Source organism: Elusimicrobiota bacterium, from assembly GCA_016788905.1.
In the GTDB taxonomy this organism is placed as follows: Bacteria; Elusimicrobiota; Elusimicrobia; order FEN-1173; family FEN-1173; genus JADKHR01.
Map to the genome: position 1 here is coordinate 1 of JAEURZ010000005.1, position 57,671 is coordinate 57,671.

The following is a 57,671-nucleotide window of genomic DNA, read 5'->3' on the forward strand; positions in this document are numbered from 1 at the left end:
CAGAAGGTGAAAATGATTTGGCATCAAGACCCAGGCGAGACATCGGCATTTCGACTTTTCCAAACCAATTCGCAGACTGAGAGACGTCTCTTTGTTTTCCCCGGTTATGCGCCATTAGAGAATCCCCAGCAAAACGTCGTAATCCCTTCCCCAGCCTAACCTGGCTGTAAAGAAACAAATCTCGACTAAATAGTGATGTGGTGGCACCCTTGACTTAATGAGGGGGTGACGGCCATGAAGAGACGACGTTGCATGATTTGTGGGGAAGGGTATGTTCCGGACGCCCGTACCCGCAGGATTCAAAAGGCGTGTGGAAAGCTCTCCTGCCGGCGCGCCCGAAAAAAGCTGGCCGATCAGGGGTGGCGGGCCAAAAACCCCGGTTATTGTTCAGGGCGAGTAGGTAAAATGCGGACGTGGGCGCTGGAATACCCCACGTATTGGAAAGACTACCGCGCCAGCCACCCGGACTACACCCAAAGAAACCGCAATCAAACGCGCGAGAGAATGCGGGTATCGCGATGTGTGTTTGCAAAGCAAGACGCGATGCGACGGGATCCCGTCGGATACTTGGCGATGTTGAGACCCCCGGCCTTGTTTGCAAAACAAGACGCGATGGCGGGGTCTGTCGACGGAATTGTCTCTTTTCTGGTGGATCGGGAGGTGTTTGCAAAACCAAACGATATGGTTTCCATGGGGTAACTGTGGCATCATAAACCCATGAACGCAGAACTCTGGGCAGAAATCCGACGGCTACACAGGACCGAAAAAGTCCCCATTGCTCATATCGCCAGGCGCCTGAATCTCGACAGGAAAACCGTTCGGCGAGCGCTTCGCTCGGAGCGGGTGCCGGTGGTGACCCGCGCCTGTGGACCATCGCGGGTGGCCCCCTTCGCGTCGTATCTTGTTGAACGCCTTGTGGACTACCCCAAACTGCCGGCCCCTGTCCTTTTGCGGGAGCTTCACAATCAGGGATTCCGCGGGAGCCTTCGCATCCTCCAACGACACCTGCGTGACCTGCGGGTGAAAGTCAAACCGGTCTTCCTCCGCATCGAAACACCCCCCGGCCAACAAGCCCAGTGCGATTGGGCGCATTGTGGCTCCGTTTTGGTTGGCAAGACCCGGCGAAACTTATCCGCGTTCGTTATGGTCCTCAGCTATTCACGATTGATGTATGTGGAATTCACTCTGTCCCAGTGCCTGGAAGATTTTGTTCAGTGCCACATCAATGCCTTCCGCGCCTTTGGCGGGATTCCCACTAAAATTCTTTATGACAATCTTCGCCAGGTTGTTCTCTCCCGCTTTGGCGCCGATATTCGGTTCAACCCGTCGTTCATGGAATTCGCAGGGGTCTTTGGATTCCAGCCTGTCCCCTGCAACATTGCCCGGGGCAATGAGAAAGGGAAAGTCGAAAATGGCATTTATTTTCTACGGGCAAACTTTCTGGCAGGTCGCATGCCAGCGTGGCCGGAGATTAATAAAGACGTTCAGAGATGGCTCGATGACAGCGCCAATGTTCGAATCCACAGAACCACCCGTGAACGCCCTATCGATCGTCTGACCCACGAAAAGCCATTCCTTTTGCTTCTTCCCACACGGCCCTATGATTCTCGTGTCACCCGCGCCGTCCGCTCCAGCCATCAGGCCCTCGTCCGATTTGACGCCAACTTCTATTCCGTTCCCCACAAAGACGCTTATAAAACGTTGGTTCTTAAGGCGACCCCCACCGACGTCCACCTTTTTTTGGATTCCCAAGAGATCGCTTCACACAAACGCTCCTACGATCGCGGGCAGGTGATCGACAATCCTAAACACTTTGAAGGCATTCTCGCCACAAAAAGAAAATATTTTCACACCATTCTCCACAAACGGTTTGCGGAATTGGGTCCCATCGCCAAAACCTTTCTCGATGGCTTGGTGGCCGCCCAGCTCCCCCCGATCCGACACCTTCGGCACATCCTGACCCTTGTCACCACCTATGGCAAAAATGAAGTCGGTTCCGCCATGGAACACGCCATCACCTGCAATGCTTTTGGTTCCTCCTACGTAGAGAACATTCTCTTGCAACGCCGCGCCGCCAACGGACTACCGGAACTTCCTACGCTAGAGATTCCGCAACAGCCAGAATGGAATGAGATCGAAACCCCGGACCCTGATTTGAACATCTATGACTTGGATTCCGATCCCACAGGAGGTCCCTCCGCGTGAGGCAGCGTTCACCGCCCATCGTTCTTAAATCCGCCCCGGATACCATCCCCACTATGCTCGACTACCTCAACCTCCCCATCAGCGCGGAATCCTACGCCGATCTTCTGGCGAAGGCAGGGAAAGACAATTTGTCCCACGAAACTTTCTTGAAACGTTTGTTGTCCAACGAGGTGAGCGCCAAATTTGAGCGCCAGGTTCAATCCCGCCTACGCCAGGCACGGTTTCCCTCCATCAAAACCCTCGACGCCTTTGACTGGGCCCATCCCACGGCCATCCCGCGGGCCAAAATCATCGAGGCCTTTGAGCTCCGATTTGTTGAGAAATGCGAAGGGCTGGTGTTTATTGCCGGCAACGGCTTGGGCAAAACCCATCTGGCAACAGCGCTGGGTCACAGAGCCGCCCTCGCCGGGGTGAGGACCCTCTTCACCAAGGCCGTCGATATGGTCAACCATCTTCAGGCCTCCCAGGCCGACCATAGCCTCCACAAAACCATGAAGCTCTACACCCATCCCCCCTTGCTGATCATTGATGAACTGGGGAGGCTGTCCTTAGACCAAAAACAAGGCGAGTTCCTCTTCAATGTCGTCGACGCCCGCTATGAAAGAGCCTCCACGGTCATTACGACCAACCGAGCCTTCAAAGACTGGGGAAAAATATTCCACGACATGGTCTGCGCCAAAGGCATCATCGACCGCCTCGTCCACCATTCCGACGTGATCCGTATCGAAGGAACCTCCTATCGCCTCAAAAACCGTAAAACCCAGTCTCTAGCCGAATCGGAATAATTCATCCAGTGAGGTCATTCAATGGAATCCAGGTTTGTTTTTTTAAGCCTATGGAAGGATGCTCTACGCCCATCCTCGGGGGGATGGGGAACTTTCAACGACGCAAAATGAGGATTTTTGCGCGACGCCGCTCAGTAATCTGGATGTTTTGAGCGACAGGTAGCCCAATAGTGCTTTTCCTTGGCCCAGCTTCCGTGTTTAGAGGCTCGGGCCACATCCGTTTCCCGGCCGTTTTTGCTCCACCAACGGCGGTGCGATGCCAACCGACTTTCACGGCGGTATTGCGCATGGGAACAATATTTTTGGGAAGCGGCAAAGCGGGGATCCGACTGAAACCAACGGTGACAATGATGACAACGCCTCTTCGGGATTTTCATGGCAGGGCTCTCCTGCCACAAGTATGTCCCCAGAACCGGCAGAGGGGGTCATGGAAGAAATTGTTGGCTTACAAATCCAGGGCAAACAACCAAAAGAGGCCTAAGAAAATAAAGTTGAAGAAATCGCCCCTATTGCAATGGGGAAATGTCCCGGGGGAGAAACCGCCCCCGGGGTCGCGAGTTCTGCGACCGCCCGCCCCCGCACGCGGTTAAAAAATAAATCACAACCCCAGCCCTTTTTTGCCCCCTCCAAAATTCACCCCCCATTTTTTACCGTTTTGGTGAAAGGGCGTCCATCAGTCAAAGGGCCTTATCGGTTTATCTGGGGAACAGCGAGAAATGATTTTAAGGGGTAGGATCGTTGCTCCCGTTTAAGTCGACGAGAGATCGAATATGGGGGAATTAATCAGGACCTCTTTGATCCTGCTATTCCGTTAGACTCCATCAGTTCACGGCTCTTGACAGCTTTCAAAAGAATCGGCCAGGATAGGATTTAGCCTACGTCATCACGGGTTGCTGGTTGTGCCTACCGCTGGAACAGAAGACGTGTTGACTTCCCAATCCGTGGGATTGGTGGATAATTCATGGGCAGAAAACTCTTCCAGAACAATCTTCTTTGAATCGGCCGGGCGCAGATGGGCTTTTCGGAATTCGGGGGAGGAACCCACGTAAACGGTTTCTTTCTCTTTTTCTTTTCTAAAAAAAACCACTTTCTTTTCAAACTCCGTCTCGGAAACCTTGAGCCGTTTTTGAGCGGAGGTTGTGTCCGCCACGGGCCAGGACTTTTTTAATCCCACAAGCTTCTCGATGGTTTGAGCCATTTTTTCGGGAGACACAACAATACCGGCCCGTTCAGGGATCACCCATTTTCCATCGGTGTAAGTGAGCGTCAGCGGAGGTTTTAGGGGTTCGGTAATGGTGACTTTATCGTAGTCTCCCTTTTCGATACCCAACAGAGATTCGCTGGATTCGAAAGCCCCACTCCCGCGTCGATTCAAAAAGAAGACACCCGCCAGGAAAATTTGCCCAACCAGGAGACCCAACAACAGTTTCGATTTGATGTTCATGAGGACGCCCTCCGCTCCGCAAGGATCATGGGGATTTTAGCCAAATGACGGCGACGCCGGCCACGGGTGACACCCCACAGTCCGGTTAAACCGGCCAAGGCCAGCCCGTAGTTCAGGTATTCCCAGAAAATTCGTTTGGATCGGGTCATGGGGTTTAAGACCCGGGCGAATTGGCCCCGTCCCCGAATGGTCAAAAGTCCCCGATCTTCCAGAGACCAATCCACCACATTTTCCGCAAATTGAAGAGAATTCAGATAGGGCGTTCGACCGACCGAACTCGTAAACCGCAAGATTTCGTCGGTCATGAAATCGTTCGACCCAACGATGATCAAGCGAGCGGATTCGGCCGATTTTTCAATGACAGAACTAAACACCACCTCTTCCGGGGGTTTGGCTTTAGGATCTTTTTTCCCTTCCGGCAGAAGCGGTGACTTTTTCCCCTTAAAGAAAGATTCGAAGGTCCCTTCCACCGTGACCCCGATGGGTTGAGCGCCACGGGGCCCGCTCGGGGTAAACCCAAAGGACTTGTTGGGTTGGGACGTGGGGAGCACACTGGTGGACGCCGACGTCCAAGCTTCCGGTGAACTCTTCAACAGGTCCGTCACCTGTCGACCGATATTCTTTTCCTTGTCCACCAGAACAGGGGCCGCCCAGTGAACCGTCATTTGGGGAAGGCCATCGGTTACCACATTCCCGGCCAATCCCGGCCCCCGAACATCCACAAAGTAGGGATAGTTGATCAGTTGCATATCCTGGAACACAAAGGGCCCCACACGCCGTTCCACAGGAAGAGGGAAGGGTGTGTTTTGCGGGTCCAAAACCATTTGCTGATCTTGCGAGATCCCCTGGTGACCCAACCATTCCTCCAACCCACTCTTTTGAAAAGTCACCGCTAAGGGACTCGTTTTGACGTTGAACGGGGAAGTGAACAGGACCACCGTCCCCCCTTTCATGAGGAACTGATCCACAGCAAACACTTGCTTTTCGTCCATGTCTTTGGGCGCAACCACGAACAGAAGATCCGTTTCACCCGGAACACGACCGTCTTTTAAATCCACCGGAACCACCGAATGGTTTTGGGTTAACTTGTTTTTGAGCTGTTCAAACGTCTTTTCCGGTTTCATGGCGAACCCGTCGGCCGGGGTGTAGTGGGGTTCCGGAGGTGCCGTGACGAGGGCTACGGTTTTCAAAAAGCCCGTGGAGTAGCGTTTCAGCCCAGATTCAATGCTTTGGCGAAACCCCGCCGCGGTCAAATCTTTGGGAAGAGGAATCATCACGGCCTTTTTCCCATCGTTTAAGAGAAGTGAGAAATAAAACGTTTGGGTGTCGAAAAGCGACGCGCGTAGGGGTTGAATCCCGAACTTTTTCGCCAGGTCTTGGGCGAGAGCCCCATCCCCTTCGCGGGGATCTTTGAACAGGGGAGTAAACTTTTCTCCCGCGTCTTTCTTCATTTCTTCCAAAATCCCCACGATTTGACCACGAAATTCCCGAAAGGATTCCGGCAATTCTTTGTCGGGAGAAATGTAACAGGTCAACGTCACCGGTTGGTGAAGTGTGGCGAACAGATCGGATTCGCTCTGGTATCCTTGAAGAACTTTTTTAATCGCCCGTGTCACATCGTATTCAGGGTTTCGCAGTTCCACATTAATTTTCGTCTCGGTCTCTTGTTTCACGTCGATCAAACTGTCAAAACCGAGCACTTCATGCCGGTCTCCATACCGAACGAGGATATTAAAATAGGAGTTCACCAATCCGGATTGGTATTTGTCGGCCACTTGGAACGGAACAGGTTTAATCCCATATTTCTCCGCCGCTTCTTTTTCCAGAGCCGGTTGTTCCATGGGGTCGATAAATTCCGAGCGCACACGCCCGCCAGATACCGTTTGGTATTCCAAGATCAGATCCCGTATCCGCGGAACCAGGGGGGCCAAGAGAGGATGTGTTTTGGCGCTAAAATAGCCCCGAATCAACAAGGGTTCGCGCAATTGGGAGAGAACACCTTTCGTGGCGGGTGAAATGGAATAGACCTTTCCCTTCGTCATGTCTGTGCGCAAAAAAGCGACGGGTTTCAGCCACAGGTTCGCCGCCAAAAAGTTGGCGCAAAGAAGCCCCGTGGTCAAAAGAGCCGTTTTGTGGTTCGGGCGCGCCTGTTCCCGCGACCAGCGAAGGGTTTCAAGAGCATAGGTGTTTAACGCCAAGAAAACCGCCGAAAGGCTCACGTAGTAATAGATGTCACGGATATCCAAAACCCCACGGGTGATGGACTCGAAGCGGGACCCGGTGCCCAAAAGTTTAAGGGTTTCGGACCCCTGGTTTCCCACAAACGCCGTGAGCAGGTCGGACCCCACCACATAAAACGCCGCCCCCGCTAAAACGGAGAGAATTAAACTGACGATTTGACTATCGGTTTTGCTCGAGATATAGAGTCCCACCGCCGCGTAGGCCGCCGCTAAAAAACAGGCCGCCAGATACCCACCGAGGACAGGGCCCCAATCCAACGGCCCCATAAAAGAGACGGTGATCGGAAGCGGCAAGGTGAGCGCGAGGGCGGTCACAGCCAAAAGCCAACAAGCTAAAAACTTACCCAAAACCAAATCCGTTGTTTTGACCGGCAATGTCATAAGAAATTCAAGGGTCCCCATACGCCGCTCTTCGCTCCACATCCGCATGGTGACAGCGCTCATAAGGAAAATAAGCAAAACCGGCATCCATTCAAAAAGAGGCCGAACGTCCGCCAGGTTCCGAGCGAAAAAAGTGTCCACCCAGAAAAAGGCAAAAAGAGTCACAGCCAAAAAAGCCCCTAAAAAAATGTAAGCGGTCGGCGACCCGAAAAGACTGGCCCATTCTTTCCGAGCGACGCGCACGATATTGTTTTTCATCGGCGTCCTCCTTCCTCTGCGGATTCGTGTTGTGTGTTCACTTCCCGGAAAACTGTTTCAAGATCGCGTCGTTCGGGCGCAAGCGAATACACCGCAAACCCTTTTTGGACGAGACCCCGGGCGACCGTTGGAGCCGCCTCCCTCACGGGGCGACCTTCCCGGAGCGAAAGGGCGTAGCGGTGTTCCCCCTCCTGCCCCCCCAAATGGTCAACGCCCTCGACCCCGTCCAACTCCCGTAAGGCGGGTTCGGCTTCCCGAGGCGATCGGTCCACGGTCACCAACAGGCGTTCGCTGGCTTTCAGTTCCGATAGTTTTTTGTCCATGACCAGACGGCCATTGAGCACGATGAGCACCCGGTCGCACACGGCTTCCACTTCTTGCAGAATGTGCGTGGAGAGGACCACAATGGACCCTCGCCCCAAATCCCGGATGAGAGACCGCATTTGAAGAACTTGGGAAGGATCCAACCCGTTGGTGGGTTCGTCCAAAATCAAAATCGGGGGTTTGTGGATCAGAGCTTGGGCCACGCCCACACGCTGGCGGTAGCCCCGCGAAAGGGTTTGAATACTTTGGGCGCCTTTCGCCAAAAGGTCCGTTTTCTGAAGGGCATCCCGAACGGCTTGATCGCGCCTCTCCATGGGAATTCCGCGCAGGTCGGCGGTAAAGGAAAGAAAATCCAAAACGGTCATGTCGGGATAAAGGGGGCCGTTTTCAGGGAGGTATCCGATTTTAGATTGGGACGGTCGTCGATGGTCATCCATATCTTTTCCATCCACCAAAACTCGACCTTCCGTGGGTTCCAGGTAACCGGTCATCATTTTCATGATGGTGGTTTTCCCCGCTCCGTTGTGGCCTAAGAGGCCCACAATCTCCCCTTGATTAATTTCAAAGGACACCCGGTCCACCGCGGTCAGGGTTCCGTATTTGCGCGTCAGTCGTTCACAAGCGATCACAAGAGGTACCTCCCACTGTTAGTATCCTTTGGCCGAAAATTATACATAGTAAAAAATTGAATTTTCAATAGCATCGACGAAAAAGAGGCGTTACGCGCGCCCAATCCGTTTTAGCATCCCGCTAAAGATCCAGACGTGGATGGGGAGAAGGGCATACCAATACACCAATCCCCACAGTCCCAGGGGATCAAAGATCGCTGTTTGATGGATCTCGCAGCCGGCCGGGTGAGGTTTGACTTCAAATTCCAACCAAGCTCGGCCCGGAAGCTTCATTTCCGCCCGTAACCGAACCCGTTGACCGAGCTCAATGGCTTCCACGCGCCAATAGTCCAGGGCATCCCCCACGCGCAACTCCACGGGATCCCGCCGTCCCCGACGTAGGCCCACACCGCCGACCAGGGCGTCCACCCAACCCCGCAACCGCCAGAGAAAGTTAAAGAAATACCACCCGTTTTTTCCCCCAATCCGTTGGATCCGGCCAAACGCTTGGTCAGGGGTCAACCCACTCTGGAGTTGACGGTAATCCACAATGCGAACCCCCCAAGGGGCATCGCGCCAGGCCCTTTCGTTTGATTGGCTGGACACGGCGTCGGCCCAACGGGTCATATTGAAGTGACGCTCTTCTCCCTGTAAAACCCGTGCGAGCGATTCCTTAACCCCCAACGGACGAACACTAAAATCCCGGAGGGCGATATCGTGGTTTACTACAGTGGAATGACGAATGCTTTCCACCAACTTCCGGCCGATGCGGGCATACACCGGGGCCACCAGATTAAGCCAAATCCCCGATAGGCGCGGGGTGAGAACGGGAACCGGAATCATCCACCGCCGAAGTCCCCGTTGGCGGGCGTATTCCCCCATGAGGGTATCGTACGACATGACGTCCGCCCCCCCAATTTCATAAACCTGGTTTTTGGTGAGGGGAATGGTCAAGGCCTGGAGAAGATACGACAACACATCATCAATAAAAATAGGTTGGGCTTTCACGCGCACCCAATGGGGGGTGACCATCACCGGGAGCCGTTCCACAAGGCTTCGAATAATTTCAAAGGAAAGGCTTCCAGACCCCAAAATGATCGAGGCCCGAAACTCCAACGTAAGGACTCCCGACGCGTGGAACAATTGCCCCACTTCCAGGCGACTGCGCAAATGGGGGGACAGATCCAGGTCCGCCGGCGGGCACAGGCCGCCCAAATAGATGATTCGTCCCACACCCGCCGCCCGGGCGGCGCGGGAAAAAATATCCGCCAATCGCCGATCTTCGTTTTCAAAATCGACCGGTGACCCCATGGCGTGAACCAAATAATACGCCGCGTCCACACCGCGCAAAGCCTCCACCAAGGTGGTGTAATCCGAAAGGTCGCTGCGAAACACCTCGGTGGTGAGTCCCGTACGCCCCTTAAGTAATTCCGGACGGCGCACCAAACAACGGACCTGATGCCCTGCCGCTTCTAAATCTTTTAAGAGCCGTCCGCCCACATACCCTGTGGCTCCCGTCAATAAAACTCGAAGGGGTCGAGGTGTTGTTTTTAACTCTGGGAGAGTTGTCTTCATGGCCTTAAAATAGCAAACGCGGAAGCCATTGACAGGAGAACGTTATCCTCTCATACTGAATAAGACACCCCGGCACTTCCATCAGTCACTTCGGGTCTGTTCGGAGGGACGGTTTTATGACCGAAAATCATCGATTCGTCGACGAATGGCTCGCCCGCACGTTGGCGACATGTTCCTCCCTTAAACCTGAGGTGATTGACACATTGAGAAAGGAGAGGATCCCCAGCTTAGCCGACGGGCTTATTGCGGGCGCCCACGCCACGGAAGATTTCATCTGTGAAGCGGTTCACACCCATCACCAAATTCCCCCCATTCCTACCGGGACGGTGGGCACTGACCGATGGGGCAGGGTGTTCTTCCCCGAAACCCTGTGCCAACGCCTTCAGGTGTTCCCGGTGCGAACCCAAGAAAACAGAGTGGACGTCGCCATGGTCAATCCCCTTGATTTGGATGCCCAAGCCGACCTGGCCGCGATTTCGGGTCGAGAGATCGTCCCCTTTTACGGCACCCCGAACCAGATTCTCTCACTGATTTCGGCCTCTTATCAGGCGGACTTCGGTGTCTCCGCTTTGGTTGAACGGCTCGGCGTAGACAATCGATGTGAATTCGTCGACCCCGAAACCCACACGCCCCTCCTCACGGAAGAACCGGATATCTGGGCACCGGTCAACACGCTGGTGAACAGCTTGCTCACCAAAGCGATTTTAACCCGCGCCTCGGACGTTCACATTGAACAGGGGGAGCGGGGGACGGAAGTTCGTTTCCGCATCGACGGGACCTTGCGCAATGTCATGACAGTACCGCGCGACATCGGGGCGGGGCCGCTGGTTTCTCGCATCAAGAGGATGGGAAACCTGGATGGGACCGACCCGCCCAAACCCCAAGAGGGGCGGGCCCAAATCCGAGTATCGGGCAATGACATCGAGTTGCGGATCTCATGTTTTCCCAGCTCTTTCGGAGAGAAGATCGTGGTCCGCCTCTTGGACCCCCGTTCGGCGCATCGGTCACTTCTGGATATGGGATTTGGTTCCACCAACGTGGCCCGAATGGAAACCTTGCTCAACCTGCCCCAGGGCGTGATTGTCGTCACAGGACCTCCGGGGTCCGGAAAAACCACAACGCTTTACGGTTTCCTGAACAAATTAAAATCTCCGGACATCCACATCATTACGCTTGAGGATCCGGTTGAATATCGACTGGAAGGCATGAGCCAAGTTCACGTCAATGAGCGACAGGGAATGACCTTCGCCACCGCCCTTCAATCCGTCCTGCGGCAAAAACCGGACGCCATTTTTGTGGGAGAAATGAGAGACGCGCAAACAGCATCCACTGTTTTCCAGGCCGCTGTGACAGGACACCTGGTTATTACAACATTGGAAACCCACAACGCCCTTTCCGCGATCAATCGGTTAATTGATTTGGGAGTGGACCGGTTTAAACTCGCCCCCGTTCTCTTAGCCATCACCGCCCAACGACTCGTTCGACGACTCTGCGCCTCCTGCCGGAGACCCGTTCCGTATGAAGAGATCCCCCCTTTCGTCGTGCGTTGGATGCGTTATTATACGTATGAACCGACCCTGTATCATCCCGGAGGATGTTCGTTCTGCGGATTCAGCGGGTACGTGGGACAACTGGCCCTTTTGGAGTTCTTACATATGAACCGAGAACTTCGTGACCGGATTTATCAGGGGGGCGACGCCTCCACTTTGCATTCCATCGCCGAAAACAAAGGGGATCTTAAAACGCTACGGCAAGATGCCCTTTGGCACCTGACGCGGGGGGATACCTCCCTGGAGGAAATTTCCTCTCATCTGGTTTTAAAGGAAGGGGAAAAGCCCCAACCCGTAGAAAAATTCCAATCTCCCCCTTCTCCCAGCGCACGGCGAATTCTCATTGCGGATAACGATCCGGTACTCCGGACGATGCTTCATACCCTCCTGGCCAATTCTGGTTTTGAAGTCATCGAAGCGGCGGACGGTCGTGAAGCCTTGGTGGCCGCCAGCCAAACCAACCCGGACCTGATGATGGTGGATGTCCACATGCCCCACGTGGATGGATTTGACGTGATCAAAGGGATCCGGGGAATCGTGGGAAAAACTGGGTTACCCATCGTGGGCTTAATTGGCGACACCGGTGACGCAAATCGCTTTCAAGCCCTCGACATGGGGGCCGACGATTATCTTCTGAAACCCATCAAACCCACGCTGGTCTTGGCGCGGATCAACGCTGTTTGGAGACGATTGGGTAAATCCGATTCCTCCCCACCGGCCCATCCCGCCGTGACCCCCAACGCAATACGCCATTGATGAAAAGGTTCTTTTGCGCCTGAGCCCAACATTTCGTGGTGGGAAGGCCTAAAATGGCGTATAATGAAACACTGGATCCCCCCGTCACAGCCATGGGCTCTCCCAAAAGGATTTAATGGCCGTTCCTAATACGTTTGCACCCAAGTTGGATGTTTCTTACACGCAGGTGGATGCGCTTCCCAAAATCGCAAAACTGCACGCCTACGCACAACCCAGCACTGGAAGAAGCGTTTGGCAAATCATCAACACCGCGGTGCCCTTTGGCCTCATGTGGTTTATCGCCTATAAAAGTTTGGCCTATTCTTATTGGATCACACTTCTCTTGACGGTTCCCACCACACTTCTTGTCATCCGATTGTTCATCATTCAACACGACGCCGGACATGGTTCTTTCTTTAGTTCACGGAAAGCCAACGATTTCGTAGGGTTTTGGATAGGTGTTTTAACGTTGTCCCCCTACCAATATTGGCAAAAAACCCACGCCATTCACCACGCCACTTCCGGAAATTTAGACAAACGGGGCTTTGGTGACATTGATTTGTTAACCGTAACCGAATACAAAGGCCTGTCCCGATGGGGGCAATTCAAATACCGAATGTACCGCCATCCCCTCACCATGTTCATCGTGGGTCCTTTCTTACAATTTGGTCTTGTTCACCGGCTCCCCCTCAACATTCCTAAATCCTGGAAACGTGAATGGAAAAGTGTTCACCTCACGAACCTCGCCCTCTTGGTCGTGGGACTCGTGGCCTGGCAAACCATTGGTTTCAAGAATTTTTTATTGGTACAGGTTCCCATCACTTTCTTGTCCTGTGTGATGGGGTCGTGGTTGTTTTACATCCAACATCAATACGAAGACACCTATTGGCGACGGGACAATGAATGGGATTATTTTGAAGCGTCCGTGAAAGGAAGTTCCTACTACGTTTTACCGAAAATACTCCAATGGTTCACCGGAAGCATTGGCCTCCACCACATCCATCACTACAACAGTCGGATCCCCAACTACCGCCTGCAAAAATGTTTTGACGAAAACCCGGAATTCCAAAACGTCACCCGCCTTACACTCTGGAGCAGCTTGAAATGCATCCCCCTCGCTCTCTGGAACGAACAAACCCAAAAACTAGTTTCCTTTCGGTCTCTGTAAAGAAATTCAGATTTCGGACAAATTCGGGGGGCGACGGTTTTCTTTCCGTTCGGCGGTATGCCGTTTGGCCGCGAGCATTTTTTCTTTTGAGCGACGACCCCGGCGGCGTTTTTGACGTCGAATTCGTTCGACCGCCTGACGCTTGGCGCTCGCCGCCCCCAACAGTTTCTCTTCTAAATTTTCCGCCAACCGCTGGCGGGCCCGATAACGGTTGAGCGTTTGGGATCGATCTTCCTGACACCGAACGGTGGCGCCGGAAGGAACATGGACCAACAGGACGCAACTGGAAACCTTATTGACGTTTTGCCCCCCCGGTCCCCCCGATCGGACAAACCGTTCTTCCAAATCCGCTTCAAACACCCCCAACCGTTCCAGACGGGCGTTCAACGCTTTCCAAGCACCTGAAGAAATCGGGGCCATGGGTTGAGCTTATTTCCCTACAAAATCAAAACATCGATGTTTCGTCATTTCCCGATTTTACATGATTTTGCAATTCCCTTACCGCCCTTGAACCCCGTCCCCAGAAAGACACTCTCCCGATAAGCGGGGAGAGGCCTCCTGGCGATTTCTTTTAGATGTTAATGGTCCACTTGAATGGGTATTGGGTGGTTCCGGTTTCAGAACCGATGGTGTAGGACCCGTCAATGACGAGCAGATCTCCTTTGTAATTGTAGTTGTATTTATAATAATAATACCTGTATTTTAATTGGTAGTTGACGTCAGCCCATTGCGTGTAGGAACTCCCGGTGACGGACAAGGTTCCGTAGATGGACGAGTTTTTTAGGCAGGTCCCATTTTTTTCTACAAGAAAGACCAGCGTTCCACCGGAACTCGTGTAGTTGTTGGCGGAAAAATACGTCGTCCCATTGACGGTATAGACTTGCGAAGACCCGTGCACGGCCGGTGGATAATGATACGTTGTGGAACTAAACGTCACGTCCCCGGGCGAACAATTGGATAGCGCCGACGGGGCGGAAAGGGCGTGGATGTTGCTCCCCGTAATTTCCGCAAGAATTCCTGTGGCCACTTTGTTCATTAACTGTTCTTCCACAGGGGCCGCTGTTAAGTTCGTGTCGGGAACCGCCGCATCACTGGACGACGGCGTATCTGTTCCGAAGAACTTGTCTTTTGAATTACGACTGCAAGCGGCCGCCGCGCCAATCAGACAGACAGCCAACAGTATTTTTAAGGTTTTCATCATTCCTCCTCATGAGAATAATTTCATCCGGAAGGGTTACCCCTTCCAAGAGAATATTAATCAAACGGTCTGGAATGAGGCTGAACACCACCTGAAATATGTCTGAAAAGCGGGGACCTAAAAAAAGGATAGTTAGCTCGAACGGTCGTTGAAGCGGTATCCTTCCCCCACCAAGGTTTCAATCCACTTTCCACACGACCCGAGACCAGCCCGCAGATTTTTAATGTGGGCTTCCAGTGTATTGGGGGTCACCACCACATCGTCCCCCCAGAGCGAGGAAACGAGCGCTTCCCGTGTCCAAAGTCGTCCGGGTTTTCGAATGAAGGTGAGAAGGAGTTCGTATTCCTTGCGTCGCAAGGTGATGGGACGGCCTTTAAGGGTAACCTCACGACGAGAAGCATCGACCAGGAGATCCCCCAGGCGGTAGCACGTTTGAACCTGTCCCGCGTCACGCGAGCGCCGCAATACCGCCTCAACACGCGCCAAGAGTTCCTGGGGTTCGTAAGGTTTGGTTAAATAATCATCAGCCCCCGTTCGCAATCCCAAAACTTTTTCCTGTGTTTTTCCTAACACCGTTACCAAAATAAAGGAAAGGGAGGCGGTGGCCTTGTTCCCTTTCAAAATCTCACACATTTTCAGACCGGTAATGCCGGGAAGTTGAAGATCCGAAATCACCAGGTCGGGTTGGCTTTGTTGGATGAGAGAAAGGCCCTCCTCCGCCGAAACTGCAACCGTCACATGATAACCAGCCTGAACCAAAACCCGTCGCGTCATGGCCGCCATCCCCGGATCGTCTTCCACCAACAGGAGGGAGGCGGTCACGTGGGGTGACTCTGGGGAAGTGTAAAACGAAAAGTGGTTCCTTGATCCTGCTCTGAACTAACGGTCAACTGGCCCCCTTGGGCTTCGGTGAGGGAGAGGGCAATGGCGAGGCCCAACCCGGTACCCTGTTGTTTTTTCACATCCCTTCCAGCGTTCTCGGCGGTTTTGAAACGATGGAACAAATGGGGAAGGTCCCGGGCCGGAATACCGGGACCGGTATCGGAAACCGTCACGGTCACGGCCCCGGGAGGGGTCGCCTCGGCCGACAGGGTGATGGCATCTCCTGAGGAGGTGAACTTAAACGCATTGGACAAGAGATTAGACAATATTCGGTAGGTTTGGGATTCATCCCCCCGAACCAGAGGCAAATCGTCCGTGGTCACCAATCGAAAATCTCTATCAAATTCTTCCGCCTGGGACCGAAAAAGATCGCGGAGTTCTCGAATCACTTTGTTCATTGAGAAATCCTCAGTTAAAGAGTCCAAAAGACCCTGTTTGATTTTAGCGGCGTCTAAAATATTATCGACCATGTTTCGAAGTCGAGCGGTGCTCACGAGAATCGTGGCCAATATTTGTTGGTGGGATTCTTTAGAAAGGGGCGCCGGCGGGTCCATCAGATACTTCGTGGCCATCGTGATGGCCCCCAAAGGATTGCGTAAATCATGGGAGACCGTGGCCACAAATTCGTCCTTCAACTCGTCAAGTTTGGCCAAGCGGCGGGACATTTCTCTGAAAGCCGAAGCCAACTCGCCTATTTCATCCCGCCGGGTCACAGAGGGTTTCGCCCCCCAATCCCCCCTCCCCAATCGACGGACAGCGAGGGTGAGCTCATTTAAAGGCCACACCAAACCCCGCGCCACTCCCATGGAAACCAAAACACCAATGACCAAACAGACAACCGTGGCCCCCCCGAACCGTTGCAACGAGGCCGCCAACGCCGTGTGGACACGGTCTTTCTGGCCCCGACCATCAAACGCCAATAGGGCCACGCCCACCCGTTCCCCCCCCCGGTTCACCGGTCCCGCGTAAACCACCAGGGGCGTCCCTTCCGTCTCAGGAAAAACGCGGTGGCCAGGACGGTCCAACCCGCGGGCCCAATGACTGATCGCATCGATCGCCACGCTATTTTTCAAGCTTAATTCCGTATGCATCATCACCCGCCCATCCGTCGCGAGAAATGAAGCCCAACGGACATCGTCCGAATGAAGAAGTTCACGAACGTAATGAATGAGCGTAATTTCATCTTTAGAAAGAACCGATTGTTCGCACAGGAGAGTCCACCGTCCGCTTTCTTCGCGGTTGGCACGATCCTGTTCTTGCTCTAAAATTTCCCGTTGGGTCCAGGACAAAGCCCCCGCGTAAAGAACGAAAGATCCAACCGTCAATCCCGCCACGTAGAGCATGAACCGCGTCCGGAGAGTCACGGGGTCGGCCTTCTTTCCTCATGGACACGTTCGAGCGCTTTACGGGCGTAGGCGTGCCCCGGGTTGACCTTTAAACACGCCAGAAATCGGTCGGCCGCTCCAGACAGGTCCCCCTCGGCGTAACGGATGAGCCCAAGGGTGTATAATTTTTCTGCCGTTTCCGCGGCGTCTCCCGCCAGAACGGGGTCCTCTGTTTCAACAAGGCGGCCCAACCGGTTCCCCACGCGCACTCGGATACGTTCAATTTCGTCCCGGGCCTGAGGGTCCAACGGATCTTCCTGGAGCACCGCCAGCCACCCTTGGGCGGCCGAGATCCATTGGCCCGCCCGTTGTGCTTTGAGTGCTTTTTCACGATGAAAGAGGACCAGCTTTTCGCGAGCCTCACGAGACACCCGTTCTTGCGTTTTTTCAAAAAGGAGAATTAATCGTTTGTCTCCCGGAGCGGCCTTCATGGCGCTTTGCAACAGGGAAAGAGCGTCTTTGTCTCTTTTTTCTTTAATCGCGGTTTCCGCCTTCGCCAATCCCTGTTCTATTTCTTTTTCTGTTTGATCTTTTTCAAACCGATCCTGGGCTTCAACCCACAGGTCCCGCAGAGGACCGTCGTCCGGCCTGAGCGATAAGGCTTCTCCCCACGATCGGGAGGCTTCCTCCCAATCCGATTTGCAAAAAGCCACATAGCCCATGACTCGTTTTTCGTCCGATGGGTTAAGGAGAACTCCCGCGTGCAAGGCGGCCTCCAAATTGGAACAAACCGAATGGAGATAATCCCGAAACTTTTGGCTGGCAGGATCATCCCCCAACGTGACCTCCAACATCAGGTCCACACCGCGACAGGCCCGCAAGGTTTCTTTGGGGGTGCGTTTATGGCTTGCCCGTTCGGCGATTTTCAACTCCGCCAGCGCCCGGCGAAGATCCCGTTGTCTTTCCTCCAAAACATTTTCAGCCTGATCAATGATCTGTTGGAGATCTTTGGCGGGGATTCGATCGATCTTGTTTCCGTCAATTACTTTTTGTCCCGCCGACAACAAAAGTCGGGATACCCGCCTGTCCCGCGGCGTGTGAATCAACGCCTCCGTTAAAAGGTTGACGGCCGCGGCGTATTCCCCGCGATCATAAGCCGCTTGTCCCTCCTGAAAATAGGACTTGGGCGTTTCTTCACCTGCGAAAGCACTCCCCAATAATAAGACCAGCGCCCCTGCTGGGACCCCCATTCTAAAAACCCATTTCATGGGGTAAGGGTGATGTTCTGTTTTTGGAGGAGGGCGTTGGCGTCCCGCAGACCAATAAGCGCGCGCCGATGGTCTGGATTTTTAGAAATGGCCCGGGCAAAATGGATCACGGCTTGGGCGTAATCTTTGGATTGCAAACTAACCACCCCGCGAGCGTAATGTTTTTCCGCCATGTTTCCAAAGCGATACGTTATCCCCAGGTGATGAATTTCACCCAGTGCCCCAAGGGGAACATACCCATAGTCAACGTCCAAGTCCCAAGCCCGAAAACCTAACCCGAGGGTCACCCCACTGCCTTCGCGAGCCTCACGCCCATTAAATCCCACCCGGAACGCCGCCGCATCACGCGCCCAATATTCCACCCCCGCGACCAGGGACGGACTCTGCCCCGCCGGAAAGAGCCCATCCACGGAAACGCTTAGCCCTTCAAAAAAGGGTCGAAAATTCACTCCGGCTTGAAGGGAACGGGGCAAAGACTCATTTTTACCCTGGAATTTTGGATTTTGCCCCCAATGACGAAAGGCAGCTCCGAACGTTAACGTCTTCAAGGGCCCCTGACGGGCGGGAGACCAAAGACCTCCCCCATCTAAAACAAGCGCGTGGGCACTGGTGCCCGCCAATTGTTCCTGGGCGTAGGTTCCCTGAACTCCCCACGCCCAACGGGACCCAAAGTTCCTCCCATACCCCAATCGAGTGGCGGTATCCCGGGCGTTCACATTCCCTTCGGACCCCCCGGTGGGGCTATACCCAGGGATGTCCCCATAACTCAGGGTGGTCAGTCCTCCCGCCAGAGCCCCACCGGCCATAAAGGGATGGGCGAATCCCAGATTCTGAACGTCCACATCGTCGATCCATCGGGCCCCGCTCAAGGAAACTTCGTCCCGCCATATTCGGCCCAGGCCCGCCGGATTGATTTGAATCCCCGCCAAACCCGTAGCCTCTGCCACACCCGCACCGCCCAGAGCGGAGGTACGCGCGCCCGTAGGAAGCCGTAGAAATTCAAACGAGTCGGTTCGTCCCGCCTGAGCCAGGGAACCAAAGCCACCCACCCAACCGATGACCATGGACACGAGAAGGATTTCTTTTTTCATGGGATCACCGGAGAATAACGAGTTTCCCGCGTTTCTTGTCGGTGGGACTTTCAATGAGATAGAAATAGACGCCACTGGAGAGAGGATCCCCTTCCTCATCACGCACATCCCACACCAGCTCACCGTCCCCATCTTTTTCTTCAAGGGTTTTGATCAACCGCCCCGGCAAACTAAAGACACGGACGGTAGCGACTTCAGCCAGGTCCCCAAAAGTGATCGCGGAGTCTCCCCGTTCCCCTCGAAAAGGGACCGGATAAGCGTACGCCGTTTCTAAACGGGTATCCATTTGACCCGAAACAGAGAACACACCCAACCCAGGGGCGCTCACGGTAACAGACCGAGCGTTAAGATCCACGCGAGAGGAGGGCAATCGGACCCAGAGAGCCTTTTCTTCATTTAATCGGTAAACGGAAAGGGTTCGCGCTCGAAGTTTCGTGCCAGACCCCACATCCACATTTTCACCGTCAGCGGACGGATAGAGAAACCGCACTTCCACATTCCCGTGGGGTGAAAGGAAGGCCCCTCCTATGTCCATGGCCCGAATTTCCGCGACGGCGCCCGGGAGAGGGGTGCGGGGAAGAGTCGGGTTTTGTTCCAACTTGGATTCAGCGGAAGCAATCAGGCTGGGAAGCTCCAGAGACCCCAACGGCGTGAGAATCGGAGTGGTGGAAAGCACAAGACGATAGTCCTCCGCGAATGTTCCAGACGACACCGTGAAACGCACAGCGCCGTCAGGACTTTGAATCGATCCAGAGGACCCCGAGGTGTTATAGAAAGGGAGTGTGCCCGTGGAACCAAAATATTGATACGAGGTGACCAGAGCCTCCCGATTAACCGCTCGAACACGGGCGAAATAGGTCGTTCCTTCCGCCAACCCATTAAAATCCGCGTAAAGCTGGGCGGTTGACGTGGAAACAAGACCATGGCTGAATCCGGACACGGGGGAAAGTTGCGCCTCATAGACAGTGTCGGGTGGATTTCCTATCACCGCTCCGGAGGTCCAGTGAAGACGGAAACCCTGTACAGTCAAATGGGAATACCTGGGGACGGTCATTCCCGGAACCTCTGCCGCGGTGGCTGTGGATCCCAACGAAACGAAGGAGGTTTGATTCCCGTCAGTGTTAACAGCACGAACCTGAAAGCTGTAGGTGGTGTTGGGAGAAAATCCGTTAAAGATGATGTCCGTGTTCATTGTGGCGGTCGTCTCAATAACTGTCGTAAAACCGTCCGAAGTGGTTTGAATTTCATAGAGAGTGCCCAGGGGATTCCCGTTCTGTCCCCACTGAGGTTGCAGTTGAGTGGTGGAAACAACAGACACTGGAAGCGCCAAGGGAAGATTGGCCAACGTACGAGTAGAGCCCAGCGCGACGCTGCCCGCCATGGACGCCAGGGTGGACACTTGAGCGTAATAGAGGGTGTTGGGGAGAAGCGGGATCGTTGAACCGAAAACGGTGGGCGGGTTGAAAGTCGCCAGGGTGAACGGAGAAAGGAAAGCCGGGTCGTCATCCACCTGACTGTATTGGACAGTACCCGTGCTGCACAAGGAACCCCAATGAAGCGTTAGGCCCATTTCGTTCACCAACGAAAATGGGGCTGTTGAAAGATAGACACAACTTGCCGCTGGGGTCGTCAACAAAATTCCCAGGACAAAAGCGCCTAGAAGGACCTGACCCTGCCTTATTCTTTTCATTTTTGGCGATCACTCTCCATACTCAAGCTTACCTGGAACCCCTGACTTCTGCCTGCTCGCGAACTGAAATCATCCTGAAATATCACTCTTCCTTGATTCCTTTTCATAGATATACTGCCCCATTCCACCCCTTGTCAATGGCAAGGTTGTGCCGCAATTCTGACTCACTAAATAGTACTATAAGCACATACGTAACATCACACCGAGGCGTTAAAATGTCGTTTGTCCAAACCAAATTGAATTATCTTCAAGAATTCTATTTTTCTCACTATCCCCCTTTCATTGACCAAACCTGGGTTTGGGTGGGAGCTTGGGTCCTGGCTGTTTTGGGGGCGACTTGGCTCTTTACCTTAATGGTTCGGGGCGTTGGGGTCTTTCTAGGGGGGACTTATGTTCCGGTCGATCAAGCCAAAGATCAAGGGACCCCTTTGGACGAACAAATGAACGGTTTGGCCCTTTGGTTAACAAAAACTCTAATGGATTTATCCAAAAACATCCAAACTGAAGTTCAGGAAAATATTGCCAAACATGTGGAACAACTCTCCACCGACCTCATTAAAGAGCAGGCCGGGGTTTTGGCTGTTTTTGAAATGCCCACCCCTTCTCTGAACTTACGGACGTTCATCGGAGAGGAAGAAAACCGCGTGGGGGATCTGGTTCTCACGGTTCACCGGCGTGTGTCACGATTGGCCCGCCGCACGGACTTAGCCGCGGCGTTTCGCGAACGACTCACCCAATCGGTGGACGCCATTGTTCGCGTGGCCCCTCCCCACTATGTGGTGGTTCACACCAATGAAAATCTTAAATTCGAAGAAGGAGATTCGCTCACTATAAAAATCGCCAAAGTCTTGAGACGCGGACACCGGTGGGTGGAACGGCGACTCTCGTGGCTCTCTCAGCCCCTCTCTTTGGGCGAACGCGAGTGGCCTGTTCGCGTCAGAAAGATCCCGTGGCAATCGATTTTACAGGCCCGATTGGGCAACGACCTCCCCCTGTCCATCCGGCAAGGGTTAACGCGAACGAACGGGATGGCCCACAAAGTGCAAGAAGTTCTTCGCGAATCAGCCCGTGTGGTCCAGTTCAACTTAGAATCGGCGTCAGCAGAACTCAAGGAAGATGCCCAGGGATCGATCCCCCCCTCCGCCCTGACCTCAGCCCGGGCCACAGCCGAGGGAGGGATGGACCGGGTTGTAACCCGCCTCAAAACCCTGCTGGATGAAATGGCCCAAGAACACAAACAAATCGAAGCCGATTTGGTTTCCCAAGCCGAGAACGTTCTCCAACGCATTCGCAAGGACATAGACGTCGCCGATACTGTGGGAGCCATCGTCACCCAAAAAATGGAAAATTTCGTTCTTGCCAGCCAAGAACGGTGGTCGCGAATGAAAAAACGCTCCCGGATTGCCGTTTCTCTTTTGGGACGCCAATGGGTAAAATGGCGGGAGAAATTAAGCCAAGCCAGGGCTCACTTGGGACTCAAACCTTCCGACACCCAATTGTGGCTGGACTCGTTGGACGGAGCGACCGTTTCCCAACCCTTGGCAAAGGTTCCGCCTTTGTATCGACGGGTTTTCCGTTTTGAACCGTTGGACGATGAAGATTTTTTTGTTAGCCGAGACGAATCTCTGGAAGTTCTGAAGTCCGCCCGGGATCGTTGGCAACAAGGATTTCCATCTTCTATCGGAATCTTTGGTCCCGTGGGAAGCGGAAAAACAAGTTTGATCCTTTGTGGACAACAACGGTTTTTTTCCGATGTTCCCTTTCATTTCATTACATTGAAGGACATTCAAGATGACATCCCGGGTCTTTTTCAGTTTCTAACGGAGGCTTTAAAGCTCAGCAAACTCCCCAAAGAACCGACCCTGGGGGACATCTCCCAAGCCCTTCAAGAACAAATAGGGAAAGCTGTGGTGGTTTTGGAAGGGGCCAACCTTCTCTTTAGTCGTCGCATTGGAGGGTTTGAGGCCTTGGATGCCTTTATTCATCTCATGAGCGCCACCCGTCCAGAAATTCTTTGGGTGGTCAGTCTGGGAGAAACAGCCTGGAAATATCTGGATCGCGTCCGTTCTTTTTCCCGGCATTTTTCCTACACCATTAACGCCAGAAACATGGATCGTGAAGATCTCGAACGGGTCATGACGGTGCGGCATGAAATCACAGGCTACGATTTAGTTTTTGTCGCTCCCGACGGGTTTATCCCTAAAAAAGTTTTATCCTGGAAAAAGCAAACCTCTGAAAAAGACACCCAACCGAACATTCGGAACCGTTTTTTTCAAGACCTGAAAGAGGCCTCTGATGGAAACACCTACTCGGCCTTGTTCTATTGGTTGTCTTCTGTGGATTTCTCGGACGATAAACAAGTGTTGGTTCATCCTCTTAAACCCCTGGACACCGGGGTCATCCGCATGTTAAGTCCATTGCATCGGATGACGCTGCTGGCCACTTTGCAACATGGGATCATGACGCCTCTTCTTTACTCAAAAATTTTTCGATCGACTCTTTCTCATGGCGAAATACTGCTGCGTGAGCTTTCGGACAAAAAGTTACTCCTGGAAACCCCTCTGGGGAGATACCAGCCCAACCCGATTTTAGTCCCCGCAATCATTAAAGTTTTACGGGAAGGAAACCTCATTTATGATTAAGCGTCGAATCGTCGTGGCGGTCATCCTGGGTATCGGTCTGTGGGGAGGGACACTGGCCTGGGGTGGAAAATCCGGATCAGCGGAACCGGTCGAAATCACACACAAAGAAGAATCCCTCTCCATGAACATCGCCGTTGCTTCTCAATCCTTAAAAGAACCGTTGGGAGAAGTGCGTCAACGGGCATCTAACTTAGGGATTAAAATAGCGTTTTCTATCGCGCTGGTCATGGGGGCCTTCCTCGCTATTCGATTGGGTCTCTTCATTTTAAACACGTTATCGGAACGAGCCGCGCGATACCGTTTCTTAAAAAAAGCCGGACCCGCGTTCCAAGTTTTGGTTTGGAGCGCGACAATTTATGTGGTCGTTGTTTGGGTTTTTCATCCTCAACGGGAGACTCTTCTCGCGTTCATGACCGCGTCTGGGGTGGCCATCGGGTTCGCCTCCCAGGACATGTTGAAAAATATTTTTGGTGGGTTAATGATTGTCTTGGATCGACCGTTTCAGGTTGGGGATAAAATAAAAGTTGGGGAGTTTTACGGAGAAGTGGTTGAAATTGGACTTCGAACCACACGCATCGTTACGCCGGACGACAACACCGTCTCGGTTCCCAACATGGAAATCGTGAACAAATCCGTTTCCAACGCCAACTCCGGGGCGTTGGATTGCCAGGTGGTTACCGAGATTTATCTCCCGCCCCAAGCGGACATTCTGATCGCCCGAAAGATCGCCTGGGAAGCCGCCATCACGTCGCCCCACGTCTACCTCAAAAAACCAGTGACCGTTGTCGTTGTGGAAAAACCGATCGAACGGAGGGTTCTGACTCAATTAAAAATAAAAGCCTACGTCTTAGACACCCGTCTCGAATTCGCGTTCTCCTCCGACGTGACGGAGGCCATCCTCAATGAGTTCAAGAAAAGAGGTTGGGGCCAAAATGAAATTGTTCTCACCCCAGAACCTTTTGAAGAAAGGCCCTCCACAGGGGCGTAAATCTCCTATTTGTTATTTTTGGGATACCTTAGGATCAAGCTCACCGGCCCCCGCCTGAACCTCCACTGCCCCCGCTGAAAAAGAAAGAAGAACCGTTCCCAGGCGAGAGTTGTAGCCCATCACCGGGGCCACCACCTGATAGGACTCCTCGGCCGCGCCCTTCAAAACTTGCACGCTGGAAACCGCCACGATCTCTTGAGCAATTAGGCCGGTGAGGGGCTGGCCTTCCCATTTTTTATCTGTGGCCACCACAATTTTTCCCGCCGCGTTCGCCACGGCGACAAACCCGACCCCCGGTTGTCGAACAAACGAGCGGGTGTACCCGTCCACCTGTTCCATGTTTTCACGCAACATCTCGGAACGAATAGCCCAAACGAAGGGGATGGCGGTCAATTGAAGAAATCCTTCCGTCCTCTTCGACAATTCCAATTGAGTTTTGGCCACAACGGCTTCTTCCCGTTGGGCACTTTCATTTATAACTTTCCGTACAGAGAGCTCTTTCCATAAATACAAACCACCCCCGATCAAGACCAACAGACCTAGATTGATGAGGGTTACTTTAACCGCTGTCCCGTAGGTCTTTTGGGGACGGTTGGTCTCAATGGGCGTTGCCGGTGAAACAGAATCTGGTGTTTGTTCCGTCATGGTTTTCTCCTTAAAAGCGTGGAATTATTTATCCTTGGAAGATTTCTCTTTCGTCCCGTCGTTTTTGGGACGCAATCGGTCCCACGCCAAGTTCAAACCGGATTTCAGATCGTGCCAGGCGGCCTCAACCCCAACTTTTAATCCGTCCCAGGCTTCCCCAGAATCGTTTTTCAAGGCGCCCAGTTTCTCCCTCAATTGGGATTGTTTTTCTTTCAAATGAGCGACTTGTTTTTGGAGGTCCGCTTTCGCATCCCCCGTGGCTTGATCCACCTTCCCTAAAAGCTCATCCAAACGGGCTCCCCACTTTCTAAATTCATCCTCCATCCCTGAACGAAATTTCTCTTTTTCCGGTTGTTCACCTTTAGGTGTCACTGGATCCATAGGGCCTCCTGGGGGCATTGAGTGGAACGACACTCCTATTATGACCTATAAAAGGGCTCATGAGGAGGGAGGGTGGGTGTAAAAAGAAGCATCTGTTGCGGTAAACTCCTTATTCACAAGGTAAGAGGGCCGCACCAGATGCCAGCCTGTCACGCTCCGCCTGGCCTAACGGGCAGTGGAATTTGCAAGGTGATGACGAACAAAAGCGTCGGCACTTGTAGTCTTTGCGCCGGGTCAATGCGATCAACAAACGGGCATGGCCAAGGTCCAAGAGGGCCAACCCTTGGACCCGATCAGGGGCTTGGGTGTTGAAGAGATTGCCATTGGAAAGGGGCCGACCTATTGGACAATGCTCAGCGCCGTGAAAAGCCCCCGCGGGCCAGAACTCTTGATTGTGGTGAAAAACCGTGGGGAGAAGAACCTCAAGAAGTTCTGGAAGTGGTTTGGCAAAGAGAGAGAGCGCATTTAAGGTTTTGTGACTTGGACCGACACGTCAAAGGTTGTCCCCGTGATTTCCAACACCCGGGCGCCCAGCGTATGAACCCCTGATTCAACGGTGGCCGGATCCCACTGGAATTCAAAGGGATGATAAGTATCGGTAGCCACAAACACCCCGTCCACCGAGAATTCAACTCCGGTGATCCCCCTATTGGACTCAGGATCCACCTGGACCACCGTCGGGTGGCGAAGAACAGCCTCGTTCGCCGGGGAACGAATGGTTCCCCCCAAGGGGTTCGGGGTACGATAGACCTCGGCCATGGCCACGGCTGCCGATTCCCAGGAGGGCGGAAACGTTTGAGAGTTTCCGGAAGCCGTGGGGAGGTATCCGGAAGGAAAAACCAGAACACGGAATTTGAGCGCGAACCGGTCCATTCCACCCGATGAAGGCAAAAGATCCCATGAACCATCAGGCTGAATTATATTAACGCGACGAGCGTATGTGGGTTTCGCCCACCAGTTGTTGATCACATAAATAAAAAGAGAAACGGTATAGGCATCGGGAGAGACGTGCAGAACTCGGCCATAGACGGATGAAGCGGAGTCCTCATAGGGAGGCACCTGCGTGATCACGACTTTCGGGGCCCCCGGACCGTCCACGGGAGGAAGGCCACTCCAGATATTGGGTGCCTTGCTTCCCGAAAAGAAAGATTCAAAACCAGGTTTAAGAATCCCCTCTTTGTCCCAGACACCCCAACAAGCCCCCCGCGATCCTTCCTCGGTGTTGGCTTTCCAGGTTTCATCATAGGCCTCAAAATAAAAAGCCGGGATATTCTCAGATTGAACCATGGTCTGAACACTAAAAAAATAGGAAGCGGCATTGGAGAGAGAGACAACGGCCCCGCCGCGGTCATCCCCACAGCTCGGCCACCCCGTCTCGGAAAGATACACCGGCTTGCCCTCCGCCAGTGTTTCCATGCGACGGAACCGAGCCAAAAGGGGATACACCGCTGATTCGAGAGGAACCCCTTCCCAAAACGGGTAGATATTTACCAACAACACGTCCGCCGCGGCCGTCACGAGAGGGGCATCCAACAGGGCATTATCAACTTCAGCCACAGCCACCGGGACCCCCGGGACAGAGGTCTTCACCTGGTTCAAGTATTCCGCCAATCGCGTGGAAGTGAGATCTCGCCTCAGTAAAACCTCACTTCCCACGATCAACAGATCCGCTTCCCCCCGCTGGCCCGCCGCTATCAGATTGGCAATGTTGAGTTGATTCGCCGCCAATCCCGCCGCCGAAGATTCAGGTCCGAGCCAAGCGCCCAAGGCCGCTTTTAGACCCAGATCATGAGCGATGGCCCCCGATTTCTCAAGCCCATCCACCATGCTAAACGTACGCACCCACTGGGTGTAGGGCGCCACCAATTCCATGCGGGCCCGAATTTGAGATTCGCTGATGGAGACACTCGTTCGCGGGTCCTGCCCATCCATGTAGGGGCTGAAATTAATCCCAAACATTTGAGTCGGAGCTGGAGGGAAAGGAACTTCAGCGCTCACGGGCACATAAGAATCATGGGCCGTTCCCTCCGAATTAATCCAAGATATTAAACATGACGATATCGCGGCAAGGAAAAAGACTTTCACCCTGTGATTCTCCATATTCCCCCCCCTAAAGGATGAACTAGTTTTTAATGGCTTCCACATAGAGCGTCTCTTCCGGACGGTTGTCCAGAAACGCCAAATCCGGTGTCTTCCCCTCTTGAAAACGACATTGCTTTATTTGCGAAAAACCCGCTTTTTCTAAATGGGAGAAAAGCATTTCAAAATCATACATGCTCTTGTGATGAAGCAGAGGGCCAAAATGGGGCGGAACAAAGAAATAAGACAACGCTTGTTCCTTTTCCCCCCCGTGATAGAGTCGAAAGACATATTCCAAATCAGGCACACAGATTCGAACGCGCCCTTTCGGTCGAAGAACCCGGTGAATTTCCTTGAGCAACACCAAGCCATCGTTTGAGTTCAAATGTTCCAAAAAATGGGAAGAGTAGACATTCTCTAACGAGTTATTCTCAAAAGGGAGCCCATAGTGGACGTCATGATGGACAAACCGATGACTCTTTAGGATCTCTTCAAAAGTTGCAAAAGAATGGTTTTCTCGTTCACCGGATACCCTGTAAACAAGCCGCAACACCACGCGCGGGAACCGGGCAAAAAAACTATTCAGACTCGCGTCCATGTGAATCCATCCTTTGGCCACCTGAAACCCGGATCCCAGATTCACCTTTCGTTCGGAATCCCTCACAACCACTGTCTGCCACCGATGAGTCCAGGCCACCAAGCGAGTCACGAATTGAATCGTCCATTGACGCAAACTCATGAACGCACCTGGGGTTTCCGTGCCAACACAAAAAGAGAGTCATTTAAAGTGTGCAGAAAAGGAATACGTTCTAGTTTTTTCCGGAATCGCTTTCCCGGACCGCGATAAGCCTTAATTCCCACCCAATCGATAAGAAATCCAGCGCGCGTCAGCATCGTGGTCAATTCTTTTTGAGAGAAAGACGTGTGAAAGAAAATGAAATCCCGATGCCGACACATGAGTTCCAAAGGAGGGAGCGTTGAAGGATAAAAGTGGCCCAACACCCCTTGAAAGAATAGGAAAGGGTTTACAAAACCCAGGCCACGACGAGCCCGACATCGATTGGGCGTGATGAGGAGGAGCCCCCCCCCGGGACGCAATACCCGCCAATTTTCCTCTAAAAAACGAAAGGGGTCGTGGACGTGCTCGATAATGTCCGTCCCATTGGAAAAATCGAATTGTTCGTTCCGGAAAGGAATTCGCAACGCTTCCGCCAAAACCCCTTCACTCTTAAATCGTTTTTTAAACGTTTTAAGCCCCGGGGCGAAAACATCCAAACCCGTTAATTTAGCACCACGATTTAAATACACCGAATTGATATCCCCCTCGTTTTCACCCCCACACCCCACATGAAGGACCTCTTTCCCCTGAAAGGGCCAGCCCGTGAGAACGGATTCGATCTCTTCCGTTCGATTTTCAACCCGCCCATGAAAATCCGGCTCGGCGGCATCAGGGATGGAGACCGTGATATCCTTTTCATGCAAAACTCCTTTCCGAGCGAAAGCCAGGAGTTGAGCCAATTCGAATTTATATTGACGCCGCTTGGAATAGGCCATCAACACGAAATCAAGAACAAATCCTGATCCAAAGAAGAAAAGAAGCGGCGTATCCCCTAGGAACAAAGCCGCCACCACCCCGAACCAAAGGAAGAGTCGAAGAATCGTTAAGGGCGTTTGGAGTTTCCGGTGAAAGAAGCCTCTTGGATCAATCGTGCGAGAGAGAACGATCCTGTCCGCGCCTACCTTTTTCGCCCGCTCTTGAAGATGTGCCGGGGAAAGAAGATACTGGGGAAAGGGATGATCGCTCCCGGGTGCAGGTAAAACCCATTCCACAAACAAGTGCGGTATCCCGTCCTCAATCGGATAGTTTCGACCGCAGGGAGAGCATCCCAACGAACCCTTAGAAACGCACGCCCCTTTCGCCACAGAAGAATGAAACCCCAATGCACCTTGACAAACAGGACATCGAAGTGTGTTTAAAAACTTTTCCGAAACCCCATGTTCAAAATCCATGACATGTTCCATAAAAGAATCAGTAGGCTCCGTCATGTTTAATGACCGCAAGAAAGGTTTTAAGAAGAATATCAAGATCCATGGCCCAGCTCCCTTCACGCACATAGCGTAAATCTAAATGAATTCGGTACGCCAACGCCAAATTATTGCGACCACTGATTTGCCAGAGGCCCGTCATTCCTGGTCGCACCTGGTGTCGGTCCACTACCCAAATGGCTTTTAGGGGTTCATCCTCAAAGGGTCTTTCAAAGTTGGCCATGCTGTGGGGGCGGGGGCCCACCAAACTCATGTCCCCTAAAAGCACATTAATCAATTGGGGGAGTTCATCCAAACTGAATTTTCGAAGGAACCCCCCAAGGCGAGTCAACCGCGGGTCTTTTTTCAATTTAAAATCTAAACCCGCATCTTCCAACTGGCGAAAGGTATCCGCCCGTTTTCCTTCGGCCCCGTGGACCATCGTTCTGAATTTCATCATCCAAAACGGACGTCGTTTCCATCCCACACGGCGATGACGAAAAAGAGGCATCCCAGGCGAATCAAGAACAATGGCCAGTGTGATTATTCCCAAAAAAGGACTTAAGAGGATCAACAAAAGAGTAGACACCACGACATCGAAAAAACGTTTACCGTAAAAAGTGGCGCCGTTCGGACGAAGGGAGACCCTCCCAGTAGGATTCCCTTGATCTCCCTTTGATTTGATCCTGGGAAAAGGAATCCCGGGCTTCTCCTTTGTTTTCACGGGATGGGAATTCATGATTAACCTAGATTTCCGTCCTTAGGCGTCCGAACCGGACCAACGGATTCGTGTTCAGTCCGGTCCCAGACACCGTATTTCCGTGCCACGAGAAACCACGAAACCAAAGCCGCTCCATTCAGAGTCACAAAGAATGCCGGAAAAGCCGCCCACCGATAAAGAGGACGACCTCGCCACTTAAAGAGTATCCCCAGTCCAGCGAAACCATAGAAAATGATTTGGGAATAAAAGAGCCCCTGAATCCAAGGCGAGGGGGCCCCAGCGCTGGCACCCAGAATGAACACCAGAAGAACAGGAACAATCCATCGGAGAAGGCGGTGAGATATGTTTTGCCAGAAATAGGCTGGGTGTTTGATGGGATTCAATAAATATCCAAAAGCGAATAAAGCCCGTATCCCCCGCACACAGACGCGAATACGGCGCCGGAATTCCATGAGCATATCCTGGGCAGAGGCTTCGAACGCCACAGCCTGGGAATCAAAGCGATTGATCAATCCGCGTTCGTAAATACGACAACACATGGAATAATCCTCGGCCAAATCATCTCCAAAATCCAAATCATAGTTTGACTTTCGGACAGCAGTGATCGTTCCTTCACACCCCACCCAAGAGCCGCCCGTTCGGCTTTCCCATTCACGAAGAAGAGCGTCATAGTGCCAATAAGACCCTTCCGCAGCAGCCAAAGAAGTGCCAGTACGGAGAATCCCCTTTCTCCCCACCACAGAACCCACCCGGGGATCTTGAAAATGCCGCAAAAGATTTCGAACAGCCGAAGGTGCAAAAAGACTACTCGCGTCAGCCAAAACAATGAAATCACGGTTCGTCTGATGAACCCCCTCGCGGAGGGCCTTCGTTTTTCCGCCCCGCCTGGGCATTTGGTGCCAGCGCACGCGCGGATCATGAAGAGACCGAACCATCTCCTCGGTCCTGTCCGTGGAAGCATCGGAGACCACCACGATATCCAACAGATCCGCAGGATAATCCGAATTCAATAACGACCGAAGGGTCGGTTCAATCCATTTCTCTTCATTGTGCGCGGCAATTAAGACCGTGGCCGCGGGGGTGTAAGGAGCCTGTTTTTTCTCCCGTGGTTTAAATCGAGACAACACCCACAGAAGAAAGGGGTATCCCAAATAGGTATAGAACACAACGCCAAAGGCCGCCAGGATCATTCCTTCTCTCAAAGACAAGTCGACACCTCACTTCCTTCAAACCACGTTTGGAAACAAATCAGGTTCCACAGTTGACGATTCATGTCGCGATCTCCCCGCGCGTGGCGCTGGGCCACCTCGCTCACGAATTTAGGATTTAATATCCCTGATTTTCCCAGACGTTCCGGGCGAAGCATATTTTCCGAAAACACTTTGGCGGGGCCCTTCAGCCAAGAAGCGAGGGGAACAGCAAATCCTTTCTTAGCTCCAGTCAGGACTTCCGATGACAGTCGCCCTTTCATAATCTTTCTCAATAACACTTTTGTTTGCCACCCCTGAACCCTGTGGCTCGAAGCCATGCGGCGCGTGGCTTCAATAACACGGAGATCCAAAAAGGGAACGCGCACTTCCAGCGAATGGGCCATGCTCATTCGATCCACTTTCGTTAAATTATTATCCACCAGAAATGTTTTTATATCCAAATTTTGATACGCATGGACCGATGAGCGAACCGTCGGATCGAAAAGACCCTTCCACTGATCAAAGACAGGTTGATTCAAAACAGAAGCGACCTCCTTTTTAAATGTTGTGGAATAGAGGCTTTGTTTATCCTGAGGTGTGAAAATGAATTTCCAGGCCGCGTGACGCTCTAACGGAGGGAGTTCGCACCCATCCATGAATTTTTTTATCTTGTAATCAAAACTCACGCGCCCGTGGGATACGGGCATCCGGTGAGCACACCAACGGAGAAATTCCCGTCCTGCCCATGGGAGTCTCCCCACACGATCGGCCAACAGGGAGGCCACATAGGTCAAATAGCCCCCCAAAATCTCATCGCCCCCATCACCGGAAAGAGCCACGGTGACATGGCGCCGCGCCAACCCCGACACCAGATGAGTGGGGATTTGGGAAGGATCCGCGAAGGGTTCTCCAAAGGACGACATGGTTTCGGGTAAAAGACGTATATCTTCCGGACGTGCCCATATTTCGTGGTGTTCCGTACCCAACCGTTGGGCGGTTTCACGGGCCAGGAGCCCCTCATCAAAAGAAGATTCATCGTAACGAACCGAAAAGGTTTGGATGGGCCGGGCACTGTGAGCGGCCATGTGGTAAACCACCGTACTAGAATCCAGTCCTCCACTTAAGAAAGCACCTAGGGGAACATCACTTCGCATCATATCCTTCACAGAAGAGGAGAGGGCCCTGTCCAAGGCCCCCCCTGCCTCCACCGGGCCCAGAGCTGGAAGATTTTCTGGAAACGTCCAATAAGGAATTTCCTTAAACCGTCCCTCCTCCACACAGAGCAAATGACCTGGTTGAAGTTTGCGGATATCGCGATAGACCGAACGGGGGTGAAGAATATAGGAAAGCGTAAAATATTGGTCGAGGGCAATGGGATCCCATGTTTTAGAAACAGTGGGCAACCCCAACAAGGGACGTAGTTCCGATGAAAACGCGAATTCCCCGTCAGGCCGGGGAACGGTAAAAAACAACGGTTTAATCCCAAATCGGTCCCGCCCCACAACCAACCGTTTCCGATTCTGGTCCCAAAGAGCAAAGGCGAACATGCCATCCATGTGTTCAAAAAGATCCAATCCATACTCCTCATACAGATGAACAAGGACTTCCGTATCAGAAGTAGAACGGAACACATGCCCCTGTGCCTGAAGGTTATCCCGAAGCGCGTCGTGACCATAAATTTCGCCATTGAACACCACATGAACGCTACCGTCCTCATTGGCGATGGGTTGAGATCCCGTGGTAAGATCGATCACATTCAACCGACGCATGCCCAGAGAAACGGAGGGGTTCTCATAGAACCCGTCTTCATCCGGACCACGGTGGGTCATGGCCCCGGTCATTTGTCGTAATAACCGCGAACGATTGTTGGGGATGTGATGCGGATGATAAATTCCACTGATGCCGCACATGTTAAGGGTTCTCCTTCACGTGGGAGGCGGGGGTAAATCGATTGGATTTTACGGCAAAGGGCGCCTGAAGCAAAGAAATAAACCTCACCCCGCAATAAATAACAAGACCCCGCACGTCCCGGGCTCTCAAGGAACGCCCCCCCCTTGAAAGGGACCAAAGGAGGTAGACCACATGGGCCCCTGTCACCAATAGAGTGACGCTGGCCAAAACAAAGAATGGTCCGTACCAAAAACCCAAGAAACCAAACAACAACGATAACCCCGCGGATAGGAAAAGCAGGGTGGAGAACGCCGGGATCAACAAAACACCGAACAGCATCGCCCAGGCCCCTTGATCTCCACGCAGTGCCCGGAGGAAGAGCGGCCAGGCGTAACGGGGGATCAAATTCAGACTGGATTGGCTCCATCGCCGACGTTGGCGCTGAAGGATCTGGGCGCCCGGCACAACCTCATTGGCAACGGCAATGTCGGGAGCGTAAGAGAAGGGGATCCCTTTAAGAAAACAAAGGAACCCAAGCTCTGCGTCATCAGCTAATTGATCGGTGTTGGTCCGCCATTCCAAAAGGTCCAAAGTTTTTCGACTCAGAACCACCCCGTGACTACCGATGATGAAAGGGGCGTTTCCTCGCAAAGAGAGCCCCCGTTGATGGTTTCGGATCAACACCTGAATCAAATCACCCACCTGTGACAAAGAAGATTCCGTTGGGTTTTTTGTCCGGGTGGCGCATTGCAAGGCGGGGATCCCTGCGATTAAATACCGTTCCACACGTGTGAGAAAATCAGGCTCCACTTGCGCGTCCACGTCTAAAAGAACTAGCCCATCAAAGGTTTCGTTGATCAAGTGGGTGGACAGGACATCGTTCACCGCCGCTCCACGCCACGAGCGAGGTCCGTCACAGCGTTCAACCACCCGCATCCCTAACGACCGGGCAACCTCCGCCGTCCGATCCGTGCAATGATCGGCAATGATGACCACTTCAAATTGATCATGGGAATAATCTTGCCGAGAAAACGTTTCCGCTAACGCCTTCAGATTCGGTTCTTCGTTGTGACAAGGAACCAGCACCAAAAAATAGAGGCCAGGGGCCATTTTAGGGGGCACAGGTGGCCCCGAAAGGGTCGGGTTATTCAACAAGGCAACAAAAGGCTCCCAATATAAATAAGCAGAGAGGACGACCCAGAAAGACAGAAGGATTCCAGGGATGAAGAAGATCAAGCGAAGACCTGTCGCTGGCGAAAATAGAGATCCGGACGGACCACAAAAAAGAGGACCAGAAGCAAGACCAAAGCTCCCCCGCTCTGGGTAAACAGGGACCCGTGGCCCAGCCCCCCCCACAACGACATCCCCGCCAGCGCTCCACCTGTGGTGCCGAGAAACAGAATCCGTGGTGAAACGGAGATATGCTGTCTGACCCCATGAGCCTGGACATAAAAGCCCATCGCATCGGAAACCAATTTGGTCCACGGAGCGGCAAGAGCACCAACGGTCGGAATCAAGAGAATATTGAGAACCGCGTTCAACCCCAAGGCCACACCCATCCCCTTCCAAATGGTGGCCCAATCACTTTTCGCGTAAAGGATTCCGATCAACAACTGGGTCCCGAAAACAAAAACAGAACCCCACGCCAAAGGACGAAAATAGAGGGCGCTCTCACGATACGTCTTGCCCAAAAGACCAGAGAACAAGGGACCCGCAAATATTGAACCGAACAAAGCAATCATCACAGAAACGCTTAATAGGATCAAAAAAACATCGGTAAATTTCTGGGCCAATTGTTCTCGGTGAATTCCCAGCGCAGAGAAAACGGGCATAAACGCGGCATACGCCGCTGTGGGAATCAGACGAAACGCGTCGTTTAAACGCGAAGCGCATCCCATCAAACCCACTTGATCGGCGGGGCTAAATCGGTTGACCAAAAGAACATCCAGTTTTAGGTAGAAAATACCCACCACCAAAAGAGCTCCCAGTTTATAAACTTCCGCCAGGGGCCCAACGAAAAATTGTTTGGGAAGAGGCAACAGACGGATTTGCCCCAAATGCCGTTTTGCTAGGAAATAGGCAACTACCGCCGTGAGGAGTCCTCCCACCCCATAGGCCGCAGCAAACCCCAGCAATCGATCCGACCCGACCAACGCCACCAGACAGAAAAGGAGTAAGAGACCCCGTGTCCATAATTTGAATTGGGCTGCCAAAAGAGGTTGTTTGGCACCCTTCAACATCCAACAAAAGAAATCTCCTAGCCCGAACAAAAACAATCCAGCTGTGAGGCTATACACAACCGTGTTCGGCAAAGGGGAGGCCAAAACCCATTTGGATGCAAGAGGAAACACCATACAAACCGCGCCCAATAGGATCATCCGCCAAGTCAACAGTTCGTTGGTCAACCGGTGATGGAGGTCCCGGCCCGCGGCCAGTTCTTTGGCCACCAAATGACCCATCCCCACATCCAAGAAAACAGCGAAAATCTGCGCTAAGGAATAGGCGGCCACAAACCAGCCAAAATGTTCGACATCCAAGGTTCGGGCCACCAACAAACCCGCCCCAGCAAAAAGAACACCCGAAATTCCTTCCGAAGCAAAGAGAAAAAAGCTGTCCCGGGAATACGTATTTTTCATGACTGGATTCCCATGGCCAAGAGGGGTGCCACCGCCAAATTAAGTCCCAGCATGGAGAACGGAACTTGGGATTCGAAAAGACCAAAGACCAAGAACCCCATCACGGACGAAGATGTAGCGATTCGGATCGCGCGTCCCGGGGAAAACAAGCCCGCCTGAGGGACAGGGCGTTCCAAGAAAAAAACGAGTCCCAGGGCCCCCGCCAAGAAGAGAAGCGGTCCCAGAACCCCCATCTCCGCCCATAATTGCAAGTAAAGGTTATGCATATGAAAACGATGGGTGGTTTCCTCCCCCTTCTTTTGGAGTGTTTCCATCAACATATTTTGTTCCTCAACCGTGTTGTAAACGAAATAGCCAAATTCAGACACGTAGGATTTAGAAAGGTTTCCCGGCCCCACCCCCAACCAGGGAAACCGAGCGATCAACGAAATCCCCTCACGCCAAATGCGTTCACGACCGGAAAGACGCGTTTCAACTCGCAGCATTCGATTCAGACCATCTTCCAGGGGTCCTGGAAAAAAGGGGTACACCGACATCGCAACCAAAACTCCAGCGAACACCAGACCCCACAACCACCGAAAACCTTGATGCAAGCCCACCGTCCCCATCCCCACCGCGCACGCCAACAGACCCGCCCTGGAATTGGTGGCCGCCAACCCCAACAACATCAAAATCATTAGGCCCCAAAAAAACCATTTATGCGGTTTGGATTGGGTTCGATCCAATGCCAAAACCAAGGAAAAAGGGATGAGCAGGGCTATATATATCCCCAAGTGATTGGAATGGGAAAAGGTCCCCGAAGCACGGAATTGATACGTGGCATTGATGATGTTAGGGCCCTGAGAGTAGAATGTTCGATCCCCAGGAGCAATGATGAACCGCCAGAAGGGTTGACCCACATTTTGAGTTACAAAGATATATTGAATGAGTGCCAAAGCCGCCACAGCACCCGCCACACAAAGGATGAGGGTTAACCAAAAACGATGCTTTTCGACAGGAAGTCGATAAAAAATTAGAAAAAATGCTAATCCCGCTAATGGGCCGATCAGGTAATACAGCGACAATACGATGTCCTGGGAGGTGTACACAGACAATAGGGTTAAAGACAACCATGCCCCCCAAAAGAGCTTAAGGCCGGATGGGAAGCGTAGGGGTGATGATTGATGCAAATGTTTGAGGTAAAAGACGGCGAAGAGAATGAGGACCAGAAAGGATTTTAAAAGTGCCAAAGACTCAGGCGTCAGACCAAACCCTTCTGGAAAACGACAAAGGGGGGTCAATAAGATCAGCGAAAACAGAACGCCCATGGGATGGACCCAGGCCAGACCAACCGCCACGACACTCACGGGACCCCAAAGAGAGCTCCCCCCGACCCACGCGGACAAAAAAGCTACCGGCGCCACGAAGAGCGCAAGCGCGAGAGAACTTTGTCCTGTCCGAGCGGTTAGTGGCGCAACCATGGAGGAAGTGGGTCTTTATAGGAATTAAGAATAAAGAACAACCGTTGGCGGTCGCTTTTAGAAAAACGATCTTCTAAAGCTCTCACCAACGCGCGGGGGGTCCTCCCGGCCGAAAGCACCGCGCATGTTATATCCGCTGTTAAATCCAATTGATTCCAAAGAATATCGTCCGCGTGAGCGTCCATATCTAAAATGCGAACGGATGGACGCCCCCCCTCCTCTGAATGAAAAGACCGAACAGAACCGGCCGCTCCGGAAGACACCTTTTCCCCAGGGACCGGGGTCACGACGGCCGATAGGCCGGCCGCACTAAGGATGTCGGCCAAGTGGTTGGCCAAGGTAGTTTTCCCATCCCCTGAAAAAGCACTAACCATTTGAAGCACAACCGTATTTTTTTCTTTCAAATAAGAGCGGATGTGGTTGAGCAGGGACCGAAACTCTCCCTTGTCCCGTTCGCGTGCGGAGAGACCATCGGCCCATCGGTTGACTGTCATGACAGGGAAAGAAGAAGACGTTGAAGAGTAAACATCCCCCGCACGACGAACAGAAGAGTCAACGCTTTCCATCAACACAATCGCGCCCAAAGCGAGCAGAAGACTTAACACCAGGGCCAGGCCCCGATAGTGCACGCGTGTCATCCGCGGATGAGAAGACGCCAACGGAGGGGTCACCACCTGAATTTGACTAATGGGGTCACCATCCAAACGCCGTTGCACTTGCTCTTTTTCAGCCAACAGGGAATCCATCATCCGTTCCCGAGCGTGAAGATCGGATTTGATCCGTTCGGCGTCAGCGGACCCCGACAAATCCAAACCCCGCTCCTTCTTGATTCCCTGCAGTTCTCGTCGAGCCGAAGCCATTTTTTTTTGAAGCAACGCCATCCGACGGTCCAACAATCCAGCGGCGTCGCGAGACTGAGCGTCGGACTGGGCCAAATTCCATTCCCGATAGACCTGGGTCAAAGCCTCAGCACGTTTCTGAGCTTGATCGGGGGTCGGCCCCAGGATCTTGACGATAAACAAATCAGTAAAGCTTACCGGTCGAACGCTTAAAGATTTCTGAAGGGTTTTCATCCGCCGCTCCCGAGCGTCTGAATCGATGAGAGCTCCATCCAAGGCGTCCCCCCAAGCGTTCAGGAAGTAACGACTTTTCAAAAGGGTGACGGTTTTCTCGGATTCCGAGGTCAAGCGCGTCATGTCATACTCTTTGTTTGTAATGGAGGGAGAAAGGGACGTGTGTTGCCGTTCCAATATGGTCTCGGCCTGATAACTTAGGGGAATTCTTTGAGAGACGACAAGCCCCACCACTAAAAAACCACTAAAAACCAGCCCTCCCGCCCACCAGCGACGAAATACGATGCGGAGCAACCCCTGGAGTGTCATTTCAATTCACTCTCCCCGCAATATAAACACCGGTGGCCACACTGATCACGGAAAGAAGAAGCATGAGGGTGGACGATTCAAGCCCCCGCTTTCGCGGTACAACAATCGTGTCGTGGGGCTGAAGTTTAATTCCAAGTGAATCCTGATTGAATTCCGACTCCGCCACGTGCCGAAGGAGGGAAAGATCGAGGGACACGCTGGGGGATCCCTGGCGCAGAATTTGAACTTTTTTTAGACGCGCGAAAGATGTGGGTCCCCCCGCCGAAGCAACCGCTTCCAAGACTGTCATGGGCCGGAGCATCACGTATCGTCCCGGATGCCCCACTTCCCCTGTGACAAAATAAGCGGAATGGGCCGGCTGAAGAAGGGATACCGTAACGGCCCCCGGGACATCTCGAGAACAACAAAGAGATCCGACGGCCTTTTCAATTTCGGTTAAAGTCATCCCACTGACCACGAGGGAATGAACCGTTGGTAAACTGATCGCGCCGTCCGGCCCCACCCGAACATCGTGTTGGGAATAGACCCCATCCCCCAACACGGTCAACGAACTATTGACCGGCAACTTACCCAGGTCATCCAACCCGCCGCGCAACCGAACGCTCACGCGCAATTCGTCCGATGGGCCCGCGCGGTAGGAGTCCGCCCCTGCAAACCGAGGGAGTGCCAAGTGGACCGCCAACCCCACACACAGTATTCTCAGGAGCCCCTTCCTTTTCACGCGCTCAATTCCTCCAAAGTTTTTGATACATAAAATATACTGGACGAAGTTGCCGAAGCCACGGGCTGTTTTTTCCGTCCCCCTGGGAAGCGAGTCCCATATACTCCTCGTTCCAAGGGGAAGGCGAAGAATCTACCCCCTGCTGATGGGGGCTCCCATTATACCACCAGTTATCGGTCCATTCGAAAACAAATCCCCCCAGGGCATTGGCCGGGGACCTTTGATCCCTGGAATGGGAGTAGATATCCTGCCACGCGTTGGCATGAATAACGCTTTGGGCTGTTTCATCCAGAACCCCTTCTTCGACTGGGGCAGGGCCGGCTCCCATTTCTGTCAGGAGTAGGGGACGATCGAAAACCTGCGCCACATCCGCCCACAAATTCCCAAAATCGGGGGTTCGGTAAGAATTAATGCCGACAAGGTCATAGGCGGGTTCCGGGGGGACGAAAGGAAGGAAATCCAAAACATCCCCGTAAACCACACAAACCGGGTGATGGGGGTCCAACCGATGAATGAGCTCCGCGGCTTCGTTGACGAACCGGGCATAGACGCCAGGGAAAGACTTGGCGTTGGTATGCGTTTTTTCAGGGAAGTTGTTTTCATTTCCAAGAACCCACATCAACAGATAGGGTTCATCTTTGTGATCCAGAACCATTTTTTCAACACTTTTTAGCATGCGTTTCCGCTGCATCCGGTCACGGTAGTCCGTCCCCTTCCCCCACTCCGCCCCCGAGCCCACGGTGTAGGCCCCCAGCAGATCCCCCATGGCCACGCGAATCCCATAGGTAGCAAACAAGTCCCGAAGCAGTGGCTTGTTTGACACCAGATTGCCAGATTGAGCGGAAGGGTTTTCCCCATGGGGCAATGGAGGAAAGATCGCAGAGGAGGGCGCGTGGTGATAAATCCGAAGAGTATTGCATCCCATGTCCCGTAAAAGTTGAAAATCCCCCACGGAAACATCAGAAGGGTCTTGAACGTTGTTGCGGTTGACGTCGACCCAGGTTTGGTAGGGGGTGTCAATTCTTCCGTCATGATCATCATCAACAGTCATCCAATCCCGTTGACTTCCCTGGGCGGGATCCTCACCCACACGGGTCGGCTGATAACAGACCCCTTTAACAAAATAAGGGGTCCCATCCACCCGCAACTCCCACCCGTTAGTCTCTCGATGGACAGAAACAACGGAACCAACGACGGGAGGAACAAAGAAACCCATCACCACTGCAAAAAGAAATCCCCGCCAAAACTTTCCTGGATCTCGAAATGACAAAAATCCCCCGTGCACATGGTTTAGGATAAAGTTTCAATGACGGAAGGGGACGTCGTCGACCCAAGAAACGACGGATAACGGCCCCCGATCCTTTGAGTATGCACCATGGAGAGAAACAGCTTCCTTGCTGTCATCGAAAAACACACACCAAGATGACTCTACCATAAAAATCAAACCCCTTTAGATTAAAAAACGGAAAAAAGCTTGGATTTTTTTATGAAAGCCCCCATTCTTTTGTATACTCAAGCGGTCGTTTCCATGGCGCTGATCGTCTCTAAACTGAAAATCCTCGTAACGGCCACAAACGTTTTTTACCTTTGTGCTTGAAGGCCACCCGGGTGTTGGATTTCTTTTAGGACTCCCTTCAAAACACATCGGCCTCCCACAGGGCCCGTCATCAGAACTTTCGAACCTCATGAACGAAGGAGTGACAACGCTTCCATGAATTTGAATAACAGTCAAAATCCCACACGCTTTGAGGGCCTGATCAATGTATCCGCCTTTGCCTTGGTTCACCTTGTTTGTCTGGCGGCTTTTTGGACAGGCGTCACGAAAGGGGCGTTGGCGCTATTTGCGGCGTCCTTTTTGCTTCGAAAATTTGGCATCACCGCTGGGTACCACCGTTATTTTTCCCACCGGACTTTTAAAACCAACCGAATAGGGCAATTTGTCTTAGCCTGGCTGGCCTGTTCGGCGGCGCAAAAGGGACCCTTGTGGTGGGCCGGACACCATCGGTCGCACCATCAATATTCAGACACACCAGAAGACATGCATTCTCCCATGCAAAAAGGGGTCTGGTATGCCCACATGGGTTGGATCCTGGACACTAAATTCGATGAAACTAATTTTAAAACCATTCCCGACTTCGCCCGTTACCCAGAGCTCCGATGGCTCAACAAATTTTTTCTGGTACCCCCCATTCTCTGGGCAGGGGTTTGCCTCCTCATCGGAGGCTGGCCCGGCTTGATTTGGGGTTTTTTCATTAGCACAACCGTTTTGTGGCATACGACGTTTCTCATTAATTCGGCCTGTCACCTTTTCGGACGACGACGGTTTCAGACCCGTGACCAAAGCCGCAACAGCTTTCTTTTGGCTTTGGTGACATTGGGGGAAGGGTGGCACAACAATCACCACTATTACCCTTCTTCAGTCAATCAGGGATTCTACTGGTGGGAAGTGGACATCACGTATTACGTTCTACGCTTCTTCAACCTTTTTGGGATCGTTTGGAATTTACGCCTCCCCCCCAAGAAAGTCCTCGACGAGGGATTACTCGCCCGCAACTAAATACATTAAGCCCCCCCCTTTGCTTTTAAGAACCAAGACGGCCTGAGCCAAGGGCTTCAATGACCCCATTCCTTGCATCACGAACCGCCGGAAGTGTCTTCGCATGCTCAAAAGGAATTTCCAAAGCCTTGGAAAGCGGGGCGAGGGCGGCCACTGTCACTCCGTCCGCGAATCGAATGGAGGCGGGAATGAACCCGTGCCTTTCAATGGAACCCAAGATGACATCCGTCAACATTTGAGGATCCGAAAGGGAAGGGCCACCCACCTGGATATTGAACATGAACCCCGACGAAGCCTGACACACCACACAAACTCTTGAGAAATAAGGACGCCCGCCTTCCGAAACGGGCTTGGGAATAAAAAACACCCCAGCTTCCCAGGGACTGTCTGGTTTTTCACCTTGAGCACGAGCGGTCCGGGCACGGGGGTAATCCAGCAAAAGAGGCGGGTAGGGTTCGGGCCGGTGTATGGGCCACGGTTCCCAAAGACCCGCATAGGCCTTTTTGTCCGGACGGTAGACCAGGATGCCCCCGTCTTTTACGGAAGGGACTTTCTGGAATTTCTGGATTTGGCTGAAATGATAGCAAGCCACGTCCACTCCGAACGTCAAGAATCGAGCTTCAGCTTCGTCTAAAAACCACGGGAAATACCCCGGCAATAAACCTCGAAATTGGGGCCAAGCATGGACCCCTTTTCGTTCAAGACCTAACCCCTGAACAACCTCCAGATCTTCTGGTTCCAATTCCGATTTATTGCCAAAATCTATTTTTAAACAATTTTGGATAAAGAGGGGCTCTATGGATTCCGGATCGAATTCCCCCTCCATAAGACGACGATAGGAATCAAATCCTTCCGAACCACGATATAGACATAGGCCAAAAACAGTCCCCGCGCTGCCCATAATACAAGCGTATCCCATTTCTCCTGTGGTCGGATCACAAACCCCAATCAAATCCCTGTCGTCCAATACTTTCCATGGTTTAAGAGAGCGAAATCGTTCCGCAGCGGTGTAGAGGTTTCCCCAAACGGGGAGTGGGACAACAGGGGCAATAGGTTTCATGGATGATCCTTTCCTTGTCCGAAAATGATCCACCATTTTACTTACCCAGAACCGAATGGCAACGGGGTCGAACCGGATATCGCTATCCGCTAAGAAATATCCACTAAAGCACTCCCGCACTGTTTACAAAAACGAGCGTCTCGGTCGTGGTTACTGAACGAACACTGCGGACAGGGAGATCGCACAGGGGGAGCGGTGGCACGAGTCATTTCCGCTGTAACGATCCCTGTGGGCACCGCGATAATTCCGTATCCCATGATCATCACCCCCGAAGCAATGGTTTTTCCCAAAACCGTTGACGGGGTGAGGTCACCGTAGCCCACGGTGGTCATGGTCACGATCGCCCAATAGATGCTCTGGGGAATGCTGGTAAACCCGTTTGATTCCCCCTCAACCAGATACATTACCGTGCCAATGATCACAATCAGTGTGAGCACGGTCCCTACAAAAACCGTGATTTTAGCCCGGCTGGCCTGAAGAGCTGTAATTAATATTCTGGCTTCCCCAATGTACCGTCCCATCTTAAAAACCCGAAAGACACGCAGGAGTCGCAGGGCCCGAACCACGAGAAGCGATTGCGCCCCAGGAACGAAAAGAGACAAATAGGAAGGCAGAACAGCCAAAATATCCACGACACCAAAAAAACTGAGCGCGTAGCGCCAAGGCCGGCGCACGCTCGCCAGTCGGAATAAATATTCAACCGAAAAGAGAGCGGTAAATCCCCATTCCACACGCCGGAGATGGGGTCCAAATTGGGTTCTCATATAGCCCACGCTATCAAACATGACCGCCAACACACTAAGAATAATGGTCCACAACAAAAGCACATCAAAGAACCTCCCGGCCGGGGTTTCTGTCCCGTAGATAATGTCGTATAACCGTCCGCGCAACAAGGAGAGTGGCCGTTGGTTGTTGTATTCCAAATGGGGAGGAAGGTTATCCACGGGGAAACATTTTCTCGTTCGTTCGAAGGCGGGAAAGAACGTCCACCCCTGGACTCATTTGCAGATGGATGTCCCTTTGAGGAAACGGGATTTTAATATTGTGTTCCCGAAACTTCTGATAAATTAAAAAATTCAATTGACTCCCGATCAGGTATTGACGGTCGGGTCGACTGGTCCACGCTAATAAGGAAAACTGGAGCGCGGAATCTCCGAACGACATAAAACGCACTTCCGGCGCAGGGTCCGCCTGCACATCGGGATGCGAACGAGCCGCTTCGAGCAAAGCCTGAACCACCAACTCAGGCTCCGATCCGTAAGCGACCCCCACCGGCGCGTGAAGTCGAACCAAGGTGTCTCCATGGGTCCAATTCACCACCGGCTCGCTGACAAATCGCGAGTTGGGAACAATCAACCGAACCCGATCGCGGGTCTGGATCACCGTTGATCGCATATTGATAGACAAAACCGTCCCCGATTGATCTCCGATCGAAACGAAATCCCCAACGCTGACCGGGCGCTCAAAAAGGATGATGATTCCCGAAATAAAGTTGGATGTAATGTTTTGAAGACCGAACCCAATTCCGACACTCAGAAACCCGAGAACAACTGCCAAACTCGTTAAATTAAGACCCAAAGTTTGAAGCGCAACAACAAACCCCAAAAAGACCAGGGTATAGTGGAGAATACGCTTTAACGCATAGGCCGCTCCAGGAGGGATTCCGAATCGAGAAACGATATGCCGGCCCATCAACCGTTGCAAGATCCAAGAAATCCCCCAAAAGACCCCCAAGAACCCCAACGCCGTCAGAAGATGCAAAGCCGTGACCCCATTCCCTCCAATGGAAAACAATTGACGCTCTAGAATAGTTAGGGACATCGTTGTCTTCCACCTCCTCAGAATAACGAGAACCAACACACCGACGAAATCGACCTCATCCCTCAAAAACAAATCCCCCGCCAAGATTTTTCAACGAGGGATTTGCTTTCGCAAATAGCGGGATCGACGGAACTTTTCCTCCCCCATCGCTTCGCTCCTCCATGGGAACCCGCCGCCCTCGCTTCTTCTGCCATTCATGGTAGCGCTCGGGTCGGCTTCAAATCCCGTAGCACGACCCCATAAAAAACAAAACCCTCGCGACTTCTTCAACGAGGGTTTCGTTTTATAAATGGCGGGGTCGACGGGATTTGAACCCGCGGTCTCCGCCTTGACAGGGCGGCGTGTTAACCGAGCTACACCACGACCCCAAAACAATAACGCGCCGCCACCAGTCGGCATGGCGCCGCGTGTCGCGCACATTCTACATTATGATGGGTGAAACGGAAAGATCTGGGCGGTACAGGATTTGAACCTGTGACCCTTCGCGTGTAAGGCGAACGCTCTACCGCTGAGCTAACCGCCCTGCGGGGACTTCACGTCTCCGGGGCCCCTCACAAAACCGTAAAAACACTTTGTCTGTGCTGAAGTTACCATTTTGGGGCGGGAGAAGGAATCATTCAAAAGGAGAATTTATTATTTATCGACCGTTTACCCCTCGAATATTTCAACGGGAGTAAGGATATTATGTTCTCGGATTAGGATTTTATTTACGGGATCGCACGCTTCTGAAAAAAGGAGAGCCAAACCCAGCCATGTATGATATCGGGAGGAATGGACTTGGCTTGTTAAATGCCCAACAACCTGTTCACCCCAACAAACGAGACTCCCTAACTTCTGTTCTGAGGGAAGCTTTAAACGAACCAGCTGTCGCCTGGGCTGGCCTTTGTTTGATAAACGGGCGATAACCTCCTGCCCAAGATAGCAGCCCTTGTTGGGATGAACAGCACTTTGAAGGTTGGCTTCAACAGGAAAAACAGTGTCGTCCACGTCCGTCCCTAAACGGGGGAAGCCCGCTTCCACACGCCATGTTTCAAGATCAGAAAATTTCAAAAGGTTCACCCCCTTGCTCATGAGAATATCAAGAGTTTCGGTTAAAGAGTCCCCTTGACCAGGAAGCAACAAACACGATTTACCTAAGAATTCTTTATCAATAGGGAAGGCTAAACCCATTTCTTCCAAAGGAGGAGAAACGGCCCCGGGCAGGAAAGCGGCCAGACATTTCCAATCGGGAATTTCTTCCAAAACAGATTCAGAAACCATTAAATATTTATTCAGCGTTCCTTTTAAGATTGAAAAGTTTTCCCGGGGGCAAAGTCCGAGGAGGTCTTCTCCTCTATTTTGGAGAAAAAGGTGGGCCTTCAATTTCCCCTGGGAGGAGAGAAGACAGGCGTGCACCCCATGCTGGGGGGCCAAGGATTTAATTTCGTTTGTCAGGAGACCGTTCAAAACTTCATGACGATCCGGGCCATGAAAACGAAAAACGGAAAGGGGAGCAAACCCCGCGTAGGCACCGTTAAAAGAATACGGCGAGAGGGGTTCAATACCCGACAAGGCGAAGGAAATCTTCCAACCGATGGGCGTTCAAAAAACGGTTGTTCTTTTTTTCATCCCCCAAAGTGCTCTGCAACGCACGGGTGGAATAATTATGTCCTGGAAAGAGCACCGTATTGACCGGAAGTTTCCCAATCACGTTATTGAGGCTGGCGAACAAATCGCTGGGATTGGACCCCGGCAAATCACACCGGCCACAGGACCCCAAAAACAAGGTATCTCCAGACAAAAGACTTCCGTTCACCAGAAAACATTGGGACCCTGGTGTGTGGCCCGGAGTGTGGAGAAAGGTCAATTCTGTCGATCCCAGCTGCAGAGTATCCCCCCCTTTAACAGGTTTAACAGCGTCCTTGGGCAAATCTAAAAACAACCCTCGCGGAGCCCCCTTATCCAAATAGTCCATTTCCAGGGGGTTCACATAGATGGGGATGTTTCGCTTGGCCAACAGCGTATCAACGGCGTTGCAATGGTCAAAATGTCCGTGTGTGAGCAGGGCCCCTTCCACGGTGTAACCGTCTTTTTCGGCGGCGGCAATGGCGGTATCGATTTCCCAGGCGGGGTCAACGATCACACATTTTTTAACATCCGTGTCCCCCACCAGATAAACAAAGTTTTCCATGGGACCCAATGGCAATTGACGGAGATAGAGACTCATCGAAGGCCTACCTTTTTCAAAAGTTTAACGAGTGGTGTTTTTCCATTGTAACACACCGCCTGAATACCTAACCCCTTCGCCGCGCGAACAAAACCCGGATGATCGTCAATATAGATCATATCCTGAAAGGAGAAACCCGTTTTCGTGGACACAGCTTGGTACACGCGGGCGTCTGGTTTCATCGCTTTCAGGAGATGGGATGCAAACTTCCATCGGGCGATACGGAGATCCGGGTAGGTTTTAAATAAGTGGCGCCAATGGACTTCGCTCGTGTTGGAAAGAAGCGCCGTGGGATAACGCTGGGCCAACCGAACCAACAAGCGGATATTGGGCAAGAGGGGTGTAAAAATGTCTTGAAATGCCCGACAAAAAGACCGATACCCCATCCGCACCCCGGCCTTTCTCCCGGCCAAACGCAAAAACTCACGGCCAGAAATCCGCCCCCTCTCCAAATCCACCCCCAGCCGAGTTTCCCACATGGCGCGCACAAGAGGTAACCCGGCTCCTGGCTCAATCCGGTCAAAGTTGAGACGAGCCCGTTCTTTACTGAAACGCAGCAACACATTCCCGATATCAAAAACAATCAGTGGGTTCTTCTTGATTTTCAAGGTCATAGGGAGATTATACCATCTCCCGATTTGGTAAAATGCATTCATCCCATGAACACGGTTTCTTCCCATCGATCGAGGGTGGTGGTTTGGTCGGATCGCCTCAAGTCCTACGCGCGATTCCTGAAATTCGAACACACGCTATTCTCTTTACCCGTCCTGTTCGCGGGAAGCTTGCTGGCCGAGGGGGGCTGGCCGGGATGGCGCCTTTCGGGACTCATCCTTCTGGCGGGAGCCGGGGCACGCACGTTGGCCCTTGCCCTAAACCGATTGATCGATTACCGCGTCGACGCTAAGAATCCCCGAACCGCCACACGCGAATTGGTGACCGGCGCTCTCAGCCTCTTTGACGCGATTCTCATTGCCCTGCTCGGCCTCTGCGTGTATGTGTGGGCCACGCGATCCATCAACAGTTTTTGTCTCTTGTGGAGTTGGGTCCCCGTTTTAGCCTTTGTGGTGTATCCCATGCTGAAACGGTTCACCTGGCTTTGTCATTTTGGATTGGGGATCACATGGGCGTTAGCGCCATTGGCCGGATGGTTTGCCATTCGGCCCGGTTTTGAGGGAAGTTGGCCGGCGTGGATCTTGGCGCTTTTTAGCTTTTTTTGGACGGCGGGGTTTGACATCGTTTACGCTACAATGGACGAGCAATTTGATCGGCAAGCGGGGCTATTCTCCCTTCCGGCACGGATGGGCCGTCGCCCCGCCTTACGCGTGGCAGCCCTCACCCACGTGTTCGCGTTCATCACTCTAATGGCCCTATTCTTTTTCACGCTGACGGGATCAAAAGCGGCTTTCCTCTGTTTGTTCGCCGGAGTGCTTTTCCTTTTGGAACACATCCTGGTGGACCACGTGGATCTAGCCTTTTTTAAAATAAACGTGCTGGTGGGTTTTGTGGTGTTGACCATGGTATTCGTGGGCCTTCGGTCCGAGTTTTAGCCCAAGGAGGATTCGATGCGAATAGTTCTAGGCGTGACAGGAGCATCCGGTTCGATTTTTGCGGTGGAATTTCTGCGGCGGGTTTCTGAGGAGGAAACCTATCTCATTCTCTCCCGCTGGGGCCGATCGGTGTTGCACCAGGAAACGGGTCTCACGGCAGAAAATCTCGCGAATTTTGCAAAGAAGATTTTTTCCAATGATGATTTAAACTCTCCGTTGGCGTCAGGCTCCAACCCTTTTGACGCCTTTGTCATTTTGCCCTGCTCGGTGACCACCTTGGGAAAGATCGCCCATGGGATCGGCGACAACTTGATCACCCGTTGCGCCGCCGTGGCCTTGAAAGAAAGGCGCAAACTGATCATTTGCGTTAGGGAAACCCCGCTCTCCACCATTGACCTGGAAAACGCCCACAAACTTTCCATGGCGGGTGCCATCATCATGCCAGTCTCCCCGCCCTTCTACCAAAAACCCCAATCACTCCCCGACCTCATCAACGGGTTTGTGGATAAAGTGCGCGGGTCCATTGGATTACCGGTTGACGCGGGCTGGCGGGCGAAAGAGCTCTAAGAAGATGCGTCGCGTGTTAAACGATTTACCCGCGTTTCTTTCAGCCCTTGAAGCCGAAGGACTCTTGCAACGGGTTTCTGTTGAAGTGGATCCATTTCTCGAGATAACCGAAATCACAACACGCGTTGTCAAAGCCGGCGGACCCGCTTTGCTTTTCGAGCGCGTAAAAGGGTCCCCCTACCCTGTCGCCATCAACCTGTTTGGTACCGCCCGCCGCATGGAGATAGCCCTCGGGCGGCCCCCCGCGGAGATCGGTGAAGAACTGTTCAACGCGGCGAAAGACTTTTTCCCTCCCTCACCCGCCACGCTCTGGCGACAACGGGAATTGTTGATGCGGGCCACCAAGATGCCACCCAAAAAAGTCTCCGGCGGACCCGTAACCGAAATCACCGAACCTCCGAATTTGGACCCGTGGCCCATCTTAACCTGTTGGCCAAAAGATGGCGGGCGATTTTTCACATTGCCCCTCGTGATTACCCAAAACCCCGCCGGAAAATCGAACGTGGGCATGTACCGTTTGCACACGTACGACAAATCCACCACCGGCATGCACATGCAAATCGAGCGCGGCGGTGGTGCCCATTACGCGGAATGGGAAGCGCTCAATAAACCCATGCCCGTGGTGGTGGCCTTGGGCGGCGATCCCATCAGCCTTTTGGCGTCAATTCTCCCCCTTCCCGAGAACATGGACGAATTCGCTTTTGCGGGATTTCTTCGGGGAAAATCCGTTCCATTGGTCCAACTCTCAAACGGCATTCAAGCCCCTGCGAACGCAGAATTTTTGCTTGAGGGCCACATCCCTTCGGGAGAACGACGCCAAGAAGGCCCTTTTGGGGACCACTTTGGCCACTACAGCCACGCCGCCCCCTATCCCGTTTTCCACATTCAAAAAGTCCATCGACGTAAAAACCCCATTTACCCGGCCACTGTCGTGGGGATTCCCCCCCAGGAAGATAAATTCATGGGGAACGCCATTAATGAAATGCTGATTCCCCTCCTCCGCGCCATGCGGCCCGAACTGGTCAACCTATGGACATACCAAGAAGCGGGGTTCCACAATTTGGCTGTAGCCTCCGTGAACCAACGGTATGCCAAAGAAGGAATTAAAACCGCGCTAGGTCTCATGGGCCAGGGGCAAATGTCCCTATCTAAATGTGTGGTGTTGGTGGACCCCAAAGTCAATGTGCGTAACTTTTCGGAAGTCTTAGACGCCCTCCGCGACAACTTTGATCCAGCGGAAGATTTCATTTTGTTGCCCGGAACAGCTCAAGACACATTGGACTTCACCAGTTTCAAGATGAACCTGGGGAGCAAAATGATTTTAGACGCCACCCGTGGAAAAAAGACTCCCGATCGAAAACCCGTGCCCTCGGAAGGGCCTGGGCCCGACGGGACCATCCTCCGCTCGCGCAATTTACGGGACAGCCTCCTGGTCGTCCAGGTGAAAGGAAACGGCCGAGCGGTTGTGGAACGGTTGGTGAAGGATCCTTCCTTAGCGGGCTTTACGCTCATTGCGGCCGTGAGCGACGATGTGCCTTTAGACGACGAAGAACGGCTCATCTGGGGTCTCTTCACTCGGTTTGACTGTGCCCGAGATCTCCATCCGGCCTCCTCTCGAATCGAGGGCGCCTGGCCCAAGATTTCGGGTCCGCTGGGCATCGACGCCACATGGAAACCGGGGTATCCCGAACCCCTGGTGATGACCCCTGAAATTATCCAACGAGTGGACACGCGCTGGAAAGAGTATGGAATTGTCCTATGAACTTTTCGGATCCCCACTTAATCCCCTTATGGAAAAAGGTGGAATCCGGCGATCGCCTGTCGCTGGCCGACGGCCGCGCCCTCTTTGCCAGTCAAGATTTATTGGGCTTAGGCTGGATGGCGAACCATATCCGTGAACAGCGCCACGGTCGCCAAGCCACCTTTGTCTTTAACCGGCAAATCAATCCCACCAACATTTGCGTTCTTTCCTGCAAGTTTTGTGATTACGCCACCAAAGAAGGCAAACCCAACGCCTATGTTCTATCGGAAAAAGACATTCTGGACCGCCTTTCTCCCGAGTTGCGGGAAGTGCATATTGTGGGAGGTCTTTACAGTAAATGGTCTTTTGACGATTACCTCAACGTTCTTCGCGTCATTCGACGGGCGTACCCCCATATCCAATTAAAAGCCTATACGGCCGTGGAAATCGATTATTTTTCTCGCAAAGAAAAAATATCGATCCGCGAGGTGCTTCAGCGCTTGCAAAACGAAGGGCTTGTTTGTCTTCCCGGTGGTGGCGCCGAGATTTTCAGCGAACGGATCCGTAAAGCCCTTTTTCCCTTTAAAATTGGTTGGTCGAAATGGTCCGAAGTTCACCGGACCGCCCATGAGTTGGGCATTCGTTCCAACGCCACCATGCTCTACGGCCACATCGAAACCCTAGAGGAGCGTCTGGACCATATCCTAAAACTCCGCGACCTCCAAGACCAAACCAAAGGGTTCCTTTCTTTCATCCCCCTCGCGTTCCAGCCCGGTCTTACGGGGATTGTCGAACGGCAAACCTCTTCCGTTGACGACCTAAAAACCATCGCCGTTTCCCGGCTTTTGTTGGACAATTTCGACCACATCAAATCCTATTGGGTCACCGTGGGGGAAGAGACGTGTTCCATGGCGCTCCGCTTCGGCGCCGACGATGTGGATGGCACCATTTTGGAGGAACGCATCATGCACGCGGCCAAGGCCGAAACACCCGTGGGCATGGCCCGGGACCGCCTCGTGCGGATCATTCGAGAAGCCGGTTGTATTCCGGTGGAACGGGACGCGCTCTACAACGTGGTTCAGATCTTTGAAGAGAAACCCCACGCCCTCATCGCATGAAATCGTCCCCCTCCCTTCGAATCGGCGAATTGTCTTTTACCAACACCGTGCCTTTTCGTCTGCCCGCACAGTGGAACCCCATCCCCTGCCCGTCCCCACGACTCTTGGCCGCCTGGGCGGAGGACGACCGAATTGACGCGGGGGTTCTCCCCGTGGTGGAAGCGTGGCGCTTGGAAGACCGGTTTGACGTGTTGGGCCCCTATGGGATCGCTGTAAAACGGAAGGCCGGAAGCGTGCTCCTCTTTTCCAAAAGGCCCTGGAAAGATCTGGAAGGCGCCACCGTAGGTGTCACAGACCAAACCTCCACCTCGGTAAAATTACTTAAAGTTCTGTTGGAAGCCCGGGAAGGATTTTCCGTTCAACTGAGAGAAGGGTTCCACCCTTCAGACGAATCACGATTGGTCATTGGGGACGACGCCTTAGCCCCCCAGGAAGACCTGATAAAAACATTTCCCCACGTCACCGATCTGGCGGAAAAGTGGTCCCAATGGCACGGCGGGCCTTTTGTCTTCGCCCGCTGGATGGTCCGCCGAAACACCCCGCCCTATTTGAGGGACGAACTGGCCGAAGCCCTGGAAACCGCCTTAGACCAGTTCGCCAAAAACAATATCCATCGTTCCCGTCAATCGGCCCAGTTCCTTAAAATACCGACCGCCCAGATGACCAACTATTTCAATGGATTCGTGTATCGACTCGGCCCTCAGGAAGAGAGAGCGGAATCCTTGTTCCGCGATCAAGTGACAGGCCGCAAACGGATGTATTGCTAACCCTATGACGTGGAAACAAATCGAAGAATCCGTCATGAGCGGGAAACGATTATCGTCCTCCCAGGGCCGCTTTCTCCTGTCGGAAGAAGCCCCCCTTCTGGAATTAGGGGCATTGGCCCAGGGCGTCCGGGCAAAGAAAACGAACGCCCATCAGGTCACTTTCGTGGTGGATTCAAACCCCAACTACACCAACATTTGCGACACAGATTGTCTCTTTTGTGCTTTTTATCGAAGAAAGAAAGACGCCGACGCCTACGCGCTAACGTTGGACCAGGTCATGGAAAAGGTCCAAAACGCGGTAAACCAAGGGGCCACAACGATCCTTCTGCAGGGAGGCCACAACCGGGATCTCCCTCTATCGTATTACACCGACATCGTCCGAGAAATGCGCAAACGATTTCCTCAGGTGACCCCCCACTGCTTTACAGCGTCGGAAATTCAAACCATGGCCCAGGTTTCTGGTTTAAGCCTCGACGGGGTTCTTCTGGCCCTCTGGGACGCCGGACAACGCACTCTCCCGGGGGGTGGGGCGGAAGTCCTTTCCGATCGCGTGCGGGAAAAATTGGCCCACAAAAAAGGCGGGGCAGAAAAGTGGTTGGAGGTCCATCGCGCGGCCCACAAATTAGGTTTTAAAAGCACCGCCACGATGATGTATGGTCACGTGGAAACCATTGAAGAAATTGTGGAACATTGGGACCATATACGGTCGCTTCAAGACGAAACGATGGGCTTCACGGCCTTCATCCCCTGGAGTTTCAAACCCCAAAACACCGTTCTGGAAAAGCGCCACCCCTCGCGGACAGGGCCGGTTCCCTACCTCCGAATGCTCGCCGCGTCACGTGTTTATCTCGACAATTTCGATCATATCCAAGCGTCGTGGTTTTCGGAGGGGAAGAAAGCCGGGCAGGTTTCCCTCTATTTCGGGGCCGACGATTTCGGCGGCACGCTCATCGATGAAAATGTTCACGCCGCCGCAGGGTTCATCAACAAAGCCACCACAGACGATGTGGCGCGACTCATCCAAGAGGCGGGTTTCACCCCCCGCCAACGAACCACGCTCTACGAACCCGTTCGGAGGGGCTCCTGATGGAACAATCTCCCCCCCCATTTGAAACCCTAATTTTTGTGTGTACCCACCAGCGCGCTCCCGGCGAACGAATCGCCTGCGCCAACGCGGGGAAACAAGGAATTGAAATGATGGAAGGCCTTCGGAAGACCATCAAAGAAAAAGGCTTGGAAGAAAAAATCAGAATCTGTAAATCCGGATGCCTGGACCGCTGCGAAGTCGGTCCCAACATCCTGATCTACAAATCAAAAACAGAAGGCCAATGGATTAAAAACGCAACCGTAAAGGAAATCCCCGACATTCTAAATCTAGCGCAATAGGAAGTGGGTTCCCTCTTCCGCCTGTTCTAGCGCCACATCCCCCCACTCCCTAGCGAGCTTGTGCGACTTGCCTTCTATTTCGGCTTTTGGAGCGGGCTTCCTGATACATCGCGTTTTAACGATTCCACAACCAGCGGTCCCCGGGGCAATTTCATATCTGCGGGCAAAACCATCGCGTTGTTCACCAATTGAGCCCCGACCACCCCTTCCATAGCTTGGCGGAGCATCCATCCCGCGGCTCCCGTATACCCATGCCATATCATCCGCCCCTGATCGTAGGTGGTAAGCATATCCGCGGACTGCTTGTTGGGTTGCCCCCCATAGAGTTCGATTTCCGTTGGGGAAAGATGCGACAACGGGGAGATCTTCATCCACAAACGATACGCCGCTTCCCGGTATTCTTTCGCTCGAGCCACATCCTGATCCAACTCCGCCCGTTCGACCAAAAGTCTCGCGGCGCGAACAAGCCATTGGACCCCGTGACAATACATTCCGTTTTCACGGACGCCTTCGGGGTAATGACTGGACCGACCCAAATAGGGTTTCGTCCCTTCCCGCAACGCGGGCCATCCCAGAAGAATCACGTTATCCCGTTCGAGGACTTTCAGCGCGGTTTGAAACACGATACGGTTCCGCTCCGGGTTGATCCCCGCATACACAGCCCAGGCGGCCGTTAACGCGTCAATTTCCCACACGCCGCTGTCTTTCAATCCGATCTCTGTGCCGTCATCGTGGATGGCGCGGAGGTAACGATCGTCACGCCACGTACGTTCCAGTGCCGCTTCCAACTCGTTCAACCGGCGAAGGTAATATTCTTTCCGGTCACGGCCGTCTATTTTCTCAATAGGATCCACCATGTTTTTGAGAATGTAATGGAGGAAGAAACCCAACCACACACTTTCCCCTCGACCTTCACTGCCAATCTCATCAAGACCATCGTTCCAGTCTCCGGTCCCGATGAGCGGAAGACCGTGGGCTCCCATCCGTTTTTCCAGCACCAGATCAATGGATTTCATGCAATGACGATAAACAGAATCTTCAACGACCGATCGAAGGTAGATGGTCCCCCACCCGTGCTTGTTCTTCGGAAGAGGAAGGAAAGGGTTTTCCCCCTTAAGATAAGTCGTCCGCTCATCCAGAAGAGACTCATCCCCCGTCATGCGCACGTATTCACCCGCGCCCCAAGCCAACCACAGCAAGTTATCGGAGGCGTGAGACCGGTTGGAAAAAGCGCTCCGACCATCGTGCAACGTGTGGAACCAATGGACAACGTCGCCTTCTAAGAACTGCTGAGAAGCGTGCAAAAGGATCTGTTTGCGGGCCAACGCAGGGTCCACCCAAATAAGGTTTACGGAATCCTGCAGCTGATCGCGGAACCCGTAAGCACCGCTCGTTTGATAGAACCCACGCCGGGCCCAAATCCGTTCCGCCAGTCCTTGATATTTCAACCAATTCTGGAAGCGATCAAATTCCGGTTGATTGGTTTTTACCTGGGTGGTAGACATCAGACCCAACCACCACCGCCGGGTCTCTTCAAGGCCGATCCGGGCGGCCTCAACGGTTTTGTATTTACGAATAATCGTCCCAGCTTTTTTCTTGGAATCTGTTTGGCCCAAGAGAACCACAACGGTCCTCTCCCCTTGGGGTGGGATTTCAAGAGTTCCTAAGAACCCCGCAATCGGACGGTCGTCCCAATGGGGCGTCTGATCCGGCTCTCCCTTTTCTACCATGAAGGGACGCGCGACCCCTCGCCCTTTCCCCATGAAGCGACCCCGTTTCGTCTCCACCTGATCCCACGGGAGGGACATGGCCACAAAGGCTGGCCCCGCCCGGAAAGCGTTTCCAGGGTTTTCGAAAAACACCGCGTTCAGTTCCGAATCTTTATGAATTTGGAGCGCGGGCCGACGCGGTTCACCCTGACTGGCCAGCGTGATTTGGAAATAGGGCGCCAAACGAAGACGCCGAGGTTTTGCGGAATTGTTTTTGACCGTTAAGAGGTAAACACCTGTGGGTTCTGAGGGAGGAACGAACACCACCAGTTCTGTTGACAGATCTCCCCGGTTCATCTGAAAGGTGGCTGTGCCATCCACACCAAAGCGGCACTCGTGCTTCGCCGATAGATCGTTCAACGGGTGGTGGGTCGGCGAATACCATTCCTTGCTGTCCGTGTCATAGAGATAAATGGCCTCGCCTGGCAGTTCGCGCGTCACGGTATCGGCCCAGTCCGTGGTGATGGGATTCTGTTGCGAGTTCCCATTGGCGGTCATGTGAAGCCCTCGATTGGTCACCATCACGTAATGCCCCACATCGTTGGAAAGAGCGTGATCGTAAGGCCGTGGCGTAAAGGGCGTGTGGACCACCAAGGTGTTTCCATCCTCAGTGTAACTGGAATAAGGAAGTGGTGTTCCGGGAAGAATTTCCCCATGCCCCACCAAATGTCCCGTCTTTTTGACAACCGCTTTGGCCCCCGGGGAAGCCGAGGCGCCGCGCGGATTGAGGTGTTTTTTCACCAACCCCAAAGCCCCGTCCCGATCCTTTGCGTAACCCACTAAAAAGTTTACCGTCCGGGAGGATTTAGGTTCCACACGAACCCCCAACAAGAGACTCCCGATGGGATCAAAAGTGGGATAAGCCGATGTGTCTTTCGGATCAAGAAACGCCAAGGTCTCCAACAAACGGGGAGCCCATAGGCTGCGCGCCCGGCCGATAAAATCCATGCGCGACGAGTGAAACCCTTCCGTGGGGATATCCGACGCTAAGAAACCCATACTCTTTGTTTTTTTCTGGTAAGCCAAGAGGGTGTTTTCCGCCTGCAGGTATTCCATTTCCGGAAACAAACGGCCGTATTGCGTGTGCCCGCGATCCGATTGGGGATTGTCCATCACCCATTCGAGATAAGGAACAACCTTCACGTTCCGAACAGTCTCCGACATATTTTCAACTTGCACCGTCCACCGTTCCGCGGCGCTGTTCACATCAGGAAGTTTAATTTCCAGAGTGGTACGCAAACCGTTTTCAGTGTTCACCACCCAAATGGAATCGGTTCCTTGTTCCACTTGGGACGCCTTGATCCGGTCGGTTGGGAAATTCCCTAAAACAGGCCAGTTTTTCACTGCGGCACCAGTCGATGGGGACGTGTCCACCACAAACAACGCTCGCCCCGCGGGGTCAAGAATGTCATACGACCGCCGTGTTAAATCGTATCCTTTGGCCAAAATCTCGCTGTGCGCGGCGCCATCCGATTGAACCACAACCTTGTATTCCCGGTTGGCCAATTCGTGTTTGGCGGGCCGTCGTTTGGCGTTCCGTTGCGAAAAACCCTTCAATGCGGCTGAAACAAGAGCCACCAACAGCACCCCACTTCCTCCCCAAAGAAGAATTCGATCCCAAGGCATTTCGAGAAGTTTCCCCGAA

At 52.9% G+C, this 57,671-nt stretch carries 48 protein-coding genes and 2 tRNA genes (1 of these 50 running past the window's edge); 16 read left to right on the forward strand and 34 right to left on the reverse strand.

What is annotated here, in order from left to right; translation table 11 throughout:
* Positions 1 to 234 precede the first annotated feature (234 nt).
* The 3 genes from JNK54_03125 to istB are packed head-to-tail and all read left to right on the forward strand — an operon-like array spanning position 235 to position 2,990.
* On the forward strand, positions 235 to 699 hold the full coding sequence (locus JNK54_03125; GenBank protein MBL8023263.1) for a hypothetical protein: 465 nt from the start codon (positions 235 to 237) through the stop codon (positions 697 to 699).
* Between the two features lie 18 nt (positions 700 to 717).
* Complete coding sequence (gene istA / locus JNK54_03130) at positions 718 to 2,205, forward strand: IS21 family transposase (protein ID MBL8023264.1); 1,488 nt, start codon at positions 718 to 720, stop codon at positions 2,203 to 2,205.
* Positions 2,202 to 2,990, forward strand: a complete 789-nt coding sequence (gene istB / locus JNK54_03135) for an IS21-like element helper ATPase IstB (GenBank protein MBL8023265.1) — start codon at positions 2,202 to 2,204, stop codon at positions 2,988 to 2,990. The genes istA and istB overlap by 4 nt, the downstream gene beginning before the upstream one ends.
* A gap of 883 nt (positions 2,991 to 3,873) precedes the next feature.
* Here the strand turns inward: istB and JNK54_03140 are convergent.
* The 4 genes from JNK54_03140 to JNK54_03155 form a co-directional block, all read right to left on the reverse strand.
* Entirely contained in the window at positions 3,874 to 4,434 is a 561-nt protein-coding gene (locus tag JNK54_03140) for a DUF4340 domain-containing protein (protein ID MBL8023266.1), read from the reverse strand.
* Entirely contained in the window at positions 4,431 to 7,313 is a 2,883-nt protein-coding gene (locus tag JNK54_03145) for a Gldg family protein (GenBank protein MBL8023267.1), read from the reverse strand. Before JNK54_03145 ends, JNK54_03140 begins: the two co-directional genes overlap by 4 nt.
* Complete coding sequence (locus tag JNK54_03150; protein MBL8023268.1) at positions 7,310 to 8,266, reverse strand: ATP-binding cassette domain-containing protein; 957 nt, start codon at positions 8,264 to 8,266, stop codon at positions 7,310 to 7,312. The genes JNK54_03145 and JNK54_03150 overlap by 4 nt, the downstream gene beginning before the upstream one ends.
* Positions 8,267 to 8,356: 90 nt before the next feature.
* Positions 8,357 to 9,820 (reverse strand): SDR family oxidoreductase, encoded by a 1,464-nt coding sequence (locus JNK54_03155; protein MBL8023269.1) that lies wholly within the window; start codon positions 9,818 to 9,820, stop codon positions 8,357 to 8,359.
* A 116-nt stretch (positions 9,821 to 9,936) separates the two neighbouring features.
* On the opposite strand from JNK54_03155, the gene tadA reads away from it, so the two are divergent.
* Positions 9,937 to 12,126: a Flp pilus assembly complex ATPase component TadA gene (gene tadA, locus JNK54_03160; protein ID MBL8023270.1), complete on the forward strand. Its 2,190-nt coding sequence runs from the start codon at positions 9,937 to 9,939 to the stop codon at positions 12,124 to 12,126.
* A 115-nt stretch (positions 12,127 to 12,241) separates the two neighbouring features.
* Positions 12,242 to 13,273 carry a fatty acid desaturase gene (locus JNK54_03165; protein ID MBL8023271.1) on the forward strand — a complete coding sequence of 344 codons (1,032 nt, stop codon included), beginning with the start codon at positions 12,242 to 12,244 and terminating at the stop codon, positions 13,271 to 13,273.
* 6 nt (positions 13,274 to 13,279) lie between these two features.
* Here the strand turns inward: JNK54_03165 and JNK54_03170 are convergent, their stop codons facing one another.
* The 7 genes from JNK54_03170 to JNK54_03200 form a co-directional block, all read right to left on the reverse strand.
* Positions 13,280 to 13,693: a peptide chain release factor-like protein gene (locus tag JNK54_03170; protein ID MBL8023272.1), complete on the reverse strand. Its 414-nt coding sequence runs from the start codon at positions 13,691 to 13,693 to the stop codon at positions 13,280 to 13,282.
* A gap of 151 nt (positions 13,694 to 13,844) precedes the next feature.
* Positions 13,845 to 14,471: a hypothetical protein gene (locus JNK54_03175; GenBank protein MBL8023273.1), complete on the reverse strand. Its 627-nt coding sequence runs from the start codon at positions 14,469 to 14,471 to the stop codon at positions 13,845 to 13,847.
* A gap of 132 nt (positions 14,472 to 14,603) precedes the next feature.
* Positions 14,604 to 15,293, reverse strand: coding sequence for a response regulator transcription factor (locus tag JNK54_03180; GenBank protein ID MBL8023274.1), 690 nt, complete (start codon positions 15,291 to 15,293; stop codon positions 14,604 to 14,606).
* Entirely contained in the window at positions 15,290 to 16,717 is a 1,428-nt protein-coding gene (locus tag JNK54_03185; GenBank protein MBL8023275.1) for a HAMP domain-containing histidine kinase, read from the reverse strand. Before JNK54_03185 ends, JNK54_03180 begins: the two co-directional genes overlap by 4 nt.
* Positions 16,714 to 17,946 (reverse strand): hypothetical protein, encoded by a 1,233-nt coding sequence (locus JNK54_03190; GenBank protein MBL8023276.1) that lies wholly within the window; start codon positions 17,944 to 17,946, stop codon positions 16,714 to 16,716. The genes JNK54_03185 and JNK54_03190 overlap by 4 nt, the downstream gene beginning before the upstream one ends.
* Positions 17,943 to 19,037, reverse strand: a complete 1,095-nt coding sequence (locus JNK54_03195) for a PorV/PorQ family protein (protein ID MBL8023277.1) — start codon at positions 19,035 to 19,037, stop codon at positions 17,943 to 17,945. Before JNK54_03195 ends, JNK54_03190 begins: the two co-directional genes overlap by 4 nt.
* A 4-nt stretch (positions 19,038 to 19,041) precedes the next feature.
* Positions 19,042 to 20,727 carry a fibronectin type III domain-containing protein gene (locus tag JNK54_03200; protein MBL8023278.1) on the reverse strand — a complete coding sequence of 562 codons (1,686 nt, stop codon included), beginning with the start codon at positions 20,725 to 20,727 and terminating at the stop codon, positions 19,042 to 19,044.
* Positions 20,728 to 20,942: 215 nt separating this feature from the next.
* Here JNK54_03200 and JNK54_03205 point away from each other — a divergent pair, with 215 nt between their 5' ends.
* Positions 20,943 to 23,369, forward strand: a complete 2,427-nt coding sequence (locus tag JNK54_03205) for a hypothetical protein (GenBank protein MBL8023279.1) — start codon at positions 20,943 to 20,945, stop codon at positions 23,367 to 23,369.
* Positions 23,362 to 24,357 (forward strand): mechanosensitive ion channel, encoded by a 996-nt coding sequence (locus JNK54_03210; protein MBL8023280.1) that lies wholly within the window; start codon positions 23,362 to 23,364, stop codon positions 24,355 to 24,357. Before JNK54_03205 ends, JNK54_03210 begins: the two co-directional genes overlap by 8 nt.
* A gap of 12 nt (positions 24,358 to 24,369) precedes the next feature.
* Here the strand turns inward: JNK54_03210 and JNK54_03215 are convergent, their stop codons facing one another.
* Positions 24,370 to 25,002, reverse strand: coding sequence for a hypothetical protein (locus tag JNK54_03215; protein MBL8023281.1), 633 nt, complete (start codon positions 25,000 to 25,002; stop codon positions 24,370 to 24,372).
* Between the two features lie 24 nt (positions 25,003 to 25,026).
* Complete coding sequence (locus JNK54_03220; protein ID MBL8023282.1) at positions 25,027 to 25,383, reverse strand: hypothetical protein; 357 nt, start codon at positions 25,381 to 25,383, stop codon at positions 25,027 to 25,029.
* A gap of 256 nt (positions 25,384 to 25,639) precedes the next feature.
* Here JNK54_03220 and JNK54_03225 point away from each other — a divergent pair, with 256 nt between their 5' ends.
* On the forward strand, positions 25,640 to 25,852 hold the full coding sequence (locus JNK54_03225) for a hypothetical protein (GenBank protein ID MBL8023283.1): 213 nt from the start codon (positions 25,640 to 25,642) through the stop codon (positions 25,850 to 25,852).
* Here JNK54_03225 and JNK54_03230 read toward each other — a convergent pair.
* The 12 genes from JNK54_03230 to JNK54_03285 form a co-directional block, all read right to left on the reverse strand.
* Positions 25,849 to 27,381, reverse strand: a complete 1,533-nt coding sequence (locus tag JNK54_03230; protein ID MBL8023284.1) for a hypothetical protein — start codon at positions 27,379 to 27,381, stop codon at positions 25,849 to 25,851. The two genes, JNK54_03225 and JNK54_03230, sit on opposite strands and share 4 nt — an antisense overlap.
* Positions 27,382 to 27,505: 124 nt before the next feature.
* Positions 27,506 to 28,201 carry a methyltransferase domain-containing protein gene (locus JNK54_03235; GenBank protein ID MBL8023285.1) on the reverse strand — a complete coding sequence of 232 codons (696 nt, stop codon included), beginning with the start codon at positions 28,199 to 28,201 and terminating at the stop codon, positions 27,506 to 27,508.
* The gene (locus JNK54_03240; GenBank protein MBL8023286.1) at positions 28,198 to 29,508 is read right to left on the reverse strand and encodes a methyltransferase domain-containing protein; all 1,311 of its coding nucleotides are present in this window, start codon (positions 29,506 to 29,508) and stop codon (positions 28,198 to 28,200) included. The genes JNK54_03235 and JNK54_03240 overlap by 4 nt, the downstream gene beginning before the upstream one ends.
* On the reverse strand, positions 29,492 to 30,226 hold the full coding sequence (locus JNK54_03245; protein MBL8023287.1) for a sugar transferase: 735 nt from the start codon (positions 30,224 to 30,226) through the stop codon (positions 29,492 to 29,494). The genes JNK54_03240 and JNK54_03245 overlap by 17 nt, the downstream gene beginning before the upstream one ends.
* A 2-nt stretch (positions 30,227 to 30,228) precedes the next feature.
* A complete protein-coding gene (locus JNK54_03250; GenBank protein ID MBL8023288.1) occupies positions 30,229 to 31,416 on the reverse strand; it encodes a glycosyltransferase family 2 protein in 1,188 nt (395 codons plus the stop codon).
* Complete coding sequence (asnB, locus tag JNK54_03255; protein ID MBL8023289.1) at positions 31,407 to 33,308, reverse strand: asparagine synthase (glutamine-hydrolyzing); 1,902 nt, start codon at positions 33,306 to 33,308, stop codon at positions 31,407 to 31,409. Before asnB ends, JNK54_03250 begins: the two co-directional genes overlap by 10 nt.
* Before the next feature lies 1 nt (position 33,309).
* Positions 33,310 to 34,410: a glycosyltransferase family 2 protein gene (locus JNK54_03260; protein MBL8023290.1), complete on the reverse strand. Its 1,101-nt coding sequence runs from the start codon at positions 34,408 to 34,410 to the stop codon at positions 33,310 to 33,312.
* 110 nt (positions 34,411 to 34,520) lie between these two features.
* Positions 34,521 to 35,924 (reverse strand): oligosaccharide flippase family protein, encoded by a 1,404-nt coding sequence (locus JNK54_03265; GenBank protein MBL8023291.1) that lies wholly within the window; start codon positions 35,922 to 35,924, stop codon positions 34,521 to 34,523.
* On the reverse strand, positions 35,921 to 37,384 hold the full coding sequence (locus JNK54_03270) for an O-antigen ligase family protein (protein ID MBL8023292.1): 1,464 nt from the start codon (positions 37,382 to 37,384) through the stop codon (positions 35,921 to 35,923). The genes JNK54_03265 and JNK54_03270 overlap by 4 nt, the downstream gene beginning before the upstream one ends.
* Positions 37,369 to 38,766, reverse strand: a complete 1,398-nt coding sequence (locus tag JNK54_03275; GenBank protein ID MBL8023293.1) for a hypothetical protein — start codon at positions 38,764 to 38,766, stop codon at positions 37,369 to 37,371. The genes JNK54_03270 and JNK54_03275 overlap by 16 nt, the downstream gene beginning before the upstream one ends.
* A 1-nt stretch (position 38,767) precedes the next feature.
* Positions 38,768 to 39,487, reverse strand: coding sequence for an SLBB domain-containing protein (locus tag JNK54_03280; protein ID MBL8023294.1), 720 nt, complete (start codon positions 39,485 to 39,487; stop codon positions 38,768 to 38,770).
* Between the two features lie 4 nt (positions 39,488 to 39,491).
* Positions 39,492 to 40,772 (reverse strand): hypothetical protein, encoded by a 1,281-nt coding sequence (locus JNK54_03285; GenBank protein MBL8023295.1) that lies wholly within the window; start codon positions 40,770 to 40,772, stop codon positions 39,492 to 39,494.
* A 426-nt stretch (positions 40,773 to 41,198) separates the two neighbouring features.
* Between JNK54_03285 and JNK54_03290 the strand changes: the two genes are divergently transcribed.
* Complete coding sequence (locus JNK54_03290) at positions 41,199 to 42,044, forward strand: acyl-CoA desaturase (GenBank protein MBL8023296.1); 846 nt, start codon at positions 41,199 to 41,201, stop codon at positions 42,042 to 42,044.
* Positions 42,045 to 42,069: 25 nt separating this feature from the next.
* On the opposite strand, the gene JNK54_03295 is transcribed toward JNK54_03290, so the two are convergent.
* The 8 genes from JNK54_03295 to JNK54_03330 form a co-directional block, all read right to left on the reverse strand.
* Positions 42,070 to 43,104 carry a hypothetical protein gene (locus JNK54_03295; protein ID MBL8023297.1) on the reverse strand — a complete coding sequence of 345 codons (1,035 nt, stop codon included), beginning with the start codon at positions 43,102 to 43,104 and terminating at the stop codon, positions 42,070 to 42,072.
* Between the two features lie 89 nt (positions 43,105 to 43,193).
* The gene (locus JNK54_03300) at positions 43,194 to 44,027 is read right to left on the reverse strand and encodes an ion transporter (protein ID MBL8023298.1); all 834 of its coding nucleotides are present in this window, start codon (positions 44,025 to 44,027) and stop codon (positions 43,194 to 43,196) included.
* A gap of 13 nt (positions 44,028 to 44,040) precedes the next feature.
* Complete coding sequence (locus tag JNK54_03305) at positions 44,041 to 44,925, reverse strand: mechanosensitive ion channel (GenBank protein MBL8023299.1); 885 nt, start codon at positions 44,923 to 44,925, stop codon at positions 44,041 to 44,043.
* A gap of 290 nt (positions 44,926 to 45,215) precedes the next feature.
* Positions 45,216 to 45,293 (reverse strand) — tRNA-Asp (locus JNK54_03310).
* 83 nt (positions 45,294 to 45,376) lie between these two features.
* Positions 45,377 to 45,448, reverse strand: a tRNA-Val gene (locus tag JNK54_03315).
* A gap of 125 nt (positions 45,449 to 45,573) precedes the next feature.
* Positions 45,574 to 46,476 carry a hypothetical protein gene (locus JNK54_03320; protein MBL8023300.1) on the reverse strand — a complete coding sequence of 301 codons (903 nt, stop codon included), beginning with the start codon at positions 46,474 to 46,476 and terminating at the stop codon, positions 45,574 to 45,576.
* Positions 46,463 to 47,131: an MBL fold metallo-hydrolase gene (locus JNK54_03325; protein ID MBL8023301.1), complete on the reverse strand. Its 669-nt coding sequence runs from the start codon at positions 47,129 to 47,131 to the stop codon at positions 46,463 to 46,465. Before JNK54_03325 ends, JNK54_03320 begins: the two co-directional genes overlap by 14 nt.
* On the reverse strand, positions 47,128 to 47,745 hold the full coding sequence (locus tag JNK54_03330) for an HAD-IA family hydrolase (protein ID MBL8023302.1): 618 nt from the start codon (positions 47,743 to 47,745) through the stop codon (positions 47,128 to 47,130). The genes JNK54_03325 and JNK54_03330 overlap by 4 nt, the downstream gene beginning before the upstream one ends.
* 45 nt (positions 47,746 to 47,790) lie before the next feature.
* On the opposite strand from JNK54_03330, the gene JNK54_03335 reads away from it, so the two are divergent.
* Genes JNK54_03335 through JNK54_03365 form a run of 7 tightly spaced genes read left to right on the forward strand, consistent with a single transcriptional unit; the run spans position 47,791 to position 54,257 of the window.
* Positions 47,791 to 48,678, forward strand: coding sequence for a UbiA family prenyltransferase (locus JNK54_03335; protein ID MBL8023303.1), 888 nt, complete (start codon positions 47,791 to 47,793; stop codon positions 48,676 to 48,678).
* 15 nt (positions 48,679 to 48,693) lie between these two features.
* Positions 48,694 to 49,245 carry a UbiX family flavin prenyltransferase gene (locus JNK54_03340; protein ID MBL8023304.1) on the forward strand — a complete coding sequence of 184 codons (552 nt, stop codon included), beginning with the start codon at positions 48,694 to 48,696 and terminating at the stop codon, positions 49,243 to 49,245.
* Between the two features lie 4 nt (positions 49,246 to 49,249).
* The gene (locus JNK54_03345; protein MBL8023305.1) at positions 49,250 to 51,007 is read left to right on the forward strand and encodes a UbiD family decarboxylase; all 1,758 of its coding nucleotides are present in this window, start codon (positions 49,250 to 49,252) and stop codon (positions 51,005 to 51,007) included.
* Positions 51,004 to 52,104 carry an aminofutalosine synthase MqnE gene (gene mqnE, locus JNK54_03350; GenBank protein MBL8023306.1) on the forward strand — a complete coding sequence of 367 codons (1,101 nt, stop codon included), beginning with the start codon at positions 51,004 to 51,006 and terminating at the stop codon, positions 52,102 to 52,104. The genes JNK54_03345 and mqnE overlap by 4 nt, the downstream gene beginning before the upstream one ends.
* Positions 52,101 to 52,871, forward strand: a complete 771-nt coding sequence (locus JNK54_03355) for a menaquinone biosynthesis protein (GenBank protein MBL8023307.1) — start codon at positions 52,101 to 52,103, stop codon at positions 52,869 to 52,871. Before mqnE ends, JNK54_03355 begins: the two co-directional genes overlap by 4 nt.
* 34 nt (positions 52,872 to 52,905) lie before the next feature.
* Complete coding sequence (gene mqnC / locus JNK54_03360) at positions 52,906 to 53,958, forward strand: dehypoxanthine futalosine cyclase (GenBank protein ID MBL8023308.1); 1,053 nt, start codon at positions 52,906 to 52,908, stop codon at positions 53,956 to 53,958.
* Positions 53,958 to 54,257, forward strand: coding sequence for a (2Fe-2S) ferredoxin domain-containing protein (locus JNK54_03365; GenBank protein MBL8023309.1), 300 nt, complete (start codon positions 53,958 to 53,960; stop codon positions 54,255 to 54,257). The genes mqnC and JNK54_03365 overlap by 1 nt, the downstream gene beginning before the upstream one ends.
* A gap of 74 nt (positions 54,258 to 54,331) precedes the next feature.
* Here the strand turns inward: JNK54_03365 and JNK54_03370 are convergent, their stop codons facing one another.
* A protein-coding gene (locus JNK54_03370) for a hypothetical protein (GenBank protein ID MBL8023310.1) crosses the window boundary here: on the reverse strand, positions 54,332 to 57,671 show its 3' end. The gene runs 4,289 nt beyond the window's last position; the window shows 3,340 of its 7,629 coding nt (coding positions 4,290-7,629); its start codon lies beyond the right edge, outside the window; it ends in the stop codon at positions 54,332 to 54,334.

Excerpts from the sequence above, each read along its gene's own strand:
- JNK54_03125 (MBL8023263.1), top strand. The coding sequence starts at position 235 with ATGAAGAGACGACGTTGCATGATTTGTGGGGAAGGGTATGTTCCGGAC.
- istA (MBL8023264.1), top strand. The coding sequence starts at position 718 with ATGAACGCAGAACTCTGGGCAGAAATCCGACGGCTACACAGGACCGAA.
- JNK54_03140 (MBL8023266.1), bottom strand. The coding sequence starts at position 4,434 with ATGAACATCAAATCGAAACTGTTGTTGGGTCTCCTGGTTGGGCAAATT.
- JNK54_03145 (MBL8023267.1), bottom strand. The coding sequence starts at position 7,313 with ATGAAAAACAATATCGTGCGCGTCGCTCGGAAAGAATGGGCCAGTCTT.
- JNK54_03155 (MBL8023269.1), bottom strand. The coding sequence starts at position 9,820 with ATGAAGACAACTCTCCCAGAGTTAAAAACAACACCTCGACCCCTTCGA.
- tadA (MBL8023270.1), top strand. The coding sequence starts at position 9,937 with ATGACCGAAAATCATCGATTCGTCGACGAATGGCTCGCCCGCACGTTG.
- JNK54_03165 (MBL8023271.1), top strand. The coding sequence starts at position 12,242 with ATGGCCGTTCCTAATACGTTTGCACCCAAGTTGGATGTTTCTTACACG.
- JNK54_03170 (MBL8023272.1), bottom strand. The coding sequence starts at position 13,693 with ATGGCCCCGATTTCTTCAGGTGCTTGGAAAGCGTTGAACGCCCGTCTG.
- JNK54_03175 (MBL8023273.1), bottom strand. The coding sequence starts at position 14,471 with ATGAAAACCTTAAAAATACTGTTGGCTGTCTGTCTGATTGGCGCGGCG.
- JNK54_03190 (MBL8023276.1), bottom strand. The coding sequence starts at position 17,946 with ATGAAATGGGTTTTTAGAATGGGGGTCCCAGCAGGGGCGCTGGTCTTA.
- JNK54_03195 (MBL8023277.1), bottom strand. The coding sequence starts at position 19,037 with ATGAAAAAAGAAATCCTTCTCGTGTCCATGGTCATCGGTTGGGTGGGT.
- JNK54_03200 (MBL8023278.1), bottom strand. The coding sequence starts at position 20,727 with ATGAAAAGAATAAGGCAGGGTCAGGTCCTTCTAGGCGCTTTTGTCCTG.
- JNK54_03205 (MBL8023279.1), top strand. The coding sequence starts at position 20,943 with ATGTCGTTTGTCCAAACCAAATTGAATTATCTTCAAGAATTCTATTTT.
- JNK54_03210 (MBL8023280.1), top strand. The coding sequence starts at position 23,362 with ATGATTAAGCGTCGAATCGTCGTGGCGGTCATCCTGGGTATCGGTCTG.
- JNK54_03215 (MBL8023281.1), bottom strand. The coding sequence starts at position 25,002 with ATGACGGAACAAACACCAGATTCTGTTTCACCGGCAACGCCCATTGAG.
- JNK54_03220 (MBL8023282.1), bottom strand. The coding sequence starts at position 25,383 with ATGGATCCAGTGACACCTAAAGGTGAACAACCGGAAAAAGAGAAATTT.
- JNK54_03225 (MBL8023283.1), top strand. The coding sequence starts at position 25,640 with ATGGCCAAGGTCCAAGAGGGCCAACCCTTGGACCCGATCAGGGGCTTG.
- JNK54_03235 (MBL8023285.1), bottom strand. The coding sequence starts at position 28,201 with ATGAGTTTGCGTCAATGGACGATTCAATTCGTGACTCGCTTGGTGGCC.
- JNK54_03240 (MBL8023286.1), bottom strand. The coding sequence starts at position 29,508 with ATGACGGAGCCTACTGATTCTTTTATGGAACATGTCATGGATTTTGAA.
- JNK54_03245 (MBL8023287.1), bottom strand. The coding sequence starts at position 30,226 with ATGAATTCCCATCCCGTGAAAACAAAGGAGAAGCCCGGGATTCCTTTT.
- asnB (MBL8023289.1), bottom strand. The coding sequence starts at position 33,308 with ATGTGCGGCATCAGTGGAATTTATCATCCGCATCACATCCCCAACAAT.
- JNK54_03265 (MBL8023291.1), bottom strand. The coding sequence starts at position 35,924 with ATGAAAAATACGTATTCCCGGGACAGCTTTTTTCTCTTTGCTTCGGAA.
- JNK54_03270 (MBL8023292.1), bottom strand. The coding sequence starts at position 37,384 with ATGGTTGCGCCACTAACCGCTCGGACAGGACAAAGTTCTCTCGCGCTT.
- JNK54_03275 (MBL8023293.1), bottom strand. The coding sequence starts at position 38,766 with ATGACACTCCAGGGGTTGCTCCGCATCGTATTTCGTCGCTGGTGGGCG.
- JNK54_03290 (MBL8023296.1), top strand. The coding sequence starts at position 41,199 with ATGAATTTGAATAACAGTCAAAATCCCACACGCTTTGAGGGCCTGATC.
- JNK54_03295 (MBL8023297.1), bottom strand. The coding sequence starts at position 43,104 with ATGAAACCTATTGCCCCTGTTGTCCCACTCCCCGTTTGGGGAAACCTC.
- JNK54_03305 (MBL8023299.1), bottom strand. The coding sequence starts at position 44,925 with ATGTCCCTAACTATTCTAGAGCGTCAATTGTTTTCCATTGGAGGGAAT.
- JNK54_03325 (MBL8023301.1), bottom strand. The coding sequence starts at position 47,131 with ATGAGTCTCTATCTCCGTCAATTGCCATTGGGTCCCATGGAAAACTTT.
- JNK54_03330 (MBL8023302.1), bottom strand. The coding sequence starts at position 47,745 with ATGACCTTGAAAATCAAGAAGAACCCACTGATTGTTTTTGATATCGGG.
- JNK54_03335 (MBL8023303.1), top strand. The coding sequence starts at position 47,791 with ATGAACACGGTTTCTTCCCATCGATCGAGGGTGGTGGTTTGGTCGGAT.
- JNK54_03340 (MBL8023304.1), top strand. The coding sequence starts at position 48,694 with ATGCGAATAGTTCTAGGCGTGACAGGAGCATCCGGTTCGATTTTTGCG.
- JNK54_03345 (MBL8023305.1), top strand. The coding sequence starts at position 49,250 with ATGCGTCGCGTGTTAAACGATTTACCCGCGTTTCTTTCAGCCCTTGAA.
- mqnE (MBL8023306.1), top strand. The coding sequence starts at position 51,004 with ATGAACTTTTCGGATCCCCACTTAATCCCCTTATGGAAAAAGGTGGAA.
- JNK54_03355 (MBL8023307.1), top strand. The coding sequence starts at position 52,101 with ATGAAATCGTCCCCCTCCCTTCGAATCGGCGAATTGTCTTTTACCAAC.
- mqnC (MBL8023308.1), top strand. The coding sequence starts at position 52,906 with ATGAGCGGGAAACGATTATCGTCCTCCCAGGGCCGCTTTCTCCTGTCG.
- JNK54_03365 (MBL8023309.1), top strand. The coding sequence starts at position 53,958 with ATGGAACAATCTCCCCCCCCATTTGAAACCCTAATTTTTGTGTGTACC.